Here is a 57,671-nt window from a genome sequence, read left to right as displayed (position 1 = left end):
TCCCCCGATGGATAGAAACCATAGAGGAACTGATCCAGGCGCGTTGAAATGAACACCCAGCAGGCGCCGCCGCTGGTACAGGCTTCGCGGCTCTCGCCGACCCAGTCGGCGTCGATGAGCATCCATTGCACGACCGGTATCAGCCAGTAAACGGCCAGGAATCCGATGACCAGCGTGGCCACCGAGTTGAGCGGGCCGTTGAACAGATGGCGCCGCATCCAGCCCAGTACGCCAACGGTATTGGGCGGTGGGGGCAGCGCAGCTTCGATAGCATATTTCATAAAGGGAAGCTCTCCGGCAATTGGCTAGCGTTCAACCAGCGCCATGCGCTTGTTGTACCAGTTCATGAACAGCGAGGTGAGCAGACTCAGCGTCAGGTAGACCGCCATGGTCATGGAAATAACCTCAATGGCCTGACCGGTCTGGTTCAGCGTCGTGCCGGCGAATACGGATACCAGATCGGGGTAGCCGATGGCGGTGGCCAGGGACGAGTTCTTGGTCAGGTTCAGGTACTGGCTGGTGAGTGGTGGGATAATGACCCGCATGGCCTGGGGGATCACGATCAGGCGCAGGGTGCGTGTCTTGGGCAGACCCAGCGCCGAGGCTGCTTCGAGCTGCCCCTTGGGAACCGCCAGGATGCCGCCACGTACCGTTTCGGCGATAAAGGTCGAGGTGTAGATGGTCAGCGCCAGCCAGAGTGCAACCAGCTCGGGCATCAGCGTCATGCCACCGGTGAAGTTGAAGCCCCGCAATTGCGGCGCGTCCAGTGACAAGGGTGCGCCCATGATAACGAAGGTCAGCAGCGGCAGCCCCAGAATCAGGCCGGTGCTGGCCCAGCCGCTGGGAAAGATCTGCCCGGTCGCATCCTGGCGCCGGTGCGCCCAGCGCACCAGTATCAAGCTCAGCACGATGGCGACAACAAAGGCCCAGAACACCATGCCCAGACCCTCTTCCGCCACCGGGCGTGGTACGGACAAGCCGCGTACGTTCAGAAAGCTGCCAAGGAACTCGATGCTCTGGCGAGGGGAGGGTAGTGAGCGCAGTACCGCGAAGTACCAGAAAAACATCTGTAGCAGCAGCGGTATGTTGCGAAAGATTTCGATATAGATGGTCGATAGCTTGGCGATCATCCAGTTGTCGGAGAGGCGCGCAACCCCCATCACGAATCCCAGCAGGGTTGCCGCGATAATACCCAGTACTGATACCAGAATGGTGTTGAGCAAGCCAACGATGAAGGTACGGCCGTAGCTGTCGGCGGCGGTGTAATCGATCAGGGAAAGGGGAATGCTGAAGCCGGCTTCATCAGTCAGAAAGCCAAAGCCGGTGGTGATGCCGCGGGTTTCAAGGTTGTTCAGGGTGTTGCTGACGATGGAAAAGAGGAAAAAGCCAATAATGCCGATCAGTAAGGCCTGGAAGATCAGCGCGCGCTTGGCGGGGTCGTTCCAGAAGCGGGTTTCGCTGCTGGGGGCGCGCGAGCTGCCCGGCTTGTCGGCCTTGGGTGTGTCTTCGGACATAGTGTCCTCCGTGGGAGCCCCGCTGGCATTACGCTGTATCACGACACCAACGGGCTCTGGGACCGATATTTGTTAACGACTGGCGCCCTTGAGCGCCAGTGACCTTGCGTGCCTGGCCCGCAGGCACGGCTCGTCTGCGGGTTTAACGCATCGGTGGTGCGTACTGGAAGCCTCCCTGGTTCCAGAGGGCGTTGATGCCACGGTCTATTTTCAGCGCCGAGTCCTTGCCGACGTTGCGGTCAAAGGATTCAGCGTAATTGCCCACCTGCTTGATGATCTGGTAAGACCAGTCATCGGCGATATCCAGGCCCTTGCCCTTGGGGCCATCAACACCCAGCAGACGCTTGATGTTGGGGTTTTCGCTGGATTTCATTTCGTCGGCGTTGGCTGAAGTGACACCCAGCTCCTCGGCGTTGAGCATGGCAAAGAGTGACCATTTGACGATGTTGAACCACTGATCGTCACCCTGGCGCACGACAGGACCCAGGGGCTCCTTGGAGATGACTTCAGGCAGCGCAACCACGGCATCAGGATCACTCATGCGGGTGCGCAGACCATAGGCCTGGGACAGGTCGGTGGTGAAGGAGTCGCAACGGCCGGTATCGAAGCTGCTGGCCGCCTGTTCATTGGTATCGAACACCACCGGCGTAAAGGTGATGCCGTTGGCGCGGAAGTAATCGGACAGGTTGAGTTCGGTGGTGGTCCCGGACTGCACACAGACGGTGGCGCCATCCAGCTCCTTGACGCTGGTCAGGCCCAGGTCCTTTTTAACCAGGAAGCCCTGGCCGTCGTAGTAGGTCACGCCGGTGAAGTTCAGGCCCAGCTGGGTATCGCGCGTCTGGGTCCAGGTGGTAACGCGGGAGAGTACGTCGATCTCGCCGGACTGCAGCGCGGTGAAACGCTCCTTGGCGGTGAGGGGGATGTATTTCACCTTGGTGGCATCGCCCAGTGTTGCTGCGGCGACACTGCGACACACATCGACATCGAGCCCTTTCCAGTTGCCCTGTTCATCCGGTACGGAAAAACCCGGCACGCCGCTGGTAACGCCACAATGTAATACGCCGCGTGCCTTGACTGCTTCCAGCGTACCTTCCGCTGCAGCCAGGCCAGAGATGGCGGTTGACATCACAATGGCTGTCGCGAGAGCTTTTTTCATCATGGAATGGTTCTCCTGAGATATGAAATGTAATTTTTATTCTATTCGGTGGACGGGTATGCGCTGGTCGATGTGAGCGCTCTAATTGGAAATAAAAGCAATTGACGTGCCACAACTTCAACTTGCTGTCTCGACAGGATTCTGAGCCCTTTCAGACGCCACTGTAACGAGACGCACAGATGAAACAACCTAACGATAGACCATCTTTTTTTGCCTGTACAATGACTTACGGCAAAGACCCAAGTGCCCCGTGCAGTGTCTCCTGATTAGAATATCCATGCGAAATATGGTGATACTGGCGTGCCAGTCACCACGGCTGTTTCAGCAAAGTACCGCGCTATTCTGCTGTCGTGGTGACGGTCGAGCCGCGGTCCCGGGCTAAGGGCGGTTCATGTGAAGGACGACAGGCGCATCACGCATGCGGCACCGGTTGCGCCGCGTTGCGGCGATGCGCGGCTGTGATCGGGCATAGCCTGTGCGGGCCTATCGGTTCCAGGGCATACGGGCCATCAGCAGGCCGAGCGCGCACCGGTTTGTTGCACCGGCAAAGATTAGCCCGGCGCCGACGAATGCGGACAGGGCATAGCCCACCGGCGTCACCGCAGTGCCCAGCAGAACCCCCAGCAGTATCAGGCTGCCGGCGGCGATGCGTACCTGTCGCTCCAGGCTGATGCCGCTTGCCGGTTGCTGCTGGGCAGTGTGCTGTTGCAATGCGTTCAGGCCGCCTTCGATGATGACCAGCGGATTAGGGCACTGCTTGCTTAACTGCTCGGCAGCGGCCTGCGCGCGTGCACCGCTTTGGCATAGTAAATAGAGTGTTTGGGACGGTGCCAGCTGTGCTATACGGTCAGCTTCCTTTTGCAGGTCGTGCAGCGGAATGTGCAGGCTGCCGGGGATATTCTGCTGGCGATATTCGTTGCCGCTGCGAACATCAAGCACTGTGCAGGCCTCGGTATGGCATCGTTGAGCAAAATCCTGGGCAGAAAGAGTGGTAATCGAGGCGGTCATGGGCGTGGCTCCGGTGGCGTAAAAAAACCATTATATTAGTTTTTGCTAATAAAGAAAGTTCTGTATTTATATCCGTTAAGGAGCCGGCCGGTGGCTGCAGTGTGCGTGCAGCCGAATCATGTGATGAAAATGTGTCGAACAGGTGACCGCTCACGGGTGGGGCCCGGCAGTAGAGAAGGCGCGGATGAACTGCCCGTCAACAGAGCGGGTTAGGCCCATGATCAGGTTGCCGGCGCAATTGTAGGCCCTCTGTCGTGTGGCAGACCTGGAGTGATCTTGGGGCTATCGTGGGTTTTCGTTGTGGTCGAAGACTGGATGAATACGGCAGAGGGCAGCAGGCAGGGCTGCGGGGGATGGGAACGTCATTGATGGCATCGAGCCACGCGCTTGCCCTGCAATTCAGCTAATCACAGGGCAAGCGCGATGAGTCTTACTTGATTCGCATGCCGGGCTGGGCGCCTTCGTGGGGTTCCAGAATCCACAGATCCTGGCCACCGGGCCCGGCGGCCAGCACCATGCCTTCGGAGACACCAAACTTCATCTTGCGCGGTGCCAGGTTCGCGACCATGACGGTAAGCTTGCCTTCGAGCTGTTCCGGTGCGTAGGCAGACTTGATGCCGGCGAACACATTGCGGGTTTCCCCGCCCAGATCCAGGGTCAGTCGCAGCAACTTGTCGGCGCCCTCAACATGCTCAGCCCTGGCGATTCTGGCAATGCGCAGGTCAACCTTGGCAAAATCAGGGAACTCGATGGTGTCCGCCACGGGCTCTGCCGCCAGCGGGCTTTGCGCAGCCGGTGCGGCCGGTGTAGCCGGCGCGGGGGCCGGTATCGACTGCTTGGAGTCTTCAACCATTTTGTCGATGGCATCGGGCTCAACGCGCTGCATCAGCGGCTTGAACTTGTTAATGCGGTGGTTCAGCAGTGGGGTCTGGATGTCATCCCAGGCGAAGCCGTCGATGTTCAGGAACGTGGCGGCCTCGTCGGCGACCTGGGGCAGAATCGGTGCCAGGTAGCTGAGGATAACGCGGAACAGGTTGATTCCCAGGGTGCAGCTGTCCTGAACCTCCTGTGCCCGTTCTGGCTGTTTTGCCAGCACCCAGGGTTCGGCGGCATCAATATACTGGTTGGCCTTGTCGGCGATATGCATGATTTCGCGCATGGCACGGGCGTATTCGCGTTGCTCGTAGGCCTGAGCGATGGTTTCGCCCATTTTGACAGCATCATTATAGAGCTCGGGCTGAACCAGGCTGGCGCCAAGCTGGCCGTCGAATTTCTTGGCGATAAAGCCGGCACAGCGTGACGCAATGTTCACCACCTTGTTGACCAGGTCGGCATTCACACGCATGCGGAAATCATCCAGGCTCAGGTCGATATCGTCGATACCGGAACCCAGCTTGGCGGCAAAGTAGTAGCGCAGGTATTCGGGGCGCAAATGCTTGAGGTAGCTTTCGGCCATGATGAAGGTGCCGCGGGACTTGGACATCTTCTGCCCGTTGACGGTCAGAAAACCGTGGCAGAATACGCCGTTGGGCTTGCGAAAGCCCGCGCCTTCGAGCATGGCTGGCCAAAACAGGGTGTGGAAGTAGGCGATGTCCTTGCCGATGAAGTGGTACAGCTCGGCGTCGGAGGACGCGCCCCAGTAGTCGTCAAAGTCGACGTTGTTTTTCTCGCACCAGTTCTTGAAGCTGGCCATGTAGCCAATGGGGGCGTCCAGCCAGACGTAGAAGTACTTGCCGGGCGCATCGGGAATTTCGAAGCCCCAGTACGGCGCATCGCGGGAGATGTCCCACTGCTGCAGGCCCGATTCAAACCACTCGTTGAGTTTGTGAATCATCTGCTCTTGCACGTGCTTGTCGACCCAGGTGCGCAGGAACTGTTCAAAATCGCCGAGCTTGAAGAAGAAGTGTTCAGAGTCCTTCTCGACCGGTTTTGCACCGGAGATGGCCGAATAGGCGTTCTTCAGTTCGACTGGGCTGTAGGTGGCGCCACAGGCTTCGCAGGAGTCACCGTACTGATCGGCCGCACCGCATTTGGGGCACTCGCCCTTGACGAAACGATCCGGCAGGAACATCTGCTTTTCGGGGTCATAGGCCTGGGTGATCGTGCGGCGGGCGATGTGACCGGCGTCGTTGAGGCGCTGGTAGATCAATGCCGCGAAGTCGCGGTTTTCGGGCGAGTGGGTGGAATAGTAGTTGTCAAAACCCACCATGAAGCCCGCGAAGTCGCGCTGATGTTCGGTACTGACCTGGGCGATCAGTTCTTCAGGGCTGATGCCCAGCTGATCGGCCTTGAGCATGATGGGGGTACCATGTGCATCATCCGCACACACATAGGTGCACTGATGGCCGCGCTGCTTCTGGAAGCGCACCCAGATATCGGTCTGGATGTATTCCACCAAATGGCCCAGATGAATGGGGCCGTTGGCATAAGGCAGGGCACTGGTAACGAGGATCTTGCGCGGATTCTGGGTCATAAGTCGGCTAATGGAACCTGGTAGACTGAAACAAAGTTGTCGGATTCTACGCTTTTTGGCGCTGTATATGAACCGATCCGCGGTCGACAAAGCATGTTTTTCCGGCTAAAAAGAGTGCATCACTGTGCACCTATAAGGATGTTGAATGAGCCCGCCAACAGGCCGCGATCAAACCTGCAGAATTCTGTTCTGTGATTCCAAGCTCAGCCATCGCGGGGCGGCTCATGAAGTGGGCAAGCATGCGGGCTGGGATGTACTTTGTCTGGATGACGAGGGTGAGGTCCAGACGCGGATGAAATACTACGACTGCCAGGTGTTGGTCGTCGTGGCTCATCAGCAGCCATACAGGGCGCTGGGGTTGCTGAAAAAGGTGGCTGACGAGCGTCCGGGGATCTTGCGTATACTGATCAGCGGACACCTTACACCGGCCAGTTCCGCGCGGGCGCTGGAAGTGGCCCACCAGACGCTGCCTGACACCGCCAGTGGTGTCGAGATTTGCGCTGCCATCGAATATGCGCTGAAGATTGAAGGTCTGGTTAACAAGTCAGCCATTCGGGATTACATCAGTGGTCTGGGGCGACTGCCCACCTTGCCAACGGTTTATCGTGAGCTGAATGAAGCCTTGAATTCCGACGTGGCCGATGCCAAAAACATTGCCAGTATTATTGAGCAGGATCCGGCCATTGCCGCCAAGATCATGCAGCTGGTCAATTCGGCCCTGTTCGGCCTGCGCCGCCAGATCAGCCGTATCGATGAGGCGGTGACCATTATCGGTGTACGCATGATCCGTGATCTGTTGCTGGCCACGCACCTGTTCAGCCGTTTCCGGCAGCGCGATACCTGGACGGCGTTCTCCTTCTCCAAGCTACATCAGCGTTCCATGCTGGTCGCCCGTCTGGCGCAGCAGCTGGGTGCGGATGCAGGACTGGATCGCAATCAGCAGGGGCAGGCCTTTCTGGCCGGCCTGCTGCACGATTTTGGCATTTCGGTATTGGCCAACAAGGACCCGGAGGCTTATCAGACCCTGATGGGTGAAGCCGTGCGTCTGGGGCAGCCCATGTATGCCATGGAGAAAATGCGCCTGGGGCTCACCCATGCCGAAGCCGCAGCCTATCTGCTGGGAATGTGGAATTTGCCGTTCAGCGTGGTCGAGGCCGTGCTGCTGCACCATTTTCCGGCCGCATCCCCCAGTAGCCGTTTTGAGCCCTTGACTGCGGTGCATCTGGCCGACGCGCTCCTGCCTGCCCTGGTCAACGGCCCCGGTGCCGACCTCTCGTGCAAGTTGTCGGAATCCTATCTGGAGCGCCTGGGGATCGCGAAGAATCTGTCGCGCTGGCAGATGATGGCCAACGAGTACCGGCTCAAGCTCGAACCCGGCCCGGTCTCTCGCTAACGATGGTGGCCGTTTTCTGGCAATGATCGGCCGTCGTCAGGCAGTACGCAGTGGCGCTGCATAGCCATGCTTGAGGCGCTTTGATGGCGGCGGCGGGGCTGATAGAATGCCGCGCTTTCCCGACAGATCCCGGATACTACCCTGATGGCATTACCCAACGTTGACCCGACCCTCTACCAGGCGCTTCTGGCCGAGAAGTGTGACGCCGTGCGCGAGGACTTCTCTTCCTTCGCGCTGCCGCAGGTTGAGGTTTTCCCGTCGCCACCGGAGCATTACCGGATGCGGGCTGAATTTCGGGTCTGGCACGATGGGGATGATCTTTACTATGTGATGTTTGAGCCCGGCAACAAGCGCCAGCCGGTGCGTGTTGATCACTGTCCCATGGTGTCGCGCCGTATCCACGATGTCATGTTCCCGATGCTGGAGGTGATCAAGGCTGATCCCGCCCTGCGTTTTCGCCTGTTCCAGATCGATTTTCTCAGCACTCTGTCCGGTGACCTGCTGGTGACGCTGCTGTATCACCGCCCCATCGAGGACGAGTGGGAAACGGCGGCCCGGGCGCTGGCCGAGCAGTTTGACATCGAAATCATTGGACGTTCGCGCAAGAGTAAAAAAGAGCTGGGGCGTGACCACGTGATTGAGCGGCTGAATATCAATGGTCGCGAGTATCGCTACAAGCAGGTGGAGAACTGCTTTACCCAGCCCAATGCCGAGGTCTGCCGTTCGATGATCGGCTGGGCGCTGGATGTGACCGATGGGGCCGGTGGTGATCTTGTGGAGCTTTACTGCGGCAATGGTAACTTTACACTACCGCTGGCACAGAATTTTGGCCGTGTGGTTGCGACTGAGATTGCCAAGGTGTCGGTACGCGCGGCCGAATTCAATATCGCCGAGAACGGTATCGACAATATTGATGTTGTGCGAATGTCATCGGAGGATTTTTCCCAGGTGCTCAAGGGCGAGCGCGAAGCCCGCCGCACGGCTCATCTTGACCTGGCCAGCTGCAATTTCACCACGGTGCTGGTGGATCCGCCGCGCTCCGGATTGGACGCCGATACCGTGGCGCAGGTCAGCGAGTATCAGCATATCGTCTACATTTCCTGCAATCCCGAGACCCTGAAGGACAATCTCGCGACCCTGACGCAAAGCCATCGCATCGAGCGTTTTGCGATCTTCGATCAGTTCCCCTACACGCACCATCTGGAATGCGGCGTGTACCTCACGCGCCGGTAATTCAGGTTTCCTGCCGCTGGCCACGGGCAGCGCCTCAGAGCAGGCGGATGCCCTGTACCAGCACCATGATCGCACCGAACAGCGAGATCGACAGCAGCAGGGGTTTGGCGCTGCGCTTGTCGATGTGATGGTCGATGCGTCGTGCAACAAACACGCCGGCAATCAGGCCCGGCACCATCTTCAGTGTCAGCAGCAGGGATGCCAGCGGCAGGCTGCCGGTGAATGCCAGCATGGCCAGGGTAATGGGCAGGCCCGCCAGGAAAAATGCCGCCAGCTCGCTGCGTGCCGTCAGCACATTGGACTCCTGGTACACCAGCGCCATGGGGGGGCCGCCCACCGAGGTTGCAGTACCGATCAGACCGGATAAAAATCCGGCAACGGACAGTGAACGCGTCGACATGCTGATGCGGATGCTATTGCGCCAGCTGAGTGCGACCGACAGCAGCAAAGTGCTGCCGAGAATCAGGCTCAGTACTGCCGGGGATACCGATGCCAGCAGCAGCGCCCCCAGCCAGGAGCCCGGCACCCGGGCGATCAGTGCCGGCATCAGGCGACGCCATGAAAGATGCTGCCGGCCGCGCGCCACCATGTAGCCGGACAGCAAGGCACCCAGGATGATGAGCGACACCGGGATATAGAGCGGGTCGATCAGAAACAGCAGGGGCGCAGCGACCAGGCCAAAGCCGATACCCACCACGCCCTGCAATGCAATGCCCGCGGTGACAATGACCAGGGCCAGTAAATCCCAGAGGCTGTAGATCATTGCAGGTCCCTTGCCGGTGATGCGGAGTTGGTGCTGCAGCCGACAAGGCGTGCAGGGAGAGCCGCATTATAGACCCGCCGACTGGCAGACGTGTCAGCCAGTCTGGACTTTCGCATGGGCCACAGGGACGGTGCCAGTCTATCGCCCGCCGGCTCCTCGACGGGACTGTTCGGTATTTTCGACCAGCACCTTTTCGCCCAGCTGGTTGAGGGTCTGCCACAGGACTTCGCTGATCTCGATACCGCTTTCCAGGGTGGCACGTCCAGTGGCAGCAAAGGCATCGGGTTCTACGGTGCGCCAGCTGACCCGATCATCGGGGCTGGACATGAGCTGAGCCGCGATGTTGACCCGGTCGCTGCAGATCAGCGTCATGGTCTGTTTTTCCAGCGTGCGGCTGCCGGTTTTGAGCACCGCTTCGCTATAGCGCGGATAGCGCTCGCCTGCGCCGATGCTGGCGACATGTTCGGTCGCGGGTTGAGTGCCGTTCTGCCAGTAGGCCATCATGCTGATACCGCGACGACCGCAGTCTGCCAGAAGCTTTAGGATGAACTTGCGGTTGTGGCAGTGCTGCACCTTGAGGGTCGCTATACCGGCCTTGAGCGCCTTGGCATGGGCCAGGTCCAGCACCAGTGCCAGGCTGTTGAGGGCGCTGCGGCCATGGCAGTCGACGATGGCGGAACTGGCATCCTCAAACAACAGCTCAACAGCAGCCTTGTCGTCATCGTTGACGTAAGGCAGGGCGCGCTCGAGTTCGCTAAAACCCTGTTCTGAATGCATTTCCAGCCAGCTTACCATCTGGGCGGCGTCTTCATAGGTGCCAACGAAGTAGCCCATGCCCTCGAAGGAGCGCTTCAGGGTCGCGTTCAGTTCGTTCAGTGAAATACGCATCAGCGGGTTTCCTCGGTGTCGATGGCTGGCGTCAGGGGCAGGAACCAGTCATCGTCAAACGGCTGACCGATATCATCCAGCAGGGGTGCACCCTGGAACATGGTGTTGCGCACCCACAGGCGGGAGCGGGGGTCGAACTTGCTGACGCCAAAGAACGCCAGCTTGCAGCGCAGCAGATGCATGGGCAGTACATCCTGATCCAGCAGGTTGGCCTGAATGTCGCCATAGACACAGTGCCGCAGGCTCTGGATGCGCCGCACGATGCCGCGATACTCCGGTTTCTGGAACAGGAAGTAGGCGCAGCTGTGCTCCGGATACTGGGCGGCATAGTCGCACAGGCTGCGGTAACACTGGGCCACCTGCAGGCCAATGCCCAATGGCATCTGCCTGGCTCGGCCGCAATCGAGTTCGCTGCCGCCCAGACGCGGTTCCTGTTTTTCCTGTGACCGGTACCAGAATGTTTCGGTGGCGCGCGGGGCCTCGAAGTCGATGTCCAGCGCCCAGCGGTAGCGCTCTTCAATCAGTGCCCGGAGCTCGGCTACCGACATGCCGGGTGCCAGGTCCTGATGTTCGGTGACGCCGGTGTGGTCCTCCAGTTCGTCCACCAGATCAGGATAGACCTCGAAGAGAATGGAGTTGACCATCTCCTGTCCCTGCAGGCTGCAGTGTTGTTCGGCCCAGGCGATCAGGCTGTTCCAGTCGCGAGGTTCATGTTCGCCCAGGTAGTGTTGCAGGGCCGCCAGATCTGCGACGACCTCTCCATTCTTGCCTGTCTGCCAGTCATCCTCAGTGACGATTTCCCGAGTGTGCTGATGCGCCCGTACCGCCAGTGCCTTGAAGCGGGTCAGGCGCTCGGGACCGGGCACGCCAAAGGTGCGAATACGGGCCAGGGCGAGTTCCCGCATTTCGATCCAGCGGTTGATCAGCAGCGGATGGTTGATCAGATAGGGCGCCATGCCAAGGCCGGTGGAATTGCCGATACCGAAATAGCGTTTGATCTGCGGCTGCATGGCTACTGCCTGTTCGGGTGCTCGGGCTCTGGCGATGTGCTCGGCTTGGGTCAGGCTGAAGTTGCGCAGCATGAAGCAGGTAAACATTTCGGCGGCAAAGGGTCTGGCAAAATCACTGTGCCTGGCCGCCACCTTCTGCCAGTCGGCCATGCCCAGCTTGCCGCTGCCATAGACCGCAGTGGTACGGTACAGATAGCCCACCTGGGTGATGCGTTTTACGTCCGGCTGTTTGCCTTTGGCCAGTTGATCGACCACATAGTCGAAGTTGCGGGCGCTGCGATTGGCCCTGGAGAGTACAAACACGCGGGCATCGACGCGGCCGGCTTCCTGTTTGGGCACGTTCTGGCGCAGCTGCTCAACGTAGGCATCATCGACCTCGCCTTCGCACAGCGCCATGGTCAGATCCCACTGGGTGGCGATGACGCGATCGTTACGATCTTCCGGGGCCAGATAGCTGGAGAAGAGCACAAAACTGTAGAGGCTGGTGGGTGTTTGGATGCGATAAACCACGGTGCCATATCCGTCAGAGTCCAGCTCCAGGCGCACGGCGTCGATACTCCAGCGCTCGCGCATGATGCGTCGCACCAGGGTGCGCATAAAGCTCAGGCGGCTCTGATGCAGGCTGCCAAGGCGCTCGAGATCCATGACCTGGCTGGCGGGTCTGAGGGCGAGTGCGCCGGGGCCCTTGAGTTCGGCCTGGATGACAGCAGGATTGATCATTGTTGTTATCCTCGTACAGCTAAAATATAGGCCCTCGATTGGACGGATGGGCCTGTGTGCCAGGCGGGTGCCCGGCAGGTTCGGTGGCGGTGTTAATACCCGTTCAGGTTATGAGTGAATACTCATCCGTTTCCGATGGCTGTACAAATCAGTTCGTTCAATCATTTGATAAGGTTTTCAAATGTGGATCGGGATAATGTCGAGCCTTACTTATTGTAAGGCCGGGTTGCCAGCGCTCGGGCATGTCTCTTACTGCTGTCTCTCTGGCGGTGCCAGCTTTCCCTCGGTCGTGAGAATGAAATCCACCAGTGCCTGGGCCGGCGGCGTCAGCGAACGATGGGCCTGGCTGAGGATGCCGATCTGGCGCACCACTTCGGGGTCGGCCAGGGGAATGAACTTCAGGTTGGGGTTGTCCTGGGGGAAGGCGAACCAGGGCAGCGTGGTGATGCCCATATCGACGTCGAGCATGGCGATCAGCGAGATCATGTTGGAGATGTAGAACTGGGCACTGTCGATCAGTTCTTCGGCGTCACTGTTGGCCAGCAGGCGGGTGGTACCGTTGCTGATCTGGCGGTGGCCGCGCAGCTGCTTCCAGTTGAGGTGGGTTTCGCCGGCCAGCGGATGGTCGCGGTGACAGACCACACCGACGCGGTCTTCCCACACCGGTATAAAGGTCTTGTCGCTCTGGGCCTCCCACAGGCTGGCGATGCCAAAATCCACCTGCCTGCTTTCCACCATTTCCAGCACGGTATCGGAGCTTGCATCAAAGATGCTCAGGTGCAGGTCCGGCGTGTTGGCCATGAAGCGCTGCAGAATACTGGGCAGCATGCGGCTGGCGACAGACGGCACCACCGCCAGGCGAAGATGCCCGGTTTTGTGCTGCACCAGCAGCGCCATGTCTTCGGCGATACGGTCGTGGTGGGCGATCAGCTCCTTGGCCTGGGGCAGAAAGTGCAGCCCGAAGGGCGTGAGTTCGGTCTTGGCGGTCTTGGCATTGCGCTTTTCGAACAGGCCTTCACCCAGCTTGTTTTCCAGGTCCCGTATCGACAGCGAAATGGCAGGCTGGGTTCGGTGAGCCTTTGCGGCAGCGGCGTGGAAACCTTTCAGCTCGGCGACCCAGACAAAATGACGCAGCTGTGCAATCTTAAGTTCGGCCAGCATAATAAGTTCTCCTTATCAGGCAATATTTACTATTAATTTTTATTATTAAGTGGCCCATTCTAGTATGCAAGCAACGAATAGGAGGTGCTTATGTCTGACGCAATTTATCGTAACTACATCGACGGCAACTGGGTTGAAGGACACTCAACCGTTGCCAATATCAGCCCGTCCGATATCAGCGATCTGGTCGGACACTATGCGCAGGCCGATGCCGCTCAGACCGAGCAGGCGATTGAAGCCGCCGTTCGTGGCCAGGAAGCCTGGGCGCAGAGCGGTCTGGAACAGCGCTATTCGGTGCTGATGTCGATCGGCGACGAGCTGATTGCGCGCAAGGACGAGCTGGGCCGCCTGCTGTGCCGTGAAGAAGGCAAGACGCTGGCCGAAGGCGTGGGTGAGGTCTACCGCTCCGGTCAGTTCTTCCACTATTACGCGGCCGAAGTGCTGCGTCAGATGGGTGAAACCGCCGACTCGGTCCGCCCTGGCGTGGAAATAGAAACCCGTCGCGAGCCGGTGGGTGTGGTGGGCATCATTACGCCCTGGAACTTCCCGGTGGCCACTGGCGCCTGGAAAATTGCGCCAGCGCTGGCCTTTGGTAACGCGGTTGTCTTCAAACCGGCCAACCAGGTGCCGGCCAGTGCCTGGGCACTGACCGAGATCATCTCGCGTCAGGGGCTGCCCGCGGGCACCTTTAACCTGGTTATGGGGCCGGGTGCGGCGGTCGGCGATACGCTGATCCACTCCAAGCGCATCAATGCACTGACGTTCACCGGGTCGCTGGAAACCGGTCGCAAGGTGGCCGCCGCCACCGCGGTGAACCTGGTCAAGTGCCAGCTGGAAATGGGCTCCAAGAATGCGCTGGTGGTGCTGGATGATGCCGATCTTGAGCAGGCGGTGGAATGTGCGGTCAGCGGTGCCTTCTTCGGCACCGGGCAGAAGTGCACAGCGTCGTCGCGCCTGATCGTCACCGAGGGCATTCATGACCGCTTTGTCGACGCCGTGATCGAGCGCCTGAAAAAGATTCGCGTCGGCAACCCGCTGGAGGACGGCATGCATATCGGTGCCGTGGCTGATGCCCGTCAGCTGGAACAGAACCTGCGTTACGTTGAACTGGCCAAACAGGAAGGTGCCCGCCTGGTGTTTGGTGGCGAGCGTATCCAGGCGTCCACCGATGGCTATTACATGCAGCCGGCGCTGTTCGTCGACAGCACCAATGCAATGACCGTCAACCGTGAAGAGGCCTTTGCGCCGCTGGCCTGCGTGATCAAGGTGAAGGATTTCGAGGAAGCCCTGGCGACTCTTAATGATACTGATTTTGGTCTCACTGCTGGCATCATGACCCAGTCGCTGAAGTACGCCAGCGAATTCAAACGCCGCGCCAAGACCGGCTGTGTGATGGTCAACCTGCCGACTGCCGGCACCGATTACCACGTGCCTTTCGGCGGTCGCAAGAACTCCAGCTTCGGTCCGCGGGAGCAGGGCAGCTACGCCCGTGAGTTCTACACCGTGGTCAAAACCACCTACATTCGCGCCTGATCGCGCAGTGAGCCGGGCGCCGCTGTGTCCCACAGCTCGGCGCCTGGCGTTCGCTCGCCCTTAATTACCTGTCTCTACGGGGGCCAACCGATGCATAACGAACTGATAGTGATCGACGGTCTGCAGTACTCGCACTGGGATCGCGGCATTTTTGAACAGCTGCAAGAAGGCGGTGTGACCGCGGTGCATGTCACCGTTGTGTACCACGAAAACGCCCGCGAAACCCTGACCCGCCTGGGTGAGTGGAATCGGCGTTTCGAGCAGCACGGCGACCTGATCATGCCGGTGCGCCATGCCGGCGATATCCGTCGTGCCAAGGAACTGGGCAAGGTCGGGATTATATTTGGTGCCCAGAACTGTTCGCCGATCGAGGATGAAATAGCCCTGATCGAAGTGTTTCGCGAACTGAATCTCATGATCATGCAGCTGACCTACAACAACCAGAGCCTGCTGGCGACCGGCTGCTATGAGTCGGACGACAGTGGCCTGACCCGCTTCGGCAGGCAGGTGGTCGGCGAGATGAACCGCGTCGGCATGATTGTGGACATGTCCCACAGCGCCGAGCGCAGCACCCTCGAGGCCATCGAGTACTCGCAGCGCCCGATCGTGATCTCCCACGCCAATCCGGATTTCTTCCACGCCGCCAAGCGCAACAAGTCCGACAAGGTACTGCAGGCACTGGGCGAATCCGGTGGTCTGCTGGGTTTCAGCCTGTACCCGTTCCACCTCAGGAACGGCTCGGACTGCACGCTGGACGATTTCTGCGACATGGTCGCACGCACCGCCGACATCATGGGTGTCGAGCAGATCGGCATTGGCACCGATCTGTGTCAGGACCAGCCGTTGTCGGTGCTGGAATGGATGCGTAACGGGCGCTGGTCCAAGGTCATGGACTATGGCGAAGGCTCCGCCGCCAATTCGCAGTGGCCCAAGCCACTGTCCTGGTTCCGCGATAGCCGCGACTTCCCCAACATTACCGCCGGCCTGCTCAGGCGCGGTTTCGGCGCCGAGGATGTGGCGCGGATCATGGGGCTCAACTGGCTCAATTTTCTGGATCAGGGGTTGCAGCCGCGCGGCTGAAACCGACTGAAAAAGTGACCCTTTCCCGTAACGGGAATCTCTCAGGAGGCTAGCATGAATAACAACAATCAGGCCCCGGTGGCGAACGTCGATATGCCGCTCCCCAAGTACAAACTGCTGGCAGATGTCGATCTGCCGGTGTTTTTTCTCAGTGGCGGCGCGCTGCTGCTGTTCGTCATCTTTGCCCTCTATGACATCGAGCTGATGTCGGGCTGGGTCAACAGCGCCTTTGCGGCTTCGACCAGGATGTTCGGTGCCTACTGGCAGGTTCTGCTGCTGCTGACCTTTGTCATCGGTCTGTGTCTGGCGATCGGTCGCACCGGTGCGGTAGTCCTCGGCGGCATCAGGGTACCGGAGATCTCCACCTTCAAGTGGATCTGCATCATCATGTGCACCCTGCTGGCGGGTGGTGGCGTGTTCTGGGCCGCGGCCGAGCCGATGGCGCACTTCACGTCGCCGCCACCGCTGTTTGCCGACGCCGGCAACGAAAGCGGTACCGCACAGGCTGCGTACAATGCGCTGGCCCAGAGCTTTATGCACTGGGGCTTCCTGGCCTGGGCGATCCTCGGCAGTCTGACCGGCATCGTCTACATGTACCTGCACTATGAGAAGGGCCTGCCGCTTAAGCCGCGCACCCTGCTGTATCCGGTGTTCGGTGATTACGTGATGAAAGGGCCTTTGGGTACCTTCGTTGACGCCTGCTGCGTGCTGGCGGTAGTGGCAGGCACTGTGGGGCCTATCGGCTTCCTCGGTCTGCAGGTCAGCTTCGGGCTGGAAAAACTGTTCGGTATCCCGGATACCTACAGCACTCAGGTGACTATTCTGGTGGCCTTGATGGTGATCTACACGCTGTCCGCGGTCAGCGGCGTGACGCGAGGTATTCAGATACTCAGTCGGGCCAACGTGATTCTGGCGGTGATTCTGATGGCCTTCATCCTTGTCTTCGGACCGACGGCGTTCATATTCGATGGCTTCCTGCAGGCGTTTGGCATCTACCTGGACAAGTTCATTCCGATGGCAACCTTCCGTGCTGATCCGGGCTGGCTCGATTGGTGGACGGTATTCTTCTGGGGCTGGTTCCTGGGCTACGGTCCGCTGATGGCCATGTTCGTTGCGCGCATCTCCCGTGGCCGTACCATCCGTGAGCTGGTGCTGCTGATCTCTGTCGTGGCGCCGGTGATCACCTGCTTCTGGTTCACCATTGTGGGTGGCAGCGGGCTGGCGTTCGAGCTGGCCAATCCGGGAGTCATTTCAGAGCCCTTCACCGGTTTCAACCTGCCGGCGGCATTGCTGGCGATCACCGAACAGTTGCCCATGGGGTTCATTATCTCGGTGCTGTTCCTGATCCTGACCATCATTTTTGTCGCCACCACCGGTGACTCCATGACCTACGCGGTTTCCATGGTCATGACCGGCACGGACCATCCGCAAAGTGCGGTGCGGGTGTTTTGGGGCATCATGATGGGTGTCGTGGCGGCGCTGCTGATTTCGATCGGTTCGGGCGGCATTTCGGCACTGCAGTCTTTTATTGTGGTGACCGCTGTGCCGGTGTCCCTGGTATTGCTGCCATCACTGTGGACGGCGCCAAAAATCGCCCGTCAGATGGCGCGAGAACAAAAATTGATCGATTAAACACGGGTGCAGGCGGCCATTCACGTCGTTGCTTGCCGCCTTCTGAATGCATTTTTGAAACACCGACTTGGGAGGCCCAGGGCCTATGAAACAGATTGTCAAAACCGACTTGTATGCCTCCAAGGCGCCGCTGGAATGGGCAGTGATCGGTAACGGAACCCTCTATACCGCACAGATTCCCATCGATAGGGCGGGTCAGGTTGTCGAGGGTGGTATCGAAGCGCAGAGCCGCCAGACGATGGATAACCTGAAACATACCATTGAGGCGGCCGGCCTTGGCATGCAGGATGTGACCCAGGTGCTGATCTATGTGACGGATCGAGATTTTTTGCCGGTGTTCAACCAGATCTACGCGCAGTACTTTGAAGCTCCTTATCCCAACCGGGCAGCGATGGTGATTGCGGGCCTGGCGCGCGAAGAGATGCTGGTCGAAGTGGTCGCCTATGCGGCGGTGCCTGGCACCCGGGGCTCGTAACCCGGCATCTGAAAACTGAAAATACGGTTTTGCGCCCCGTCGTTCCTCGTGGAACGGCGGTTTTTTCGTTTTAAAATACCCGCGTTCGTGTCAGTCATTCGTGCCGGCAAACGGTTCTCACCGGGTTGGCCGAATACGCAGGTCGCGTTGGCGCTCTAAAAGCTCATGTTGAGCAAGAGGACTAGCGCCGGCCATTTCCCGAGCTGTTGCCAGAGCCGGTTTTGGGCTTGGTTTTGGGCTTCTGCGCCTGCGCTGCCTTGCGGGCAATTTCATTCATCAGGCCGCTGATATCCAGGCCCTGGTTGGCCGCCAGCTGATCGACACTTGCATAGAGATTGGTGGGAAGCGGGCGAGGGCCCGGCATGGCCTTGGCCCTTTGCTGGGCTTCCTGTTCCTGGCGTTCCTGACGCTCCTTGTCCAGGCGCAATTGCTCCAATCGAGCCTGTTCCTGGCGTTCCTGACGCTCTTTGTCCAGGCGCAATTGCTCCAGTCGAGCCTGTTCGATGCGCTCTTGTTCTGCGGCCTTTTCCTGTGCCATGAGCCTGATTTCCGCCTTCAGCTTGAAATCGAGGTCGAGAAGTTCTTCCATGCTGAGTGACATGAGCCACTCGGTTATATTGTCATTGCTCATCAATGTCCGGTTTTATTGGGTATCAGCGAGGGGCGAAAATGCCTGTCGCCTATTATGGAAGGGTTCGGCAAAAAATACAGGGTTTTAACTCCTAAAATCAAGCGTCGATTATTCAATTACCGTTGCCTTATGCCGCCATCTGCGTCAAACACGGCCGCTGTACCGTGCAGCGGGTTCACAGGTGCGGGGTTTACATTCTGAACACTGTTTAGTAATCTTCCGTGAATTAATAAACAGTGTTCAATAAATGACGGATCAGCGGAGGCATTCAATGGCCCGGCGCCGAGAGCATTCCCGTGAAGCACTTACCGAACTGGCGCTGAGCGCCGCTGAGCGCCTGCTCGACAAGCAGGGTGCGGCGTTGCTGAGCACGCGTCGTATCGCGGCCGATATCGGATACTCCGCGGCATCACTCTATTCCGTATTCAACAACTTCGATGATCTGTGCTGGCAGCTCAATGCGCGCACCCTGGCCATGTTGCTGGCGCAGCTGGATGCGCTGGGTGACAAGTCGCCGCGTGAGGCACTTAAGGCCTATGCGCTGTGCTATGTCGCGTTTGCAGCCCGCTGGCCCGAGCGCTGGAGTCTGCTGTTTGAGCATCGTACGCCCGAGACGCTGCAGGTGCCGGCCTGGCTAAATGATTCGATCGAACGGCTGTTTTTGCAGATTGAGCGCCGCCTGGCTGAACTCGTGCCCGATGCGTCGGCCACGGAACTGGCGCTAACGGCCCGTACGCTCTGGTGTGGCGTGCACGGGGTGGCGGTATTGCAGTTGCGCGGCAAGCTGTTTTTGCCGCCAGAGGGGAAACAGGAGCAGATGCTGATTACGCTGGTGGATTATCACCTCGATGGCTGGGGTCTGAACAGGGAGAGCAGGGCATGAGTGAACTTTTCAAGCTGCGCGGCTTTCTGGCCTTCGTGTCGGTGGCCTTTATCAATGCCTTTGTCGATCTCGGCCATAAAATCATTATTCAGAATACCCTTTTCAAGACCTTCGACGGTCAGCAGCAAATACTGCTCACCGCTATCGTCAATGGGCTGATTCTGCTTCCTTTTATTATGCTGTTTACGCCGGCGGGCTTTATTTCGGACAAATATCCCAAGCATCGTGTCATGCGCTTTTCCGCCTGGGGCGCGGTTCTGGTGACGCTGCTCATCACCCTGTGTTACTACCAGGGCTGGTTTGTTGCCGCGTTCGCGCTCACGTTCGTGCTGGCGCTGCAAAGTGCCTTTTATTCTCCGTCAAAGTACGGCTATATCCGCGAGTTGGTGGGCACCAGCCGTCTGAGCGAAGGCAATGGCTGGATTCAGGCGGCCACCATGGTGGCGATCCTGTCGGGCATCATGGTGTTCTCGCTGCTGTTTGAAATGCGCCTGGCTGATCTGTTGCAGTTGCCGCAGGATCCCGCACGGGTGGTGCAGCACATTGCCCCGCTGGGCTGGTTTCTGGTGGCGGGTGCCGTGTTGGAAACGGTACTGGCGCACCGCTTGCCGGCGCTGACGAACACCGATCGAAGCCTGCAGTTTGACTGGTCTGCCTATCGGCGTGGTCGCACCCTGGCGACCAATCTGTCCCATATCGCCAGAATCAGGCCCATCTGGCTGTCGATCATCGGGCTGGCGCTGTTCTGGTCGATCAGTCAGGTGATGCTGGCGGTCTTTCCGGCCTTTGCCAAGGCGTCGCTCGGGGAGCAGAACACCTTTGTGATCCAGGGCACCATGGCGCTGGCCGGCATCGGCATTATGGTCGGTTCCATGCTGGCGGGGCGGTTGTCGCGCCACCATATCAATACCGGCCTCATACCCCTGGGTGCAGCGGGTGTTGCGCTGGGGCTGGTGTTGCTGCCGCACGCCGCCTCACTGGGTTTCTCGGCAGTGCTGTTTCTCATGATTGGCCTGTTTGGCGCCCTGATGATCATTCCACTCAATGCACTGATCCAGTTCAATGCCGATCGACACGACAGCGGGCGCATTCTGGCAGGCAACAATTTTATTCAGAATGTGGCCATGCTGAGTTTTCTTGGCCTGACCGTGCTGTGTGCGTCTGCGGGTATTTCCGGTCTTTGGTTGCTGTATGGCCTGGCGATACTGGCAGTGGCCGGTGCCCTGTTCGCCATTATCACGTTGCCAGAAGCGCTGATTCGCCTGATGGTAGCCATGGTGCTCAAGCGCAAGTATCGGCTGCAGGTGCTGGGGTTTGAACATATACCCGAGGATGGGCGTGGCACGTTGCTGCTGGGTAACCATATCAGCTGGCTCGACTGGGCCATGGTTCAGATGGCCTGCCCGCGCCACGTGCACTTTGTTATGGAGCGCAGCATTTACGAACGCTGGTATCTGCGTCGCTTCCTCGACCTGTTTGGTGTGATACCGATTTCCGGCGGTAACAGCCGCGCGGCCCTGGCACGGGTTACTGAACTGCTGCAGGCCGGCAAGGTAGTCTGCCTGTTTCCCGAGGGCTCCATCAGTCACACCGGTCAGCTGGGGAGCTTCAAGAAAGGCTTTCAGCACGCCTGTGAAAGCCTCGCCGAGGATGTGGGGGCCGTTATAGTGCCGTTTTATCTGCGTGGTTTATGGGGCAGTCGCTTTTCGCGCTCCAGCAGTCGTTTGCAGGCCAGCCGCCGTCAGGGACTCAAACGGGATCTTATTGTCGCTTTTGGCGCGCCGATGCCACTGCACAGTACGGCCGAGCAGGTTAAAAAGCGTGTATTCGAGCTGTCGATCCATACCTGGAACTCCTATACCGATACGCTGGAGACCCTGCCCAGGGCCTTTATCCGCACGGCGCGCCAGGCGCCGGCGGAGTGGGCGATCAGCGACGTGCGGGGCGCGCCGATGAGTTATTCGCGCCTGCTCTGTGCCTGTGGGCTGTTCAGTCGGCGTTTCCGGCGTACAGGTGGCGCCAATATTGGGTTGCTGCTGCCGACATCCAGTGCCGGTGCGATCGCCAATATGGCGGCGCTGATGGCGGGAAAAACACTGGTCAACCTGAATTTCACGGCGTCGCCCCAGGCGCTGCTGGCGGCCGCCGACCGGGCCGCACTGGAAACGATTGTCACGTCGCGCCAGTTTCTGGTGCGCCTGGAGTCCCGGGGTATTGATACTCAGGCGTTGTTTGTCGGGCGTACCGTGCTGTACATGGAGGACCTGAAAGCGTCGATTGGCACGTTTGAAGCCCTGGCCATGCTGGTGGCTGTGAAAGTACTGCCGGTGATGCTGTTACAGGGCTGGTTGTGCAGGCATGCCCGGGTTGATGACACGGCGGCCATACTGTTTTCCTCCGGTAGCGAGGGGGCGCCCAAGGGCGTCATGCTGAGTCATCGGAATATTCTTTCCAATATCAAACAGATCGGTGATGTACTCAATGTACGTGACGATGACTGCTGGATGGCAACCCTGCCCCTGTTTCATGCCTTCGGGCTGACGGTTACCTGCCTGTTGCCACTGATCGAGGGCATACCTGTCGTCTGTCATCCGGATCCCACCGATGCAGTCAACATTGGCAAGGGCGTGGCGCGTTTCAGAGCCACCCTGATGTGTGGAACCTCAACCTTCATGCGGCTCTATCTGCGCAATAAAAAACTGCATCCGCTGATGTTTCAGTCGCTGCGCCTGATGGTGGCCGGCGCTGAACGGCTGGATCCCGCCGTACATGAAGCCTTCGAGGCGCGTTTCCATGTACCCGTGCTGGAGGGGTACGGGTGCACCGAAACGACGCCTGTGGCCACGGTTAACCTGCCGAATCATCTGGATACAAGCTGGTGGACCGTGCAGACCGGCACGCGGGCGGGCACTGTCGGCCTGGCCCTGCCGGGTTCCACGGTGCGCATCGTGAATCCGGTAACCCTGGATGAGCTGCCCACCGGCGAGGCGGGGCTGGTGCTGATCGGTGGTACCCAGATCATGCGCGGCTACCTGAATGATCCGCAGCGCACAGCCCAAGCCATTATCGAGCGGGATGGTCTGCGCTGGTATAACACCGGAGACAAGGGCCGGCTGGATGAGGAAGGTTTTCTCAGTATTCTGGATCGCTATGCGCGCTTTGCCAAGATTGGCGGCGAGATGATCAGCCTGCAGGCGGTGGAGGATGCGGTGGCGGCGGGCCTGGACAGTACCGAATGCGCACTGCTGGCGGTGGCGCTGCCCGATGCCCGCAAGGGCGAACGTGTGGTGCTGCTGATGGCGGGTGCCCAGTTAAAGCCCGAGCAGGTTCGTAGCCGGTTGAGCGAGACGGTGACGCCGATGATGCGGCCATCCGAGATTTATGCCGTGGACGAGATCCCCCTGCTGGGCAGTGGAAAGCGTGATTTTGGCGCCGCCCGGGCCTGTGCTCAGCAGCTCAGTGAAGAGGCCGGCAATGCAGTGGTGAGCTGTGCGTAGACGCTCCTTTTATTCGGAATTGGTCCGATGTCGGCTGGACGGCAGCGCGTAAAACGTGAATAATTCCTGAGCAAAAGAGTAGGATATAGCATCGTGTTCGATAAACTATTTGGCCGCCGCAAGGCGACAGGAGCCCAATCCCCCATGCAGCAATCCCGCGCGCGCATCGAAGCCGTTTTGAGTCAGCACCAGGATCCCTATCTGGGTACGGACCTGGTCAGTGCCGGTGCCATCAGTTCTGTTCGCGAAGACGGCGATCGTATCGCCGTAACCCTGACGCTGGGGTACCCCTGTGCCGATATCGCCACTGTGCTGAGCGGTGAACTTGCGCAGCTGATCAAGAATGAAACCGGTTTGAATGCCGAAGTTGAGATCCTGCAAAAGATCGAGCCGCATCAGGCCCAGCGAAATCTGCCTAACCTTGATGGCGTGCGCAATATCATCGCCGTGGCGTCCGGCAAGGGCGGGGTGGGCAAGTCCACCACAACGGTGAATCTGGCCCTGGCGATGGCCCGGGCAGGTGCCCGGGTGGGCGTTCTGGATGCCGACATCTACGGCCCGAGTCTGGGTCTGATGGTGGGCGTGGCGCCGGGTGTGCATCCGGAGACGGATAAGGAAAAATACTTCAAACCGATTATCGCGCAGGGTCTGCAGACCATGTCGATGGCGTATCTGATCGACGAAAACACGCCCATGGTCTGGCGCGGTCCCATGGTCAGCGGTGCTCTGCAGCAGCTGCTGACGCAGACGCTGTGGGATGACCTGGATTATCTGTTCATCGACATGCCGCCTGGTACCGGCGACATTCAGCTGACACTGTCCCAGAAGGTTCCTGTCACCGGATCCGTGGTGGTCACCACGCCACAGGATATTGCGCTACTGGACGCCAAGAAGGGCATTGAAATGTTCCGCAAGGTCGACATTGCCGTGCTGGGTGTGGTGGAAAACATGAGCACCCACGTCTGCAGCAACTGCGGCCATGAGGAGTCTGTATTTGGTGCCGGTGGTGGTGCCCGCATTGCTGCGCAGTACGATACCGAGCTGCTTGGTGCCTTGCCGCTGTCGCTGCAGATTCGCGAACAGACGGATGCCGGCAAGCCCACGGTGGTGGCGGATCCCGAGGGGCATGCCACTCAGACGTATCTGGCCATTGCCCGGCGTGTGGCTGGAAAAATTGCGCAGCGCAACGCGACTCAGGGTCCCGCCTTCCCCAATATCTCCGTTCAGAACGACTGATTCTCGCCAGCGGCGCGGGGAAAGGGCGGGTTACAGCACCATGTAACCCGCAGCCTTGCTTCACACTGGCCTGTTCAGCCGGTCCTCAAACCGGTAGAATGTCGCGCCATTCAGATTTCACGACATACGGACAACCTATGGGAATTAAATCCGATCGCTGGATTCGCCGTCAGGCGCAAGAGTGCGAGATGATTACACCGTTCGAGCCCGGTCAGGTGCGTCATACCGACCGCGGGGCGATCGTCTCCTATGGCACTTCGAGCTACGGCTACGACGTGCGCTGCGCCGATGAATTCAAGATCTTCACCAACATAAACTCGACCATTGTTGATCCCAAGGACTTCGATGCCGGCAGTTTTGTTGATGTGAAGTCCGATGTTTGCATTATTCCGCCCAACTCCTTTGCGCTGGCGCGTACGGTTGAATATTTCCGTATTCCCCGCGACGTGCTCACCATCTGCCTGGGCAAGAGTACCTATGCCCGCTGCGGGATTATCGTCAACGTCACGCCGCTGGAGCCCGAGTGGGAAGGCCATGTGACGCTGGAGTTTTCCAATACAACGCCGCTGCCCGCCAAGATATATGCCAACGAAGGCGTGGCGCAGATGCTGTTTCTGGGTGCCGACGAAGTGTGCGAAACCTCCTACAGGGATCGCAATGGCAAATACCAGGGACAGACAGGGGTTGTGGTCCCTCGTACATGAATACAGGCAGTGCGGTCGACGCGAATCAAACCATGAAACACAATCGCGAACAGATTAACGAGTTCTGGCAGCAGGTTGAACAGACGATTGACCTGCTGCTGCACAGTCAGCAGGAAAGTCATTTCGAAGCCGACATGCTGCTTAACCAGTACAGCGATATTCTGCGCGAGATTGATTCGAACCTGACATTTCACTTCGAGCGTGATGAAGACGAAGGTCCGGTTGAGATGATTTTTGGCTGTGATGGCTATCCTGAATCCATCGGCATGGTGTTGAGCCTGGTCGGCGCGGCTCCCCAGCTCAGTGGTATCCAGTTCAAGGCATTTAACCACCGTTATGATCCGGTTCCCGGGTTTATCAATGTGGGTGACGAGTACTGCGAACTGAGCGACTACTGGTTCGCGTTGCGCCTGGTGGATGCCAAGCTGCGTCTTGAGGTCTACATGGACGACGCGCCCAAGGAACTGGACCTGGACCCAAGGGTCGAGGCCGTGATGATCTTCCTTGACGCGCTGATCGGTGAGTATGAGCTGATGACCCGCATCTGGAGTCTCGACTGGCTGGAGCGTCCTGCAGACCCGATGGATTATGGTTTGCGCCCGCTGAGCGAGCTGCGTGAAGCGTTTGATCGGGACAAGGCTGCGGTTGCGCCGATCGGCATGACCATGCACTGAGCAGGCAATTCCTCGTGGCCTGAGGGCTCGAAACTGATTAAAAAGGCGCTATCTTCGGGTAGCGCCTTTTTAGTTGATGCGGGCTTGCCTTTTGGTGTGAGGGCAACGCCGCATTTGCGCGGTTATACCGTTATCTTAATTGGATGCTGCGCTGGCGGCTTCGCGGCTTCGCGGCTTCGCGGGTGCCGGTGCGCCTGGCCGGTGCCAGGCGCAGTTGCGGGTTTAATGCAGTTGCGGCCGGGCTTCGCTTTCATCCGGCGTGATCAGGTGGCCGCTGCTGTCCCGCGCCAGGGCGCCGCGTTCGGACGCCAGCTCCAGCAGTTGTTGCAGCAGCATGTGGGTCAGGTGGCTGCTGATAATGATGCCGGCGGGGGGATCACCGTCGAACAGGTCCGGGTCTACCAGGTCGTCCGGTCGCAGGCCCAGCAGCAGCGGGTTCTCGGCCACGAGCGGTGCGATGTCATCGGGTGCGAACACAGAAAAGTCCGATGAGGTTTTCAGGGCCAGCTGATAGGCGTCGTGGACTTCATTCTCCAGCAGTCGGCTGTATTCGGACTCTGCCGCCTGGAACAGTTGCGTCAGGCTGCTGACGCCCGCCTTGCCCGCGTTTTCCAGGGCGCGGGCTGAGCGGCTGTAGTCGACGGCGGGGACGGGCGTACTGTGCTCGCCAAGCTCATCTGCATCGACCAGCACGTTGCCATTTTCGTCCACGTCCAGCCATTCATTTTCCACGGCGACCGTAAGCAGGCCATCCAGCGCTGCAGCCATGATATTTCGGCAGATAATCAGGCCGACGGCAGGATTGTCGCGCTCGTCGGGGTTCTCTATCAGGTCACCGGCGCGGGCAGCCAGCAGCGTGGGGTCCTCGTCGATAATCTGGGCGAGGGCGTCGCCCTCTATGTGCAGCGTTTCACGACACAGGCGCTCGGCGGTGAGGTACGGTTGCCGGCAGCCGTTGTCCTGCATTTCCTGCACATAGGTGACCCGTACTTTTTCGAGAATTCGGGTTAGCAGGTTGCTCATGTCGGTTCTCCGGTGGCTGGCATTGCGTTGTATCTTGTCTCAGTTGCGCTAATGTTTTAGTCAGAGTGGTCGATTTCTTTCAGTATGCACTCAGCCATTGCAGAGTGCGATAGATAGAAAGAAGGGGTTTCACATGAAAAAGAAAGAGGGCCTGGCGCCCGATGACGATGAGGACGGCAGCGTCTATGTGCTGTCTGAAAACTAGTTAGCTGTATGATACCGAATAACCGGCGCCTGGGCGCCGGTTTCACGTTCAGCATTCATCGCGCCGCTTTGTGCTGGCATGTTCGTAGTGCCGCAATCCGTTATTCCCTTATCCTTTGTAGCACCGGCCGTGGCGGCCTTTCCTGGTTTTTTCTAGCCTTTGTCCGGCGCTTCGAGCCAGGTGTCCAGGGTCATCAGGTCTTCAGGGCTCAGGGTACCCAATTGTTGTTTCAGGTTGAACAGGTTGGAGATGAAGTCCAGCCGAGCATTGGCGTAGTCACGCTGGGCGGCATAGAGCGTACGCTCGGCGTTCAGCACATCGACCACGTTGCGGGTGCCGACATTGAAACCTTCCTGGGTGGCCTGCAGTGCTGTTTCGCTGGAGCGGATGCTCTGCGCGCGCGCTTTTACACTCTGGACATTGGTGCGCAGGTTGCGCAACAGGCTGCGGGTCTGCTGGGTAACCGCCAGCAGGGTGTCCTGGCGATCTTGCATAGCCTTGTCGAGCAGGGCCTGGGCTTCGCGCGACTGGGAGCTGGTCAGGCCGCCCTGGTAAAGGGGCACGCGCAGTGCAAGGCCCAGGGTACTGGTTTCGCCCGCATCAAATCCTGAAACACCGCTGGTATCACTGTCGTAGCTGGCGTTGAGGTCCAGGGTCGGGTAGTGACCGGCACGGGCTGACTGCGCTGAGCGCCTGGCCGCTTCGATGCTGCTGTCCGCAATCATCAGGCCCAGGTTGTTTTGCCAGGCTTTTTCAAGCCAGGGCTGTGGCTGTGCAGGTGTCGGGTTTTCTATCGGATAGTCGGCCTTGAGTGCATCGACAGTGCGAAAGGGTACACCGGCCAGACGCTCGAGTGCTTCGTAGCTGTTATCCAGTTCGCCTTCGGCTTCGATGCGGCGCACCACGGAGTTATCAAAGCTGGCCTGCGCTTCCTGTACATCGGTGATGGCAATCAGGCCGACTTCAAACTGGGCGTTGACCTGATCAAGCTGGCGCTGAATGGCGCGCACTTCGGCCTGGGCGCTGTCGAGATTGTTGATGGCACGCAGCACTGCCAGGTGAGCGGTGACACTGCGCAGTACCAGGGTCTGCTGGACCTGATCAAACACCAGGCCCGCCTGTTCGGACAGTACCTCGCCGCGGCGCAGGTTATACCAGCGTGCAGCGGAGAACACCGACTGGCTCAGTGTCAGCGTTACGCCGGTGCTGTCGTTACTGCCGGCATTTTCGGTGTCGGTCCAGTTGGCATCGGCTCCCATGGCAATATCGGGCAGCAGGGCGGAGCGTGCCTGGGGCAGCGCTTCCTGACCGGCCTGCAGGCTGGCGGCGGCCGACTTGAGCTGCGGGTCGTTTTCCAGTGCCCGCTGGTAGAGGTCGGCCAGGCTGCCAGCCTGGGACTGGGCGCTGATGAGTCCCATGGCCAGTGCCAGGAGTAGCGGGCGGGCGGTATTGGGGAGCGATTTCACAGGTGGCGTCCTTTATTGCGTATGGGGAAGCGGGGCAACATCCTTGAAGGTGCGCTTACCGAGGTAACTATAGACAGTAGGAATCACGAACAGGGTCAGCAGGGTGCCAAAGGTCATGCCTCCGACGATAACCCAGCCAATCTGCTGGCGCGATTCTGCGCCGGCGCCAAAGGCGATGGCCAGCGGCAGGGCGCCCAGTACGGTGGCACCGGCGGTCATCAGGATCGGGCGCAGACGCAGGCTTGCGGCCCGCAGGATGGCTTCGCGCAACGCCATGCCCTGGTCCTGCAACTGGTTGGCAAACTCGACGATCAGAATGCCATGCTTGGTGACCAGGCCGACCAGGGTAATCAGGCCGATCTGGCTATACACGCTGAGCGTTCCGCCGCTGTAGTACAGCGCCAGCAGGGCGCCGCAGAGTGCGGGAGGCACCGACAGCAGGATGATCAGCGGGTTCTTGAAACTCTCGAACTGCGCGGCGAGTACCAGGAAGATAAAACACAGCGCCAGCGCAAAGGTGACCTGCAGGCTGCTGCTGGATTCCTTGAATTCCCGCGAGGGGCCGGTGTAGTCAAAGCTTGCCTGGGGTGCTATCTCGGCCAGGTTCTGCTGCAGGAACGCCAGCGCCTCGCCCAGGCTGTAGCCCGGCGCCAGCAGGGACTGCAGCTTCACTGCGCGCACCTTGTCGAAATGATTCAGCTCCTTCGGGGCCACGGTTTCGCTCAGCTCCACCAGGTTGGCCAGCTGGATCATGTCGCCCGCTGGGCTGCGCACATAGATGCTGGTCAGGTCGTCCGGTGTGCGCCGGTTGGCGTCCTCAATCTGGACGATTACATCGTACTGTTCGCCATCACGCTTGAAGCGGGTCACGTTGCGCCCGGCCATGTAGGTTTCCAGGGCGCGGCCAATGCTGTCCACTTCAAGGCCAATGTCCGACACCTTGTCGCGGTTGACTGCTATCTGCAGCTCCGGTTTGTTGAGCTTGAGGTCGCTGTCGGGCTGGATGAAATTCGGGTTCTGCCGCACCCGCGTGAGTAGCTCGTCGCTGATGCGCTTGAGCTCGCTGTAGTCGGCCTGGGACTTGATCACGAATTCCACCGGGCGGGAAATAATGCTCTGGCCCAGCGAGGGCAGGTTCATGGCGAACGAGAGTGTGCCCGCCACGCCGCCGTACAGCTGTGGTGTCAGGGATTCGACGATGCTTTGCTGCGTGCGCTCCCGTTCTTCCCAGCGGTTGAGGCCGATAAACGTCAGGGTGTTGGTTTCGGTGGGAAAGCCGACCACGGTAAAGTAGCGGTTCTGCTCCGGCACGGCGCTGATGATGTCCTCGATCTGGCGTGCATAGCGGTCGACGTAGTCCGGCGTGGACCCTTCCGGGGCAATGGAGAACGACATGATGGTGCCCCGGTCCTCGTAGGGTGCCAGTTCCTCCGGTAGCTGCAGGTAAAAGAAGCTGCCGGCGCCGATGCTCGCCAGCATGATCACCAGTGTCAGCAGACGGGAGTGCAGGGTGCGATCCAGCAGGGTCTGGTAACCCGTCGTCAGCGCATGCAGCCAGCCTTCGATCAGGTTGAATAGCGTCGAGTGGCGGGTTTCGTGGTGCAGCATGCGCGAGGCCATCATCGGCGACAGGGTCAGGGCCACAAAGGTGGATACCACCACGGCACCGGCGAGTGTCAGGGCGAACTCGGTAAACAGCCGGCCGGTACGCCCTTCGGTGAAGGCGACTGGCGCAAACACGGCCACCAGGGTGAGGGTCGTGGCGATGACCGCGAAGGCGATTTCCTTGCTGCCCTTGAATGCCGCCTGGATCGGGTCCAGACCATCCTCTACATGGCGGTAGATGTTCTCCAGCATGACGATGGCATCGTCCACCACCAGACCGATAGCCAGGACCAGCGCCAGCAGGGTCAGGGTGTTGATGGTGAAGCCCATCAGGTACATCATCGCAAAGGCACCGATGAGTGACAGCGGTATGGTCACCACCGGAATCAGGGTGGCACGCAGGTTGCGCAGGAAGAAGAAGATGACCAGCACGACCAGCACGCCGGCTTGCATCAGGGTCTGATAGACCGACTTGATGGACTCGTCGATAAATACCGAGGAATCGTAGGCCACCTCGACCCGCATGCCTTCGGGCAGGCTGGCTTCCAGTTGCACCATTTCATTGCGGATGCCCTGGGACACGTCCAGTGGGTTTGCCGTCGCCTGCTTCACGACGCCCAGCGCAACGGCGCTTTCGCCGCGAAAGCGCGTAATAATGCGTTCGCTTTGCGGCGCAATTGCCACTCGGGCCACGTCGCGGATACGCACCGGGTAGTTGTCGATATTGCGAATGATAATGCGCTCAAACTCCTCGACCTCGTTGGTATCGGTGCGGGTCAGGATGGTGAATTCCCGGTCCCTGCTTTCGATACGCCCGGCCGGGATTTCGACGTTCTGCTTGCGTAACGCCGTTTCGATATCCTCGGGAATCAGGTTGTAGGCCGCCATGCGATAAGGGTCCAGCCAGATGCGCATGGAATAGCGCCGCTCGCCGAAGATCAGCACATTGGCCACACCGGCCACGGTCTGCAGCCGGTCCTTGACCTGCTGATCGGCTATGCGGGTGATTTCCATCGGGTTGTGGTGGTCGGACGCGAAGGACAGATAAATGATGGGTTGCGCATCGGCCTCGGTTTTGGCCACCACCGGCTCGTCGATGTCATCGGGCAGCTCGGCGCGGATGCGGCCAACGCGGTCACGCACATCGTTGGCCGCCTGGTCGGGATCGCGTTCGATCTTGAACGTAATGGTGATCTGGCTTTTCTCGGTGCGGCTGATCGAGTTCATGAAGTCGACGCCTTCGATACCGGACAGCGAGTCCTCGATGACCTGTGTCACCTGGGACTCGATAATGGAGGCACTGGCGCCGGGGTAGCTGGTTTCAACCGTCACGACCGGCAGGTCGATCTTGGGGTATTCGCGCACGGTCAGGCGGTCATAGCTGATAAAGCCGATCAGCAGAATCATCAGGCTCATTACCGTCGCCAACACCGGGCGCCGAATGCTGAGATCGGGCAGGATCATTGTGCGGCTTCCTGTGCATCGGCATCGGTGGAGCCATCCACGAACACCGGCGTGACCGGCATGCCGGGAAAGAGCTTTAGGTGCCCGGCGGTAACGATGGTGTCGCCGGGCGCTGCGCCAGACAGTATCTGTACCTGGCCTGGGCGCCGCTGACCGAGGGTTACCGGTACGATTTCAACGGCATTTTCGCTGCTGACCCGCATCAGGCTGAAAGCGCCTTCCTGCAGGATGATGGCCTGCTCGGGTACCAGCAGGGCGTTAGCCTCGCTGCTGCCTTGCAGTTCAACGCGGGCAAAGAGCCCGGGGCGCAACATGCCGTCGCTGTTATCGATACGTGCACGCAGCTCCAGGTTGTGGGCTCGGGGATCGGCGCTGGGAGAAAGCGCGTAGACTTCGCCCGTAAAGATCCGTCCGGGAAAGGCATCCACGGCGACGCTAACCTGCTGACCGGGCGCGACGGCGGGCAGGTAGATCTCCGGAATGCGAAAGTCCAGTTTGAGGTTGCGGGTGTCGATCAGGTCCACCAGGTCCTGACCCGTGCTGACATAGTCTCCCGGGCTGACCCGGCGCAGGCCGGTCGTGCCCGCAAAAGGGGCGCGGATGTTCATTTTATCGATGCGTGCCTGCGCCAGTGAGGCCTCGGCTTCATCAACCCGTAGCTGCGCCAGGGCTGCGTCGCGGTCGTTCTGTGAGCCGACCTTGCGCTGCAGCAGGCTCTGGGCACGCTGGTACTCCTGCTGGCTCAGGTTGACCCGCGCCCTGGCCTGGGTCAGGGCGGCATTATAGAGCGCGGTATCCAGCTGAAACAGCAGAGCGCCGGCCTCGACATCCTGGCCTTCGACAAACAGGATTTTGCGAATCTGACCACTTTGCTCCGGGCGTATGACCACGCTTTCATTGGCCTGCAAGTTGCCCACGGCCTCGATTTTCGGGGTCAGTGGCTGGGCCTTCAGCATAATCACTTCAGCCGGCAGTCCACCGGATTTTTGCGGCGTTTCCTCGTCAGCCCAGGTGGTGGCTGACAGGGGGGGCAGTGCCAGCAGCAGTGGCAAAATCAGATCGCGTGCTTTCATGGGGTTGGGCTCTCATCCTTGCTGAGGGGCTATATGTGGCGCGGTGGCAGCACATGCTCCCACAGCATCTTTACCATGTTGCTCAGGGGCGCGGTGGAATCCTCCACCTGCATGCGCAGCAGTGCGCCCTGCCAGCAGTTCCAGATCAGTTCTGCCAGGGCCCGGGCGCCGAGGTCGGTGCGTACCGATCCTTCGTGCTGGCATTGCAGCATATCCTGTTCGAGCGCATCCAGGATGCGGTTCGTGGTGTCGAGAATGGCGCTGCGAAAGGCATCCGAGGCCGCGCCGATCTCACCGGACAGGTTCGCCAGCAGGCTGCCCATGCGAAAGCAGTGCGCTTGGCCGGTCTGGATCTCGGTCTCAATCTTGTGTCGCAATCGCGCCGCATGACACCCCGGGGGCTGGTCGGCCTGCTGATTCCAGCATTCAAAGGCCTGGCTCTGGAAGTGGCGGATAATCTCGATGGCAAACTCTTCCTTGCTGCCAAAAAAATTATAAAAGGAGCCCTTGGAGACCTGGCAGGTGTCGAGAATTTCTTTCAGGCCGGTACCGTGATAGCCGTTGCGATCAAACAGCTCCATGCCCATTTCCAGGATGCTTTCGCGGCAGTGTTCGGGTTTGCGTCCGCGGTTCATTTTAATTAGACCGGTCATGCTAAAAATAAGATGGCAGTTTAGCGCTAACGATCGTCTATTAAAACCTGCAAAGATTGCGGTTTTGTTGGCGGGGCCATTATTGGATTCGGGTGGCTATCCTATGAGCGAACAGGCATCGTGCGGCCGGGTGGGGCGCTCAGGCTTTGATGTGGCTGAAAACGAAAACGGGCCCCTGGGGGCCCGTGCGGTATAACGCTGCAAAGGTGTCGGCGGATCAGGCGCCGAGGGCCTTCTGGATGCGCCCGATGGCGTCCTGCAGTGTTTCGAGGCTGGTGGCGAACGACAGGCGCATGTTGCCCGGTGCGCCAAAGGCCGAGCCCGGTACCAGTGCGACGCCGGCTTCGTTGAGAAGGAACTCGGCCAGGTCGAGGTCGTTTTCAAAGCGCGGGTCGGCGTCAATTACGCCCTGGAAGCTCGGGAAAGCATAGAAAGTGCCGTCTGCCGGAATGCAGTCCACGCCCTCGATGGCATTGAGCGCCTCGAGAACATAGTCATGCCGCTGACGAAACGCCTTCACCATCTCGGCCACGCATCCCTGGTCGCCTTCCAGTGCTGCCTGGGCCGCAACCTGGGCGATGGAGGTCGGGTTCGAGGTGCTCTGGGACTGTATTTTCTTCATTGCGCCAATCAGCTTGGCGGGGCCGGCAGCATAGCCGATGCGCCAGCCGGTCATGGAGTAGGCCTTGGACACGCCGTTCAGCACGATGGTGCGATCGTACAGTTCCGGGCAGGCGTTCAGGATGTTGCAGAACGGCTGATCGTTGAGCAGGATGTGCTCGTACATGTCGTCGGTGGCAACCAGAACCCCGGGGTGTTTTTTCAGCACTTCGCCCAGCGCTTTGAGCTCTTCAAGGCTGTAGGCTACGCCGGTCGGGTTGGACGGGCTGTTCAGTACCACCAGGCGGGTACGGTCTGTGATGGCCGCTTCCAGCTGCTCGGCGGTCATCTTGAAGCGCTGCTCCTGGGTGGTGGTGACAATGACCGGCTTGCCGTCGGCGACCAGTACCATGTCCGGGTATGAGACCCAGTAGGGCGCCGGAATGACGACTTCATCACCGGCGTTGAGCAGCGCCAGCGACAGGTTGAAGAAGCTCTGCTTGCCGCCGCAGGACACCAGAATCTGGTTGGGCGCGTATTCCAGGCCATTGTCCTGCTTGAACTTGCTAATAATGGCTTTTTTCAGACCGGGAGTGCCATCGACGGCGGTGTACTTGGTGAAGCCTTCGTTCAGGGCGCGAATGGCGGCCTGCTTGATATGATCCGGGGTGTCGAAATCGGGTTCGCCTGCACCCAGACCAATAATGTTCTTGCCGGCCGCGCGCAGTTCTGCTGCACGGTTGGTAACCGCAAGCGTCGGGGACGGTTTGATACTATTTACACGGTCTGAAAGTTGAACGTCCAAGCCACAATCCTCTATTAGTCGGTACTCGATCTGCTGCTGTTCCCAGCCGGCCAATGATAGCGGAATCCCGTGTCAGTCTGAATCCTTGTGTAAAAAAGAATGAGACTTTTGGCACATTAAAGCTGCAGGTTCGCGGCCTTTTAGCCAAGGTCGGGTTCAGGCGCGGGTCTGCGCGCTCAGCTGAGCTGCCGGTTTATCCTTGAATGCCTTTCCCTGGTGCAAGATCATAGGGCTTGGCGTCCAGGTAGGTTAGAATATGCGGTCGCGTTGTGAGGCAGGTAGTTTAATGAAACAGCGATTTAAGATTCAGTCGGGCTTTCAGCCGTCAGGAGATCAGCCAACGGCCATCGCCACCCTGGTGGATGGTATTGAGTCGGGCCTGGTGGCCCAGACGCTGCTGGGTGTGACGGGGTCGGGCAAGACCTTTACCGTCGCCAATGTGATCGCCCAGATACAGCGGCCCACCATTATCCTGGCGCACAACAAGACGCTGGCGGCACAGTTGTATGGCGAGTTTCGCGAGTTTTTCCCGGATAATGCGGTTGAGTATTTCGTCTCGTATTACGACTACTATCAGCCTGAAGCCTATGTGCCGTCGTCCGATACCTTTATCGAGAAAGACGCTTCCATCAACGATCATATCGAGCAGATGCGCCTGTCGGCCACCAAGGCCTTGCTGGAGCGTGATGATGCCATTATCGTGGCAACGGTCTCTGCTATCTATGGTCTGGGCGATCCGCAATCCTACCTGTCGATGATGCTGCACCTGGACCGGGGCGAAGAGATTGATCAACGCCAGGTGCTGCGCCGTCTGGCGGAGCTGCAATACACGCGCAATGATGTCGAGCTGCACCGGGGCAACTACCGAGTGCGTGGCGACGTTATCGATGTATTCCCGGCGGAGTCTGAAACCGAGGCGGTGCGCATTGAACTGTTCGACAGCGAAGTGGAACAGATCAGCTACTTTGATCCTCTGACCGGCGCCGTACTGCGCCGCGTGCCCCGCGTCACCATCTACCCCAAGACCCACTATGTGACACCGCGCGAAGTGCTGCTGGCGGCGGTCGACAAGATTAAGGACGAGTTGCACGGGCGCCTCAAGCAGCTGCGCGATCACAACAAGCTGGTGGAAGCACAACGGCTCGAGCAGCGTACGATGTACGACATGGAAATGATCATGGAGCTGGGGTATTGCTCCGGTATCGAGAACTACTCGCGCTACCTGTCCGGCCGCGTCGACGGTGCGCCTCCGCCGACGCTGTTTGATTACCTGCCGGACAACGCCCTGGTGGTGATTGACGAGTCGCATGTCACCGTGCCGCAGCTGGGGGCCATGTACAAGGGCGACCGGTCGCGCAAGGAAACCCTGGTGGAATATGGCTTCCGTCTGCCGTCTGCGCTGGATAACCGGCCGCTCAAGTTCGAGGAATGGGAGGCGCTGGCGCCGCAGATGATTTTTGTTTCCGCTACCCCGAGCAAGTATGAGGCCGCCAATGCCGGGCAGATTGCCGAGCAGGTGGTGCGCCCCACCGGTCTTGTCGATCCCCAGGTGGAAGTGCGTCCGGCCGTCACCCAGGTGGATGACCTGCTGTCGGAGATAGGCAAGGTCACGGCCAACGAAGAGCGGGTTATTGTCACGGTGCTGACCAAGCGCATGGCAGAAGATCTGACCGATTACCTGGCCGAGCATGGCGTACGGGTGCGCTACCTGCATTCGGATATCGATACGGTGGAACGGGTCGAGATTATTCGCGACCTGCGAATCGGTCAGTTTGATGTGCTGGTGGGCATCAACCTGCTGCGCGAGGGCATCGATATGCCTGAAGTGGCGCTGGTGGCCATTCTGGATGCCGACAAGGAAGGTTTTCTGCGCTCCGAAACCTCAATGATCCAGACCATCGGCAGGGCGGCTCGTAACGTTAATGGGCGTGCCATCCTCTATGCCGATCGCATTACCGGCTCAATGCAGCGGGCCATGACCGAAACCGAGCGCCGGCGCGACAAGCAGATCGCCTATAACCTTGAACACGGCATTGTACCCAAGGGCATTTACAAGTCGGTGGCCGATATCATGGAAGGTGCCAGCACAATTCCGGGGCGCAAGGCCTCGCGCGGGGCCAGGAAAGTGGCCACCCAGGCAGAAGATACTCAGTTTGACCCAGCCACCATGACCGCCAAGCAGCTTGCCAAGGCGATGAGTCAGCTGGAAGACAAGATGTATGAAGCCTCGAAGAACCTGGAGTTTGAACTGGCCGGGCACTACCGCGACGAGTTGCAGCGCCTCAAGCATTCGGCTTGAGGTGCCGACAGGTGTCTTATCAGGTGCTTAGCAGGCTGTTGATAAACTACCTGCGTTGCTATTGCGGCATTAAAAATCGGCTCACAGGCTTTGCCTGAACGCACTTTAATGCGGCCCCGAAGGGGTGAGCGAAGCGAATAATTCGGTCATTTATACTCCATAAACTCCCTCATTTCGCCGATTTTTGCCCGGGCGGCGCACCGCTTGCGCTAGCTGCCTCGCTAACGCTTTTCAACAACCTGTTAGGTCCGGGAAACAGTGGGCGTAGCGCGCAATCCACTCGACGGCGGCTTGCTCGCTACTGTAGTCGAGGCCCGTTTGCCGGCTGGCCTGCCGTCGATAGCTTTCTATGTGACAGATCTGTTCGACCATGCGTACCGCAAAGGCTGTTTCCGGATCACGAAAGCAGATACCCAGCAAGGCGTCCTGCTGCGCCAGGTAATGGCACCAGCGCACCTGGCCGCTGGCGCTGAACTGGGGTATCAACAGCGGAATACGGATGATGACTTCAGTCTCATTGGGCAGGCAGTGGCCGGTGTGAACGCAGAGTCCACCGAGGCTGATGTTCGACATGCGGTGCATCTGGGGTTTGCCGGCCAGTATTATCTGAATCGGTATCTCTGACGGGTGACGGATATAGTGGCGTGACATGGGCATGTCCTTTCCCCTGCTGCGCTGTGGCTTGCAGTATAGACGCTCTGTCTGATCAGGTTGCTCGCCAGGTTGATCGTTTCTTCCGGCTTTCTATTGCGACCAAAGAGGGTGCCCGGTGGCCTGTGCAGGCGGTGCCGGTCTCGGTATGCTGGGCGCGTGCAGGTGGCCGACGGCCTCGAATCTATGCCAAACCACGGGGATCAAGGACATGCAGAGCGAACCCAATGACAATGGCGTCCTGAACCGTGATCCCGCCGGCTGTTGGCGAGGTCTGGCAGTGCTGGCAACGGCCATGTTGCTGGCCATGACCACCTGGTTCTCGGCCACGGCGGTCGTGCCACAACTGGTGCAGCACTGGGGACTGCAGACCGGCCAGGCGGCCTGGCTGACGATTGCGGTTCAACTCGGGTTTGTGCTCGGTGCACTGGGATCTGCGCTGCTGAACCTGGCCGACAGGATTGCGCCGCGGCGCCTCATGCTGCTGGGTGCCGTACTTGCGGCGCTGGCCAACCTGTTCCTTCTGCTGGCCCCGGGACTCTGGACCGCTGTTGTGCTGCGCGGGATTACCGGTGCCTGTCTGGCGGCGGTATACCCGCCGGCCATGAAGGCAATGGCAACCTGGTTCAGATTCAAGCGCGGTACGGCGCTGGGTATCATGGTCGGCGCGCTTACGCTCGGCTCGGCGGCGCCCCATCTGGTGAATGGCATGGGGGGGCTCGAGTGGCAGCGGGTGATAGTTGTCACCTCGCTGCTGACGCTGCTGGGCGGGCTCGTGGCCGAGTACCTGGGAAGCGACGGTCCTTTTCCGTTTCCACGGGCGCCCTTTGACCCGCGCAAGGCCTGGCAGGTGTTCAGCGATCGCCGAGTCTTGCTCACATCCCTGGGGTACTTCGGTCACATGTGGGAGCTGTATGCCATGTGGGCCTGGTTTTCGGTGTTCTTTACCAGCACCCTGGCGCTGCAAGGGGTTGAACAGGCCGGCATGTGGGCGGCGTTCGGCACCTTTGCGGTTATCGGTTCCGGTGCGGCGGGATGCCTGGCCGGCGGCCTGCTGGGGGATCACTGGGGACGGGCACGGGCGACGGCGCTCGCCATGGCGATTTCCGGCGGCTGTGCGCTGATCATTGGTTTTATGCAACAGGCGCCGGTGCTGCTGGTGCTGCTGGTGGGGCTGGTCTGGGGGTTCTGGGTGGTGGCGGATTCGGCCCAGTTTTCCACGCTGTTAACCGAGGTTGCCGATCAAAGCTATGTCGGTACGGCATTAACGCTGCAACTGGCGATTGGCTTTATTCTCACGGTGCCCACCATCTGGCTTATTCCCGTTATTCAGCAGGCCGCCGGCTGGGGCGCCGCCTTCGGCCTGCTGTCGCTTGGCCCCCTGGCCGGTATCGTGGCCATGCGCGCGCTGGATAAAGGTACCCCGGCGCGCGCCAGCGCGCGTGGCTAACACGTGTCTAATTAGTTCGGCTGATCCGCTGCTATCTGACGGCGAGCTTGCAGTGCTTCGCGCGCGACCTTACCGAATGGGTGGAGCCGCAAGGGTGCTCCGTTCTCACTGAACAGCGGACTTGGCGCGGCTCAGCCGAGCCGTGATTCTAGATACCCCGTTTCTGGTTCGAAACTCCAAGATGCATGTCACGACGCCCGACAGCGTCAGAAGCGGATATCCCTTATCCCGGCGCCGTTGTGCCGCACCCCGGGGCTTCGTCTCGAGCTTTGCGTCTACTGTGCGAACAACCTTTTTGAGTGCTTATGCATGCGCGCTGCCATGTCCTGAATGCTTTACTCACCGGCTGTTGTTGCAATACTGCCTGGTCAGATTTGGCTGGGGCGGTTGAGCCAGAAATGATTGATCAGCTGAATGCCGATAATCCCCAGCAGTAACAAGCCCCCATATGCCAGCAGGATCTGACTCCAGTGGACGCTGAAATTCATTTCCTTGCACGCACCCAGTGCCATGGGCGTGAGCCATGACACAATCGAGACAGCTGATGCGCTGAGCATGGTTATCTGTCTGCGCAGACTGCAGTCGTGGAAAAGCGTCTTGCCGATCCGGGCCTGTATATGGGGCAGGATCAAGTGATGAATCAGCATGCCGTTCAGCGTCAAAATGGCGACGATAATAACTTTTGCCCAGACCTTGGGGTTGTGCAGTCCCTGTTCGAAATAGGCGAGGTAATGCAGCAGATAACCGGCGCCGGATACCCAGAGCAGGCCCAGGCCGAGGCTGACGACGCGCGTTGACTGGCGCAGTATGTCGAACTTTTCCTCGGTAATGCTACGCCGGTGAAAGAAATTGAGAATGATCAGGTCCAGCAACAGAGCGCCACCGACCCCCAGTGCCAGGCCTAAAAGATGTGTGATTTTAATGAGTGTTTTCAATTCGAAGTGGATATCAAACAGCATGTTGGCCTTCTTTACTTCGGGTGCTTTCTATTGTTTTGAGTTCGTTCTGCCCAGTGCCGCAACGGCGTACGGTTGATCCGAACAGCGGTCGCAGAAGGGCGGGAAATATAACACACGGTAAAAGTAGTGCAAATCATTCTCGTTTAGGTTTGTGTTAATTTTCATCTGCGCCGGGTTGCAGCGGTGCGACGCTCCAGTCAACTACACTGTTGGGATGATATTTGGCACATCTGAAGGTTCCAGCTCCATGACAGATAAACAGCCAGTCAACACACCCTCGGGAACGGGGCCTGCGCAATCTCCGAATTCCGGCATTCGGCTTATCGTCTGGTTTTTGACCGTGTTTCTGTTCTCCTATTTCTGGCTGGACATGTCGCAAACCCAACAGCGGCAGGACCTGTCCTATACGGAGTTCAAGGAACGCGTGCGTGCCGGTGATGTGGCCACGGTGACGATGCAGGGCGCGCAGGTAACAGGTACCTTGCACCGGCCAGAACCCGTGACGGGGGCAAACCAGGCGCCCGTGAGCAACCGCTTCACCACAACGTTGCCGCCGATAGACGATCCGCAGCTGATTCCGTTACTGGAGGAACAGGGCGTGGAGGTTCGAGCCCGAGCCGAGGAGGGTTCCTGGTGGGCGCGATTGCTGGTGGGCCTGATTCCCTGGCTGCTGATCATCGGGTTGTTCTGGTATGCCAGCGCCAGGATGCAGGAGCGCATGATGGGCGGGGGCGGCGCCGGCGGTCTGTTCGGCTTTGCCAAATCCAGGGCCAAACGCTTCGAGAGGGGGCAGTCCAGGGTCACTTTCGATGATGTGGCGGGGCTCGCCAATGCCAAGCGGGATCTGCGCGAGATCAGCGGCTACCTGCGTGATCCGGAACACTACCGCAAACTGGGCGCCAAGATTCCCCGTGGGGTGCTGCTGATGGGGCCCCCCGGTACGGGCAAGACACTGCTGGCCCGTGCGGTGGCCGGTGAGGCCGACGTGCCGTTTTTCAGTATCAGCGGCTCGGAGTTTATCGAGATGTTTGTTGGTGTGGGGGCTTCCCGGGTGCGTGACATGTTCGAGAGCGCCAAGAAGGAAGCGCCCGCGATCATCTTTATCGATGAGATCGACTCGGTGGGTCGAGCGCGTGGCACCGGTCTCGGCGGGGGGCATGATGAGCGTGAACAAACGCTCAATCAGATTTTGAACGAGATGGATGGCTTCGATCCCCATGAAACCGTCGTGGTGCTGGCGGCGACCAACAGACCCGATGTGCTGGATGCGGCCCTGATGCGCCCGGGACGTTTTGATCGCAAGGTGACGCTGGACCTGCCCGATCGGCCTGCCCGTGAGGCCATCCTGAAAATTCACTCCAGAGAGGTTCCGTTGGCCGCTGATGCCGATCTGGCGCGCCTCGCGGCGCTAACCGTGGGCTTTTCCGGCGCGGATCTCGAAAACCTGGTTAACGAGGCGGCGTTGCTGGCCGGCCGTACGGGGCGCAATGATGTCGATATGACGCTGCTGCTCGAAGCCCGTGACAAGGTCGTGCTGGGCGGTTTGCGCGAGATGGTGCTCAGTGACGAGGAAAAAAATCTGGTGGCTTTTCATGAGTCGGGGCATGCGGTCGCCGCCTGCATGCTGCCCCATGCTGATCCGCTGGATAAAGTCACCATCCTGCCACGGGGGCGGGCGCTGGGCGTTACCGAACAAATTCCTGATGTGGAGCGGCACAACTTTAAGCAGAGCTACCTGTATGACCGCATTGGCGTAATGCTCGGGGGGCGGGGTGCCGAGAAGCTTATCTTTTCTGAGGTGAGTTCTGGCGCAGAGGAGGATCTGAAACAGGCGACGAACCTGGCGCGCCACATGGTGACACACTGGGGAATGAGCGACAGGATTGGCCCGGTCGCGTTTCGCCGCGGCGAGGAACATATCTTCCTTGGTCGGGAAATGGCCCAGCAGCGGGATTTCAGCGAGCACACCGCCGAGGTGATCGACGCCGAAGTGAGTCGCTTGCTCAAGGCCCGCGAGGAAGACATTGCGCAATTGCTGGAACGGCATCGGGCATTGCTGGAGGCCCTGGCCAAGATGTTGCTGGAGAAGGAAACACTGGAGGCCGACGAGATTCAGAAGCTGGTCGCGGCCCATCCGCCGGCCAGCACTTGAGCGGCGAGGCTGCTTGTTCCGCCATTGAGGAGTTTAAAGGTCATGCCCGACAGCATTGCTCTGTTAAGTCTTGATAATCCGGTGTTCCAGGCGTACAGCGTGGCGGCCAGCATCATGTTGCTTAAACTGATGCTCCAGCCCTGGATGACGGTGGTGCGAATGATGAAAGCCGGTGGTGGTTTTCGCAGTCCTGAAGACGCCAAGAAAAGCCCACTCAATCCTGCGCCGATAGCGGGGCAGCTGGAGCCCAACGAGTATGTGGAGCGTTCGCGCAGGCTTAATCTGAACGACCTTGAAAGTATCCCCGGCTTTCTCGTGGCAGGCTTTCTGTTCGTGCTGTCGGCACCGCCGGTGCTGCTGGCCCAGGTGCTGATCTGGACCTACGTGATTTCCCGTGCCGCGCATTTTCTCGCCTATGTGACAGCTCAACTGCACGATGTGCGGGCATTCTGCTGGACCTGGAGTTCGTTGTCGGTCATTGCCATGACGGTCTATGTGCTGATCAGGGCGTTGTAGTCCGCCGCTGTAACTCAAAGCGCAACGTCTGCACGAAGATGCCGTGCCGCATTCTCCCCCGAAAGCCCCTGCTGGCAAGGGCGCGACCCATTGAAATTCCTCAAAACAATCCTATTTTTTAAGTAGGGATATTAAAAGTACTGGATGCTGTTGGACAGCCAGACTGGACTGTCCAACGTAACCGGATCAAGAGTGGGAGGTGTGCCATGAATTATGCACAGTTTAAAGAACGTTGGCGTGACTGGCTGATGTTGCTGTTTGGCGCCTGGCTGGTTGTATCGCCTTTTCTGCTCGGTACGACCGGCGCGGATGCCATGATGGTCATGTGGAACTCAGTGATCGTGGGCGTCGCAGTGGTCGTTTTTGCCATCGCCGTACTCAGGAAGACGCAGGTGTGGGAAGAATGGGTCCTGCTTGCACTGGGTGCCTGGCTAATCGCCGCACCGTTCCTGCTGGGATATACCGGCATCGCGGCGGCCATGTGGAACAGCATAATCGTTGGCTTTCTCGTTGGAGCCGACTCGGTATGGTCGCTGGTGGTCATGCTGGGTGGTCGCGGCCACAAGGCCGTCTGACCACGATCAACGGTCAGTGAGATGAGCCAGTAAGACTAGCCAGTGAGATAGACCAACGGGGAGGCGGATGCCTCCCCGTTTTGATGTGTGCTTTTTGAACCGCGGTTATCGTCGCGCCACCATCCTGTTGCAGCAGGGTCTGCAATGGCCTTCAGTTCTGAATCCAGGCAGGCATCACTGGCGCGCGCGCTCAGCCTGTAGAGTCTTTCAGGGCGTCTATCACATCCCTGAACAGAACCTTGTTGCTGTCTTTTACTTCGCTGAGAATGGTATGGGCTTCAAGTATGGTCGCGGCCATGTCCTCTGTCCTGGTGCTGGCGCATGACAAGGGCTGCAGGGCGCCGGTCTCGGTGTCCGGCTGTTCGCAAACGTTGAACACTTCGCAGAAGCCCAGGCTATCCAGTAGCTGGCTGATATTCTCGTTGGTGGACACCAGGATGGCCTTGCGCTGGAAGCGGTCACGCATGAAGTTGGCGACCTTGGCCAACAGCCCCAGCATGGTGCTGTCGATGGATTCCGTGCCGCTGAGGTCAATCAGAATCTGATCGAAGTCCTGGCGCTGAAACAGCCGCTCGAGGAACGCATTGAAGTTCTCGCCCTGGGTGTAGCGAAGCTCGCCGACCAGCTTCAGCACGTAGGTGCGCCCTTGTTTGGCATAGAAGACAGTACCCGTTTCCATCTCAACTCCGTTTTCGGATCATAAGGAAGGTTATATCGTCCGGCAGTGGGCTCTGGTTATTCAATGCAAGTGCGCGAATCAGCGACTCTATGGTCATGTCGTTCTTGCTGATTAAGGATAGCAGGAACGCCAGCTGGTCCTTGAGTTGCGTGTGCGGCAGCACTTCCAGTATGCCATCCGAGATCAGGGCCATGGTGAACGCGGGCGGCAGCTCCAGGCTGAGGGTCTCGTATTCGGCGAACTCGAACAGCCCGACCGGGAGGCTCTTGATGCCGACAAAGCGCGAGCCGGATCCGTCAAACAGCATGGGGAAGGGGAACTGGCCGCCCTGGCTGAACAGCAGCTGGTTGTCGGGCTGGTTGATCACGCCGTAAAACATGGTCAGGTATTTACCCAGCTGGGCGCTGCAGATCTCATGGTTCAGGCGGCCGAGCACTTCGTGCGGCCGCAGGATGGCTGTGTCGCGGTTCTCCCGATAGTCCTCCAGGTAGCGTGTCATATAGCTTTTCAGCAGCACCGTGATGAAGGCCGACGAGACCCCGTGACCCGAGACGTCCGCCATATAGAATCCCAGATGCTGGTCGTCGATGGCGAAATAGTCGATGAAATCGCCGCTGAGGTACGCGGAGGTGATCAGCCTGTGACTGAATTCATACGGGCCGAGCTGCTTGTTCTGCGTGGGCAGCAGTTGAAACTGGATGTGGCGGCCGCCTTCTTCGTCGTCTTTCATGCGCTGCAGGTTGCGCTGCAGTTGAGCGTTCGCGGCCTCCAGCTCCAGGGACAGCTGGCGAATGCGCATCAGGTTTTCCAGTCGCACGACCAGTTCGGTTTTCTCCACCGGACTGTTGATGAGCTCATCGACACACTGGCGCACAAGCCCGGTAATCATATGGTCGTAACGTTGCGAGATGACCACCAGAAACGGCAGGAATAGCGGGCGTTCCCGCGTTTTTCTGGCCTCGACCTGCTGCCAGAGCCGGTTCAGGGCGGGGGCATCGAGAATGCACAGATCAAAGGTGCCCGCCAGCAGTGCGTTGGTTGTGTTGGGCAGTATCTGGTATTGCGGCTCCAGCCACTGTGCCAGCAGGCGTCGGTTTTCCTCATGGTCCAGTAATAGTAGAATCCGGTTCATCGTGATGCCTGCAACAGCCGTTCAGGATCAAGCGTAGCTCCTTTTTTCGCATCGGTTTGACCAGCACATAGCGGGCGCCATGGCAGCAGCCCTGATGCAGGCTGCCGGCAGCCTCTTTGCTTGATACCAGTACGAGATAAGGCAACTGCCTGATACGCATGTGCTCGCAGTGGCGCCATATACCAGGGTCAAAGCCGCTGACATCCACCAGCGCCAGCTCGATATGTTGTTCAGCATTCAATGCCTCGCCGAGTTCTTTCAGGCTGCTCGCGGCGACAATTCGATATCCGTCTTCGCTCAGAAACTGTTTCAATAGATCCAGGTTTCGCCGGTTGTGATTAACAGCCAAGATCAAGGGGCCGTCTTCAGAAACCATGTGAACCACTCTTGCGCTAAATAAGTTGTGCCCTACTGCTCAAAAGGCCGCGCAAACGGGTCATTGGCGCGCCGAGTTTTAGGCCATCAGGGGTGATTTCGAGTTCTCGCAGGGTTTTTTCGAAGTCGCCCACGCGTTTCTTGATGACACCCATCGCCTTGCGCAGCTCTCCATTGAGCTCCAGATAGCGCAGGAAGATGATGTCATCGGCCAGATAACTGATACCGATTTCAGAAATATGGAAGTCTCCGCTGAGCGCCTCCAGTTCGTTGACCAGAATGGTGCTGACACCTTTGCTCTTGAGGTATCGGGTCAGGGCGTGCAGATGACTGACGAGGTCCTTGCCACGCAGGCTCATGTTGTAGCCGGCGACACTGTCAATCATCACGAGGCGGACGTTGGACTCCTCCACATCCCGGCATATCAGGCTGGAGAACTCATCGGCCGTGAAGCTCAGGGGCTCGATGGGTACAATCTTCAACCAGCCGTTGTCGATCAACGGGCGAATAGGCAGGTTGATCGCCTCGCACCGGCGCAAGAGTGACTCCAGCCCCTCTTCGAAGATATAAAGGGCCGCTCGCTCCTGCCGGCTGGCGGAAGCGCGCATGAACTGCACGCCGACGGTGGTCTTGCCCACGCCGCTGGGGCCGGTCAGTACCGTTGTCGAGCCTTGGTCCAGGCCGCCGTGCAACAGCGCATCCAGCTCCGGTATATCAGAGGCAATCATTTCGCCGCTAACGACCGGTGCCTTCCCTTCGTGCAGGCTGTCGGGTACCAGGATCGGTGATACTTCCATGCCCCTGGCGGTCAGGCGAAAGGTATGGTGGCCCATGCGAAAACTCGAGCCGCGCATCTTGGTGACGAAAAGGCGACGCTCCATATCGCTGCATTCCAGCTGGATAATGCCGTCACTCATGAACTGCAGGTCGTCATCGGGGGCCTCCGGGCTGCTGTCCGAGGAGAAGACCACCGTGGCGCCCGATTCGCGCAGATAGCGCAGGAACGAAAATGCCTGCTTGTGAAATTCCAGTTGGTCGGTCGACAAATAACGGAACTGGGTGAGGGCATCGAGAAAAACCCGGCGGGGCCTGATGGCCACGACCTGCTCGATGATCTTGCGGGTGATCGGCTCGCGTTCCACCTCGGCGGGGTGAAAGATATCGTAGCTCTGGTCCTCGGTGAAAAACTCAGGCGAAGGGCTCAGGTCCAGAAAGGAGACGCCTTGCAGGTCGAAACCCAGCGAGGCGGCATTCTTGCGAATCTGTTGTTCGGTTTCACCCAGGGTGATGAACAGGCACTGCTCGCCCTTTTGCGTGCCGGCCGTCAAAAAGTGCAATCCCAGCATGGTCTTGCCGCTGCCCGGCGCGCCGCGTACCAGGTAGGCGCCCTGGGGAATAAAGCCGCCCCCCAGTATTTCCTCTAGCCCGGATACCCCGGTGCTGATGCGTTCCGGTAATATAGCGTCTTTTTCAATAACATTCGCGACTTTAGTATTCATTTTCGCGACTTTTCCCGATTCGTTCATTAAGGGCCCCTGCAATGGCCGCTACATGCAGGCAAGGTCCTGTGTACTCGACGAAGCCCTTACACGGACTGCCCTGGGGTCATTGCATCACTCAGTTCCGGTTTTACTCGTTCTATGTATTAGAACTTGGCAATTCAGCCCGGTTCCGCCCGCAAAGGCCTGGGGTGTCAGGAAAAGTTACCGGCCTGCCGGTCGTTACCTGGCGTTCCTGGCCACGGCTTCCTTGAGGCAACCCAGAAACGCCTCGACCACCAGGTTGCGCTCGGTCTGGGGCTTGGTAATGGCGCAAAAGGTATTGCTGTAACTGAGCTGGTCCTGCAGGACCGGCTGCAAGGCGTCGCCCCAGCCCCAGTTCTTCACCAGGTGGCGGGGCAGAAATCCGAGATAGTGGCCAGTGAGGATCAGCGTGGCGCGGGCTTCCTGGTGATGGGCTGAGACCTGCTTGTTCCAGGCCGCCATGCCCGGGATCAGTTCCCGCCCCGGCTGCAGTCGCGGCGACTCGACGAAGTTGTACTGCTGCAGGTCATCGAAAGCGATCTGGTCATCTCGTTGCCCGTGCAGCGGGTGACCCCGGCCGCAATACAGCGACATTTCCTCGTCGTAAAGCTTGAGGCTGTTCAGCGTTGGCATGTCGCTGTGCAGTACCGTAATGCCCAGTTGCACGCGACCGTCCAGCACCGCCGGCAGCACGTCGTCCGAGGCCATGGTGGAAATACGCATGCGCACATCCGGTGCCTTGTCGGCGAAGCTGCCCAGCGCATCGACAATAAAGGCCCGCGGCAGGCCGAGCATGTGCTCGGCGCAGCCCAGGTGCAGATGGCCCAGAATGCGATCGTGCGAAAGGTTGACCCGGTTGCGAAACTGATCCAGCGCCGACAGCAGTTCCTGGGTCGCGTCATACACCACCTTGCCCTGTTCGGTCAGGCCAAAGCCCGCCCGGCCGCGTTCACACAGGCGCATGTCGAGGCGCTTTTCCAGATCCGCCATGTAGTTGCAGATTGTCGAGTTGGCCAGATTGAGCTCGACTTCGGCGGCGGTAAAGCCGCCACAGTCAGCTACAGTTTTAAACACCCGCAGCAGGCGCAGGTCCATGTCGGCCAGCTGACTACTGATTGCCGTTTTCCGCTTGCCCATTGTGCACCTGAAGTCGATTAATACAATTGAATATACAAATGTATGATTCTTTAAATAATCATATTAAGCAAGGCAAGCCTGCCTTATAACTGTAACCCTGATTTTGAGGCCGCGCCTCCCCACAGGCGCCGGCCCGCCAAACCATTAAGGTGGTACGAACATGAGTATCAAACTGCAAGATCCCGGTCTGTTGAAAACCCAGGCTTACATCAATGGCCAGTGGGTCGACGCTGATAACGGCGCGACCTTCGCTGTCACGAACCCCGCTACGGGCGAGCACCTGGCCGATGTGGCATCGGTCGGGGCGGCTGAAACCCGTCGCGCCATCGAGGCGGCTGAGCTGGCAATGCAGGACTGGAAAGCCCTGCCGGCCAAGTCTCGTTCAGTCGTGCTGCGTCGCTGGTACGAGCTGATCATGGCCAACCAGGAAGACCTGGCATTGCTGATGACGCTGGAGCAGGGCAAAGTCCTGGCCGAGTCCCGCGGCGAAATCGCCTATGGCGCCTCCTTTGTGGAGTGGTTTGGCGAGGAAGCCAAGCGTGTCTATGGCGATGTGATCCCGTCGCAGAGTGATCGCCGTTCCATCGTGATCAAGCAGCCGGTGGGCGTCGTGGCGGCAATTACACCCTGGAATTTCCCCAATGCCATGATTGCCCGCAAGGTGGCGCCGGCACTGGCCGTGGGTTGTGCCATTGTCGTCAAGCCGGCGGCCGAAACGCCGCTGTCCGCGCTGGCGATGGCCGAACTGGCAGAGCGCGCCGGTGTGCCGGCGGGCCTGCTTAACATGGTGCCGGGGGATGACGCCCCGGCCATTGGCGGCGAGATGACCTCCAACCCCACGGTCAAAAAGGTGACCTTCACCGGTTCCACGCCGGTGGGCAAGCTGCTGATGAAGCAGAGTGCCGACACCGTGAAGCGCACCTCGATGGAACTGGGCGGCAACGCGCCGGTGATCGTGCTGGATGATGCGGACCTGGAGGCGGCCGTGGATGGCGCCATCGCCGCCAAGTACCGCAACTCCGGCCAGACCTGTATCTGTGCCAACCGCATTCTGGTGCAGAGCAGCATCTATGACGCCTTCGTGGAAAAATTTACCGCCAAGGTGAACGGTTTCCACCTGGGCAATGGTCTGGACGCGGACTCGACCCACGGACCGCTGATCACCGCCAAGGCGGTGCGCAACGTGCAGTCGCTGGTGGATGACGCCGTGGCCAAGGGCGCGCGGGTTGAAACCGGCGGCACGGCAGACGCCCAGGGCGAGTGCTTCTATCAGCCCACGGTACTGAGCAACGTGGTTGCAGGCATGCGGGTTGCGCGGGAAGAAATCTTTGGCCCGGTGGCGCCGATCTTCCGTTTCGATACCGAAGCCCAGGCCATTGAGATGGCCAACGATACCGAATTTGGCCTGGCGGCCTACGTGTTTAGCCGTGATGTGGGCCGTGTCTGGCGTGTCAGCGAGGGACTCGATTTTGGCATGGTCGGGGTCAACGAAATCGCCCTGGGTTCAGATGCGACGCCGTTCGGCGGCATGAAACAGTCCGGCCAGGGCCGCGAGGGCTCCAAGTACGGCCTGGATGACTACCTGGAAATCAAATACATCTGCATGGGCGGCCTGGGCCAGTAACTACAGGCGATATTGAGGAACAAGTCATGAGTTCAATCATTTACCCGACGACCAATTTCACCGCGACCGAGCAACTGACCATCGAGCGTGGCGAAGGCGTCTATGTCTATGACAACACGGGCAAGCAGTATCTCGAGGGGATGGCAGGCCTGTGGTGCACGTCGCTCGGCTACGGCAACAAGGAGCTGATCGAGGCCACTGCCGAGCAGATGGGCAAGCTGTCGTTCTCGCACATGTTTGGTGGCAAGACGCACCGTGCGGGTATCGAACTGGCAGAACGGCTGGCCGAGATGGTACCGGTCGAGAACGCCAAGGTGTTTTTTGGCAGCTCCGGCAGCGATGCCAACGATACCCACATCAAGCTGTTGCGCTACTACTTCAATGCGATCGGCCAGCCGCAAAAGCGCAAGATCATCGCCCGCGAGCGCTCCTACCACGGTGTCACCGTGGCGTCGGCTTCGCTGACCGGTCTGCCGGTCAATCAGACCAACTTCGACCTGCCGGTCGAGGCGCTGGGTATTCTGCGCACCGATGCGCCGCACTATTTCCGGGGCGCGCTGCCAGGCGAGAGCGAAGCGGACTTCGTGACCCGTATTACCAACAACCTGGAGCAGCTGATCCTGCGTGAAGGGCCGGATACCATCGCCGCCTTTATCGCCGAGCCGATCACCGGCGCCAGTGGGGTGATCGTGCCGCCGGCCGGCTACTACGAGAAAGTGCAGGCCATCCTCAACAAGTACGGCATCCTGTTCTGGGCCGACGAAGTGATCACCGGTTTCGGCCGCACCGGACAGGATTTCGGTTGCAACACCATGGGCATCGAAAGCCCGGCACTGATGACCCTGGCCAAGCAGCTGTCTTCGGCCTATATACCGATCAGCGCCTCGGTGATTCGCGGAGACCTGTACGAAGCGATGATCGATACGAGCAATAAGCTCGGCGTATTCGGTCACGGCTACACCTATTCCGGTCATCCTGTGGCCTGTGCGGTATCGCTCAAAGTGCTGGAGATCTACCAGCGCGATAATATTTTTGAGCGTGCCGCCAAAATGGGCGATTACCTGCAGCGTCGTCTGGCTGAGTTCCGCGACCATCCGCTGGTGGGCGAGGTGCGCGGCAGCGGCCTGATCGGTGCAATCGAGCTGGTGGCGGACAAGGCTACCGGCAAGAGCTTCGCGGGCGGTAGCGTGGGCGCCTTTGCCCAGCGTGCCTGTGAACAGCATGGCCTGATACTGCGTGCAGTGGCCGGTAACAGCCTGGCGTTCTGCCCGCCGCTGGTGATCACCGAAGCCCAGGTCGATGAAATCATCGAGAAGTTCGGCAGGGCTCTGGCCGACACCCAGGATTTCGTCACCCGGGAACAGCTCGTGGCCTGAATTTGATCGTTTCTCCACGGTGACCCTTGCCGACGCCTTCGAAGGGGTTACTGCACTCAGATCGGTCTTGCATCCCGATCACCTTTCACCGCCGACTCCGTTCGGCGGTTTTTTATACATGGACGTATTTATCCTGCGAGCACATGGATGTGCAGGAGCAGGGTTTATACATGGACGTATTTATCCTGCGAGCACATGGATGTGCAGGAGCAGGGTTTATACAGGGACGTATTTTGGTATTTTTTGCTCCTGCAAAAATACCATTTCCGCCATCCTTGGCGGTCATCCTGCGGGTGCATGGGCCGTTTATTGTTTGCTGCATAAGCCGCAGTTGCTGCATTCACTGCGGCTCACGCGCAGGCCACCCACAGGCTCGCGTATGCATGCGCGTTTTTGCGCGTTCGGTGTCGGAACCAGACAATCACCGCACCGGCACTGGACCTACAATGGCCGATCTTTCATCAGATCGCTTTGGAGCTGACATGTCCGATTTCATCACCGTAATGCGCGAAACCTGCCCCACTCCGGTTGTTGACGCCACCAAGTGGAAGCGTATCGGCGGCGACCCGCATACCGTGAACCTCAATGCCTACCTCTCCGAGGACGGCAGCAAGATCATGGGCACCTGGATCTGCACCCCAGGCAAATTCGAAGTGGATTACGACAAGTGGGAATTCTGCCACTTTCTCGACGGCTACTGCATCATCACTCCCGAAGGCGAGGAGCCGGTACACCTCAAGGCCGGTGATGTATTCGTGATCGAACCCGGTATGAAGGGCACCTGGGAAGTCGTGGAGACAGTGCGCAAGTACTTCGTCTTCGCTTAAGACTTCGTGTCAGCAGGTTGGCTTCGCCAGAGAAGCCCAACCTGCTGCAGGGGCGAAAGCGCCGAGCTGCTCTGTGGCTTGGCGATGACGGGGCGCTGTGCGCCAGCACAACACCCTGAGTGTATCGCAGGCTTATCCCGGCCTTAATGTTCAGGCTGGTCGTCATTAAGCCGTCAGGCGTCCAACAGCGACTTGAGTACCTGTCTGAAGCGGGTCGCGCTGGTTTCTTCCAGCGGGTGATGACCCTCTTGTATCACCCATTGCCCCGCAACCATCACATCTTTCACTGGGTTACTGCTGCTGGCGAACAGCCAGCGATTGAGCAGTGCGTCGCCCTGGGCGGTCGCCAGGTAGGGGTCGTTGTTGTCCAGTACCAGCAGGTCGGCGCGCTTGCCGACGGCGAGAGCGCCGATGGCTTGACCTGACGCCTGGGCGCCACCGGCCAGCGCCGTATCGAAAAGCGTGCGGCCAATCATCGGGTTGTCCTGGCGATACAGGCGGTTGCGCTTCTCATCGCGCAGACGCTGCCCATACTCCAGCCAGCGCAGTTCTTCCACAACGCTGAGCGATACATGGCTGTCCGAGCCGATGCCAAAACGCCCGCCCTGGGCCAGGTAATCGGTCGCCGGGAAAATGCCGTCGCCGAGATTCGCTTCGGTGGTCGGGCATATCCCAACCACCGCCCGGCTGCGGGCCATGGATGTCACTTCGTCCGCCGTGGCATGGGTGGCATGCACCAGGCACCAGCGATCATCCACCGGTACATTCTCGTAAAGCCATTGCAGTGGCCGGCGCCCGCTCCAGGCCAGGCAGTCGTCAACTTCCTGCTGCTGCTCGGCGATGTGAATATGGATAGGACAGCGGCGGGTGTCGACCGCCAGCACCTGCGTCATCTGCTCGGGTGTTACCGCACGCAGCGAATGGAAACAGAGCCCCGTGGATTGGCTGGTGTGTGCGCTCTGGTGCGCGCGTATGGACTCCAGCAAACTGAGGTAGCCGTCAACATCATTGATGAAACGGCGCTGTCCATCGTGCGCTGGCTGTCCGCCGAATCCCGCATGGCTGTACAGCACCGGCAGCAGGGTCAGGCCAATGCCACTGCTTTCGGCCGCCCGGCTGATCCGCAGGGCCAGCTCTGCCGGTTCGCTGTAGTGGTGGCCGTGCGGATCGTGGTGCACGTAGTGGAATTCGGCGACATGGGTATAGCCTGCTTTGAGCATTTCGATGTAGAGCTGGCAGGCGATGGTCTCCAGCTGTTGCGGGGTTATGCGGCCGACCAGCTTGTACATCAACTCGCGCCAGGTCCAGAAACTGTCCTGCGGGTTGCCGGCCACTTCGGCCAGACCCGCCATGGCGCGCTGAAACGCATGGGAGTGAAGGTTGGGCATCCCCGGCAGCACGGGCCCCTTCAGAGTGTGTGCGCCGTCGCTGCTCGCCCGTGTCTGGATATCCTGGATAAAGCCGTCGGATGACACCTCGATGCGCACCGCATCGGCCCAGCCCTGTGGAAGTAGTGCGCGTTCAGCGTAATAGGTTGGCATCCTGGTCCTCGTGTTTTCAATTGTATATACATAGATATATACATGTGTTTTCAAGGTGCGTAAACTGCTATTTTCACGGCTCAATCATGGGGCTTAACGATACGCCTGTTCAATACGCACCTGCAGTGTTCGAGGATGTGTCACAGCCTGAAGGAAAGGTTTCGATCATGATTCAACTTTTGCGCGCGCCAGGGTATCCGCGCATGCCCTGGAAAAACGGTGCAGGCACCACGCTGGAAATCATGCGCGATGCCGGCGTGAACCTGGATGGGTTTGGCTGGCGCGTATCGATCGCGGATATCGACGAGGCGGGCGCCTTTTCGTCGTTCGCCGGATACCAACGCATCATCAGTGTGCTGGAGGGAGAGGGTATGTGCCTGAGCGTCGACGGTGCCGATTCTCGCCCGCTGCGCGCCTTTGATCCCTATGCCTTTGCGGGAGACAGCCGGGTGGAGTGTCGCCTGCTGAACGGTGCAATCCGTGATTTCAACCTGATCTATGCGCCCCAGCGTTATAGCGCGCGCCTGCAGTGGCTGCGCATAGAGCAGGCCCAGCGGCTGTTCAGCTCGGCAGCAACCGTCCTGCTGTTCAGCGCTGGCGAGGGCCTGCAGGTTAACCGGCAAGGAGACGACTGCGGTGTGCTGGGACGTTACGACTGTCTTGGCATCGGCGGCGACGGGAAGCTGCTGGAACTGACGCTGTCGGCGCCGGTGGCGCTGAACTGCTGCCTGATTGAATTGACGCCCCTTTAGCACCGGGTGAGCAGACGCTGTTCTGAGCCCGGCCCGCTTGGCTTTTAATCGGATGCTGTCGAAGCGGATAGTATCGAGACGGTGTGCAGAGTTGGCATCTGTGATGTTCAGTGGCCTGTAAAGATATTTGTATATACATTTAGAGTGTGAAGCCCGGCCAGCCGGCTTGGTCCTGTTTTTTCCCCGGTCTGGAGCGGCTTTGCGTGTGCCGCCGGCCAGGCCGTTTTACGGGCAGGCCCGGTTGCCACGCAGCATCCGCAAACATAAACGGAGCATACGGAGGTATCCATGGAGAACGTTCTAAATTTCACGCGCGGTCGAGTGCCGCTGCTGATCAGCATGCCGCATCCCGGTACATGCCTGACACCGGCTGTCGAGGCGGGGCTGGTGCCCGAGGCGATGAATCTCGCCGATACCGACTGGCACATTCCCGAGCTGTACGATTTTGCAGGCGCGCTGGGGGCCAGTGTGCTGGAGGCACGTTATTCGCGCTATGTGATCGATCTCAACCGCCCGGCCGACGACACGCCGCTGTACGCCACGGCCACCACCGGGCTCTACCCGAATACGCTGTTCGATGGCCGTCCGCTGTTCCGCGACGGGCTGGCGCCGTCTGCACAGGAACGTGCCCGTTACCTGGCAGAGATCTGGACTCCCTATCACCAGACCCTGCAGGCGGAGTTGCAGCGCCTCAAGGCCGAGTTCGGCTATGCGCTGCTCTGGGATGCACATTCCATCCGATCGCAGGTCCCGCGCCTGTTCGACGGCCGCCTGCCGGACCTGAACCTGGGCACCAACAGTGGTGCCAGCTGCAATCCTGAGCTGGCGGCGCGGTTGCAGGCGGTGTGCGCACAGCAAAAGGACTACAGCCACGTATTTAACGGTCGCTTCAAGGGCGGCTATATCACCCGCCAGTATGGCGATCCGCAGGCGGGTATTCACGCCGTTCAGCTGGAACTGGCGCAATGTACCTACATGGATGAAACCGAACCCTTTGGCTTTCGCCCGGATCTGGCACAACCCACTCGGCAGGTCCTCAGGCAGCTGCTGCAGGCGGCGCTGGATTGGAAAGGGCACTGATCGCGGGTCAGCAGATTTTATTACCGGCGGGCGGGCTTGCGCTCGGCAAGCCTCAGGTCGCGCTGGCGACTGGCGCCAGTTTGCGGTAGTCCGATGGCGTCATGCCCTTGAGTGCCTGGAAGCGGCGATTGAAGTTGGAGATGTTGGTAAAGCCCACATCGAAGCAGATCTCGGTGATGGGCAGATCGCTGTGGGCCAGCAGGTCGCAGGCCCGCGTGATGCGCAGGCTGTTGATAAATTCGACGAAACGCCGCCCTGTGGCCTGGCGAAAGAACTTCGAAAAATAGGTCGGTTGCATCCCCAGGTGTTCGGCGACTTCGTCCAGACCCAGGTCGCGGTTGTAATGTTCGACAATGTAGTTCACCGCCAGATTGACCCGGTGCTGGTTTTTCTCGCCGCCAAGGCGCTGGTACTGATCGCTGGACAGCAGATTGTACTGATCGGATTCCGCCAGCAGGCTCATTAAACTTAAAAAGGCCGCCAATCGTCTGAGGCCTTCGGTTTGCGATATTTCCTGCATCAGCGCGCTAACCTGGCTGATCAGCGCCGGGCCCTGAAACTGAATGCCGAACCTTGAACGCTGCAGCAGGGCGTCGAGGGAGGTGATCTCCGGAAATACTGCGCGAGCCGACTGGATCAGTTCATCGGTAAAGGTGACGACCCTGTCGCGTTCGTCGAAGGTTTCGCCATTATCGGTCTGGCTGATCCAGTTATGGGGCAGGTTGGGGCCGGTGAGGATCAGGTTGCCGGGGTAAAAATTGCCGATGTAATCACCCACGAAGACCTTGCCAGAGCTCTGTGTGATCAGGTGCAGTTCGTATTCGCGGTGATAATGCCAGCGTACCAGTGGATGGGGAAAACCATGCTGGCGGTACATGATCGAGCTATGCTCAAGGGGATTGATGAGTTCGTAGGCAGGATCTGCCTGTCGATCGGCACGCTGGGACATGGCTTGAACGGGCCTCCTGGCAGCCTGTCGGACTTAACACTGATCTACTGCGGAAAAGCCGATTCTGGTCATTTTTTGTCCTCTTTTTTGTTAAATAGAACCACTATTCGCCTCAAAAGAGCTCAAAAACTGCCTCAAAACGGACTTTCCCTCGTTACGACCGGTCAAGCCTGACAGGCAGCTCGGGCGCTAAGCGGGAAACGGCTTCAGACTAGCGCAGCGTCGATAACCTGTACACTTCATTTTTTAGAGTCACCCCCCTTCGTTTCGATAACTAATTGAAATAAAAGGTATAAGTTTAACTTTTTTTGTTTTCTTCTGGATCTTCTACTTTTCAGGAGTGCAAAAAAGTATAGAAATCGGGTGGTTTTTGCATTTGTTTTGATCGGCGCGCAAGCGTGTAATGGACACACCCTCGCTCCCCACTGCATGACCTGATTACGCAGAGGAGGGAAGACAAGAAATATAACAACAAGGCTGATCAGCGAATCAGTACAGGAGTGTAGCTCAATGAAACCACGTCTTATTCCCACGCTGCTGGCATCCTCCATGGCACTGGCATCCCTGGGCGCCAGCGCCGCCACTGTGACCATCGGCACCGTGAACAACGGCGACATGATCCGCATGCAGGAGCTGTCCAGCACCTTTGAACAGGCCAACCCGGACATCAAGCTGGAGTGGGTGGTGCTGGAGGAGAACGTGCTGCGTCAGCGTCTGACCACCGATATCGCCACTGATGGCGGTCAGTTTGATGTCATGACCATCGGCATGTACGAAACCCCGATCTGGGGCAAAAAAGGCTGGCTCAAGCCCATGGACAACCTGCCGGCGGACTATGACCTTGAGGATATTTTCCCGTCGGTGCGTAACGGCCTGTCGGCAGAAGGCACGCTCTATGCGCTGCCGTTCTATTCCGAAAGCTCCATGACCTATTACCGCAAGGACCTGTTCGAGGCGGCAGGCCTCAGCATGCCCGAACAGCCGAGCTGGGAGCAGATGCGCGACTTCGCCAAGGCGTTGCACAAGCCGGAGCAGGATCAGTACGGTCTCTGTCTGCGTGGCAAGGCGGGCTGGGGCGAGAACATGGGGATCGTGACGACCCTGGCCAACAGCTTTGGTGCACGCTGGTTCGACGAGGGTTGGAAGCCGGAGTTCACCGGCGAAGCCTGGACCAATGCGATCGAGTTCTATGTCGATGTCCTGAACAAGTACGGCCCGCCGGGAGTATCCTCCAACGGCTTCAACGAATCCCTGGCACTGTTCAACTCCGGCAAGTGTGCCATGTGGGTCGATGCCACCGTGGCTGGTTCCTTCGTCACCGACCCGAAGGAGAGCGTGGTTGCAGACAAGGTGGGCTTTGCATTGGCTCCGAAGCAGGTAACCGAGAAAGGCGCCGGCTGGCTCTGGTCCTGGGCGCTGGCGATTCCGGCCAGCTCCGATGCCAAGGACGCCGCCACCGAGTTCGTTACCTGGGCCACCTCCAAGGGATACAGCGATCTGGTCGCGGAGAAGTTCG

Annotated in this window: 47 protein-coding genes (1 of these 47 running past the window's edge); 22 read left to right on the top strand and 25 right to left on the bottom strand. The window is 59.3% G+C overall.

The features are described from left to right. From F451_RS0122345 to metG, 5 genes are all read right to left on the bottom strand, one after another. Positions 1-281: the beginning of an amino acid ABC transporter permease gene (locus F451_RS0122345; protein ID WP_020683649.1), read on the bottom strand. The gene continues 820 nt to the left of window position 1, outside the view; 281 of the gene's 1,101 nt are visible here — the first part of the coding sequence; the start codon lies at positions 279-281; the stop codon falls past the left edge of the window. Positions 282-305: 24 nt separating this feature from the next. Beyond that, positions 306-1,514, bottom strand: a complete 1,209-nt coding sequence (locus F451_RS0122340) for an amino acid ABC transporter permease (RefSeq protein ID WP_020683648.1) — start codon at positions 1,512-1,514, stop codon at positions 306-308. A 142-nt stretch (positions 1,515-1,656) separates the two neighbouring features. Then, the gene (locus F451_RS0122335; RefSeq protein WP_205624057.1) at positions 1,657-2,670 is read right to left on the bottom strand and encodes an amino acid ABC transporter substrate-binding protein; all 1,014 of its coding nucleotides are present in this window, start codon (positions 2,668-2,670) and stop codon (positions 1,657-1,659) included. Positions 2,671-3,153: 483 nt separating this feature from the next. Next, the gene (locus tag F451_RS0122330) at positions 3,154-3,678 is read right to left on the bottom strand and encodes a rhodanese-like domain-containing protein (protein ID WP_020683646.1); all 525 of its coding nucleotides are present in this window, start codon (positions 3,676-3,678) and stop codon (positions 3,154-3,156) included. Between the two features lie 430 nt (positions 3,679-4,108). Next, entirely contained in the window at positions 4,109-6,151 is a 2,043-nt protein-coding gene (metG, locus tag F451_RS0122325) for a methionine--tRNA ligase (RefSeq protein ID WP_020683645.1), read from the bottom strand. A 145-nt stretch (positions 6,152-6,296) separates the two neighbouring features. Between metG and F451_RS0122320 the strand changes: the two genes are divergently transcribed. Further along, entirely contained in the window at positions 6,297-7,544 is a 1,248-nt protein-coding gene (locus tag F451_RS0122320; RefSeq protein WP_020683644.1) for an HDOD domain-containing protein, read from the top strand. 144 nt (positions 7,545-7,688) lie between these two features. Then, positions 7,689-8,777 carry a tRNA (uridine(54)-C5)-methyltransferase TrmA gene (trmA, locus tag F451_RS0122315; protein ID WP_020683643.1) on the top strand — a complete coding sequence of 363 codons (1,089 nt, stop codon included), beginning with the start codon at positions 7,689-7,691 and terminating at the stop codon, positions 8,775-8,777. Between the two features lie 34 nt (positions 8,778-8,811). Here the strand turns inward: trmA and F451_RS0122310 are convergent, their stop codons facing one another. From F451_RS0122310 to F451_RS0122295, 4 genes are all read right to left on the bottom strand, one after another. Further along, positions 8,812-9,540, bottom strand: a complete 729-nt coding sequence (locus F451_RS0122310; RefSeq protein WP_020683642.1) for a sulfite exporter TauE/SafE family protein — start codon at positions 9,538-9,540, stop codon at positions 8,812-8,814. 138 nt (positions 9,541-9,678) lie between these two features. Next, entirely contained in the window at positions 9,679-10,428 is a 750-nt protein-coding gene (locus tag F451_RS0122305) for a DUF3726 domain-containing protein (protein WP_020683641.1), read from the bottom strand. Continuing rightward, on the bottom strand, positions 10,428-12,158 hold the full coding sequence (locus F451_RS0122300) for a hypothetical protein (RefSeq protein ID WP_020683640.1): 1,731 nt from the start codon (positions 12,156-12,158) through the stop codon (positions 10,428-10,430). The genes F451_RS0122305 and F451_RS0122300 overlap by 1 nt, the downstream gene beginning before the upstream one ends. 249 nt (positions 12,159-12,407) lie before the next feature. Beyond that, positions 12,408-13,319 (bottom strand): LysR substrate-binding domain-containing protein, encoded by a 912-nt coding sequence (locus F451_RS0122295; protein WP_020683639.1) that lies wholly within the window; start codon positions 13,317-13,319, stop codon positions 12,408-12,410. A gap of 90 nt (positions 13,320-13,409) precedes the next feature. On the opposite strand from F451_RS0122295, the gene F451_RS0122290 reads away from it, so the two are divergent. The 4 genes from F451_RS0122290 to F451_RS0122275 all read left to right on the top strand — a co-directional run bounded on the left by F451_RS0122290 (position 13,410) and on the right by F451_RS0122275 (position 18,039). Further along, positions 13,410-14,852 carry an aldehyde dehydrogenase family protein gene (locus F451_RS0122290; RefSeq protein WP_020683638.1) on the top strand — a complete coding sequence of 481 codons (1,443 nt, stop codon included), beginning with the start codon at positions 13,410-13,412 and terminating at the stop codon, positions 14,850-14,852. 90 nt (positions 14,853-14,942) lie between these two features. Continuing rightward, on the top strand, positions 14,943-15,932 hold the full coding sequence (locus F451_RS0122285; RefSeq protein WP_020683637.1) for a dipeptidase: 990 nt from the start codon (positions 14,943-14,945) through the stop codon (positions 15,930-15,932). Between the two features lie 54 nt (positions 15,933-15,986). Then, positions 15,987-17,564 carry a BCCT family transporter gene (locus tag F451_RS0122280; RefSeq protein ID WP_020683636.1) on the top strand — a complete coding sequence of 526 codons (1,578 nt, stop codon included), beginning with the start codon at positions 15,987-15,989 and terminating at the stop codon, positions 17,562-17,564. 85 nt (positions 17,565-17,649) lie between these two features. Further along, positions 17,650-18,039 (top strand): RidA family protein, encoded by a 390-nt coding sequence (locus F451_RS0122275; protein WP_020683635.1) that lies wholly within the window; start codon positions 17,650-17,652, stop codon positions 18,037-18,039. Between the two features lie 181 nt (positions 18,040-18,220). Here the strand turns inward: F451_RS0122275 and F451_RS0122270 are convergent, their stop codons facing one another. Further along, positions 18,221-18,670: a hypothetical protein gene (locus F451_RS0122270; RefSeq protein ID WP_020683634.1), complete on the bottom strand. Its 450-nt coding sequence runs from the start codon at positions 18,668-18,670 to the stop codon at positions 18,221-18,223. 271 nt (positions 18,671-18,941) lie between these two features. On the opposite strand from F451_RS0122270, the gene F451_RS0122265 reads away from it, so the two are divergent. The 5 genes from F451_RS0122265 (at position 18,942) to F451_RS0122245 (ending at position 25,664) form a co-directional block, all read left to right on the top strand. Continuing rightward, a complete protein-coding gene (locus F451_RS0122265; RefSeq protein ID WP_020683633.1) occupies positions 18,942-19,553 on the top strand; it encodes a TetR/AcrR family transcriptional regulator in 612 nt (203 codons plus the stop codon). Further along, positions 19,550-23,050: an acyl-[ACP]--phospholipid O-acyltransferase gene (locus F451_RS0122260; RefSeq protein ID WP_020683632.1), complete on the top strand. Its 3,501-nt coding sequence runs from the start codon at positions 19,550-19,552 to the stop codon at positions 23,048-23,050. The genes F451_RS0122265 and F451_RS0122260 overlap by 4 nt, the downstream gene beginning before the upstream one ends. A gap of 144 nt (positions 23,051-23,194) precedes the next feature. Further along, positions 23,195-24,286 (top strand): iron-sulfur cluster carrier protein ApbC, encoded by a 1,092-nt coding sequence (gene apbC / locus F451_RS0122255; RefSeq protein WP_020683631.1) that lies wholly within the window; start codon positions 23,195-23,197, stop codon positions 24,284-24,286. A 137-nt stretch (positions 24,287-24,423) separates the two neighbouring features. Continuing rightward, complete coding sequence (gene dcd / locus F451_RS0122250) at positions 24,424-24,990, top strand: dCTP deaminase (protein ID WP_020683630.1); 567 nt, start codon at positions 24,424-24,426, stop codon at positions 24,988-24,990. A 32-nt stretch (positions 24,991-25,022) separates the two neighbouring features. Next, the gene (locus F451_RS0122245) at positions 25,023-25,664 is read left to right on the top strand and encodes a hypothetical protein (RefSeq protein ID WP_026291983.1); all 642 of its coding nucleotides are present in this window, start codon (positions 25,023-25,025) and stop codon (positions 25,662-25,664) included. Between the two features lie 222 nt (positions 25,665-25,886). Here F451_RS0122245 and F451_RS0122240 read toward each other — a convergent pair whose 3' ends face one another. The 6 genes from F451_RS0122240 to F451_RS0122215 all read right to left on the bottom strand — a co-directional run bounded on the left by F451_RS0122240 (position 25,887) and on the right by F451_RS0122215 (position 34,558). After that, positions 25,887-26,687 carry a hypothetical protein gene (locus F451_RS0122240; protein WP_020683628.1) on the bottom strand — a complete coding sequence of 267 codons (801 nt, stop codon included), beginning with the start codon at positions 26,685-26,687 and terminating at the stop codon, positions 25,887-25,889. A gap of 357 nt (positions 26,688-27,044) precedes the next feature. Then, a complete protein-coding gene (locus tag F451_RS0122235) occupies positions 27,045-28,358 on the bottom strand; it encodes a TolC family outer membrane protein (RefSeq protein ID WP_020683627.1) in 1,314 nt (437 codons plus the stop codon). A gap of 12 nt (positions 28,359-28,370) precedes the next feature. Further along, complete coding sequence (locus F451_RS0122230; RefSeq protein ID WP_020683626.1) at positions 28,371-31,427, bottom strand: efflux RND transporter permease subunit; 3,057 nt, start codon at positions 31,425-31,427, stop codon at positions 28,371-28,373. Continuing rightward, on the bottom strand, positions 31,424-32,500 hold the full coding sequence (locus tag F451_RS0122225) for an efflux RND transporter periplasmic adaptor subunit (RefSeq protein ID WP_020683625.1): 1,077 nt from the start codon (positions 32,498-32,500) through the stop codon (positions 31,424-31,426). Before F451_RS0122225 ends, F451_RS0122230 begins: the two co-directional genes overlap by 4 nt. A gap of 29 nt (positions 32,501-32,529) precedes the next feature. Continuing rightward, on the bottom strand, positions 32,530-33,135 hold the full coding sequence (locus tag F451_RS0122220; protein ID WP_020683624.1) for a TetR/AcrR family transcriptional regulator: 606 nt from the start codon (positions 33,133-33,135) through the stop codon (positions 32,530-32,532). A gap of 235 nt (positions 33,136-33,370) precedes the next feature. Further along, a complete protein-coding gene (locus tag F451_RS0122215) occupies positions 33,371-34,558 on the bottom strand; it encodes a pyridoxal phosphate-dependent aminotransferase (RefSeq protein ID WP_026291982.1) in 1,188 nt (395 codons plus the stop codon). A gap of 286 nt (positions 34,559-34,844) precedes the next feature. Between F451_RS0122215 and uvrB the strand changes: the two genes are divergently transcribed. Next, the gene (gene uvrB, locus F451_RS0122210; protein ID WP_020683622.1) at positions 34,845-36,857 is read left to right on the top strand and encodes an excinuclease ABC subunit UvrB; all 2,013 of its coding nucleotides are present in this window, start codon (positions 34,845-34,847) and stop codon (positions 36,855-36,857) included. A 231-nt stretch (positions 36,858-37,088) separates the two neighbouring features. Here uvrB and F451_RS0122205 read toward each other — a convergent pair whose 3' ends face one another. Beyond that, positions 37,089-37,508 carry a PilZ domain-containing protein gene (locus F451_RS0122205; RefSeq protein ID WP_020683621.1) on the bottom strand — a complete coding sequence of 140 codons (420 nt, stop codon included), beginning with the start codon at positions 37,506-37,508 and terminating at the stop codon, positions 37,089-37,091. Between the two features lie 211 nt (positions 37,509-37,719). On the opposite strand from F451_RS0122205, the gene F451_RS0122200 reads away from it, so the two are divergent. After that, entirely contained in the window at positions 37,720-38,958 is a 1,239-nt protein-coding gene (locus F451_RS0122200; protein ID WP_020683620.1) for an MFS transporter, read from the top strand. Between the two features lie 368 nt (positions 38,959-39,326). Here F451_RS0122200 and F451_RS26320 read toward each other — a convergent pair whose 3' ends face one another. Beyond that, on the bottom strand, positions 39,327-39,917 hold the full coding sequence (locus F451_RS26320; RefSeq protein WP_020683619.1) for a hypothetical protein: 591 nt from the start codon (positions 39,915-39,917) through the stop codon (positions 39,327-39,329). Positions 39,918-40,164: 247 nt separating this feature from the next. On the opposite strand from F451_RS26320, the gene ftsH reads away from it, so the two are divergent. From ftsH to F451_RS0122180, 3 genes are all read left to right on the top strand, one after another. Continuing rightward, positions 40,165-42,069 carry an ATP-dependent zinc metalloprotease FtsH gene (gene ftsH / locus F451_RS0122190; protein ID WP_020683618.1) on the top strand — a complete coding sequence of 635 codons (1,905 nt, stop codon included), beginning with the start codon at positions 40,165-40,167 and terminating at the stop codon, positions 42,067-42,069. Positions 42,070-42,111: 42 nt separating this feature from the next. Further along, positions 42,112-42,585 carry an MAPEG family protein gene (locus tag F451_RS0122185; protein ID WP_020683617.1) on the top strand — a complete coding sequence of 158 codons (474 nt, stop codon included), beginning with the start codon at positions 42,112-42,114 and terminating at the stop codon, positions 42,583-42,585. A 206-nt stretch (positions 42,586-42,791) separates the two neighbouring features. Next, positions 42,792-43,160 (top strand): SPW repeat protein, encoded by a 369-nt coding sequence (locus F451_RS0122180; protein WP_020683616.1) that lies wholly within the window; start codon positions 42,792-42,794, stop codon positions 43,158-43,160. Positions 43,161-43,350: 190 nt separating this feature from the next. Here the strand turns inward: F451_RS0122180 and F451_RS0122175 are convergent, their stop codons facing one another. The 5 genes from F451_RS0122175 to F451_RS0122155 all read right to left on the bottom strand — a co-directional run bounded on the left by F451_RS0122175 (position 43,351) and on the right by F451_RS0122155 (position 48,006). Then, complete coding sequence (locus tag F451_RS0122175) at positions 43,351-43,839, bottom strand: STAS domain-containing protein (RefSeq protein ID WP_020683615.1); 489 nt, start codon at positions 43,837-43,839, stop codon at positions 43,351-43,353. Position 43,840: 1 nt separating this feature from the next. Then, positions 43,841-44,971 carry a PP2C family protein-serine/threonine phosphatase gene (locus F451_RS26315; protein WP_020683614.1) on the bottom strand — a complete coding sequence of 377 codons (1,131 nt, stop codon included), beginning with the start codon at positions 44,969-44,971 and terminating at the stop codon, positions 43,841-43,843. Next, positions 44,940-45,347: a PleD family two-component system response regulator gene (locus F451_RS26310; protein ID WP_020683613.1), complete on the bottom strand. Its 408-nt coding sequence runs from the start codon at positions 45,345-45,347 to the stop codon at positions 44,940-44,942. The genes F451_RS26315 and F451_RS26310 overlap by 32 nt, the downstream gene beginning before the upstream one ends. A 16-nt stretch (positions 45,348-45,363) precedes the next feature. Continuing rightward, a complete protein-coding gene (locus F451_RS0122160; protein ID WP_051103980.1) occupies positions 45,364-46,845 on the bottom strand; it encodes an ATPase domain-containing protein in 1,482 nt (493 codons plus the stop codon). Positions 46,846-47,067: 222 nt separating this feature from the next. Further along, entirely contained in the window at positions 47,068-48,006 is a 939-nt protein-coding gene (locus F451_RS0122155) for a LysR family transcriptional regulator (protein ID WP_020683611.1), read from the bottom strand. Positions 48,007-48,166: 160 nt separating this feature from the next. On the opposite strand from F451_RS0122155, the gene F451_RS0122150 reads away from it, so the two are divergent. From F451_RS0122150 to F451_RS0122140, 3 genes are all read left to right on the top strand, one after another. After that, positions 48,167-49,630, top strand: coding sequence for an NAD-dependent succinate-semialdehyde dehydrogenase (locus tag F451_RS0122150; protein ID WP_020683610.1), 1,464 nt, complete (start codon positions 48,167-48,169; stop codon positions 49,628-49,630). A gap of 26 nt (positions 49,631-49,656) precedes the next feature. After that, the gene (locus tag F451_RS0122145) at positions 49,657-51,006 is read left to right on the top strand and encodes an aminotransferase (RefSeq protein ID WP_020683609.1); all 1,350 of its coding nucleotides are present in this window, start codon (positions 49,657-49,659) and stop codon (positions 51,004-51,006) included. 482 nt (positions 51,007-51,488) lie between these two features. Further along, entirely contained in the window at positions 51,489-51,833 is a 345-nt protein-coding gene (locus tag F451_RS0122140) for a cupin domain-containing protein (protein ID WP_026291979.1), read from the top strand. A 173-nt stretch (positions 51,834-52,006) separates the two neighbouring features. Here F451_RS0122140 and F451_RS0122135 read toward each other — a convergent pair whose 3' ends face one another. Next, positions 52,007-53,374 (bottom strand): formimidoylglutamate deiminase, encoded by a 1,368-nt coding sequence (locus tag F451_RS0122135; RefSeq protein WP_020683607.1) that lies wholly within the window; start codon positions 53,372-53,374, stop codon positions 52,007-52,009. Between the two features lie 167 nt (positions 53,375-53,541). Between F451_RS0122135 and F451_RS0122130 the strand changes: the two genes are divergently transcribed. After that, positions 53,542-54,126 (top strand): HutD/Ves family protein, encoded by a 585-nt coding sequence (locus F451_RS0122130; RefSeq protein ID WP_020683606.1) that lies wholly within the window; start codon positions 53,542-53,544, stop codon positions 54,124-54,126. A gap of 288 nt (positions 54,127-54,414) precedes the next feature. After that, complete coding sequence (hutG, locus tag F451_RS0122125; protein ID WP_020683605.1) at positions 54,415-55,206, top strand: N-formylglutamate deformylase; 792 nt, start codon at positions 54,415-54,417, stop codon at positions 55,204-55,206. Positions 55,207-55,258: 52 nt separating this feature from the next. Here hutG and F451_RS0122120 read toward each other — a convergent pair whose 3' ends face one another. Beyond that, positions 55,259-56,155 (bottom strand): AraC family transcriptional regulator, encoded by an 897-nt coding sequence (locus F451_RS0122120; RefSeq protein ID WP_020683604.1) that lies wholly within the window; start codon positions 56,153-56,155, stop codon positions 55,259-55,261. A 510-nt stretch (positions 56,156-56,665) separates the two neighbouring features. Here F451_RS0122120 and F451_RS0122115 point away from each other — a divergent pair. Further along, positions 56,666-57,671, top strand: a 1,006-nt coding sequence (locus F451_RS0122115) for an ABC transporter substrate-binding protein (RefSeq protein WP_020683603.1), incomplete at its 3' end; no start/stop codon positions are given.

Source organism: Marinobacterium rhizophilum DSM 18822 (assembly GCF_000378045.1).
Lineage (GTDB): Bacteria > Pseudomonadota > Gammaproteobacteria > Pseudomonadales > Balneatricaceae > Marinobacterium_A > Marinobacterium_A rhizophilum.
The sequence above is the reverse complement of the archived record's forward strand: the minus strand, read 5'-3'. Positions and strand labels throughout refer to the sequence as shown.

Excerpts from the sequence above, each read along its gene's own strand:
- F451_RS26315 (WP_020683614.1), bottom strand. The coding sequence starts at position 44,971 with ATGAACCGGATTCTACTATTACTGGACCATGAGGAAAACCGACGCCTG.
- dcd (WP_020683630.1), top strand. The coding sequence starts at position 24,424 with ATGGGAATTAAATCCGATCGCTGGATTCGCCGTCAGGCGCAAGAGTGC.
- uvrB (WP_020683622.1), top strand. The coding sequence starts at position 34,845 with ATGAAACAGCGATTTAAGATTCAGTCGGGCTTTCAGCCGTCAGGAGAT.
- F451_RS0122160 (WP_051103980.1), bottom strand. The coding sequence starts at position 46,845 with ATGAATACTAAAGTCGCGAATGTTATTGAAAAAGACGCTATATTACCG.
- F451_RS0122335 (WP_205624057.1), bottom strand. The coding sequence starts at position 2,670 with ATGAAAAAAGCTCTCGCGACAGCCATTGTGATGTCAACCGCCATCTCT.
- trmA (WP_020683643.1), top strand. The coding sequence starts at position 7,689 with ATGGCATTACCCAACGTTGACCCGACCCTCTACCAGGCGCTTCTGGCC.
- F451_RS0122120 (WP_020683604.1), bottom strand. The coding sequence starts at position 56,155 with ATGTCCCAGCGTGCCGATCGACAGGCAGATCCTGCCTACGAACTCATC.
- F451_RS26310 (WP_020683613.1), bottom strand. The coding sequence starts at position 45,347 with ATGGTTTCTGAAGACGGCCCCTTGATCTTGGCTGTTAATCACAACCGG.
- F451_RS0122220 (WP_020683624.1), bottom strand. The coding sequence starts at position 33,135 with ATGAACCGCGGACGCAAACCCGAACACTGCCGCGAAAGCATCCTGGAA.
- F451_RS0122205 (WP_020683621.1), bottom strand. The coding sequence starts at position 37,508 with ATGTCACGCCACTATATCCGTCACCCGTCAGAGATACCGATTCAGATA.
- apbC (WP_020683631.1), top strand. The coding sequence starts at position 23,195 with ATGCAGCAATCCCGCGCGCGCATCGAAGCCGTTTTGAGTCAGCACCAG.
- F451_RS0122260 (WP_020683632.1), top strand. The coding sequence starts at position 19,550 with ATGAGTGAACTTTTCAAGCTGCGCGGCTTTCTGGCCTTCGTGTCGGTG.
- ftsH (WP_020683618.1), top strand. The coding sequence starts at position 40,165 with ATGACAGATAAACAGCCAGTCAACACACCCTCGGGAACGGGGCCTGCG.
- F451_RS0122330 (WP_020683646.1), bottom strand. The coding sequence starts at position 3,678 with ATGACCGCCTCGATTACCACTCTTTCTGCCCAGGATTTTGCTCAACGA.
- F451_RS0122285 (WP_020683637.1), top strand. The coding sequence starts at position 14,943 with ATGCATAACGAACTGATAGTGATCGACGGTCTGCAGTACTCGCACTGG.
- F451_RS0122305 (WP_020683641.1), bottom strand. The coding sequence starts at position 10,428 with ATGCGTATTTCACTGAACGAACTGAACGCGACCCTGAAGCGCTCCTTC.
- F451_RS0122320 (WP_020683644.1), top strand. The coding sequence starts at position 6,297 with ATGAGCCCGCCAACAGGCCGCGATCAAACCTGCAGAATTCTGTTCTGT.
- F451_RS0122245 (WP_026291983.1), top strand. The coding sequence starts at position 25,023 with ATGAAACACAATCGCGAACAGATTAACGAGTTCTGGCAGCAGGTTGAA.
- F451_RS0122225 (WP_020683625.1), bottom strand. The coding sequence starts at position 32,500 with ATGAAAGCACGCGATCTGATTTTGCCACTGCTGCTGGCACTGCCCCCC.
- F451_RS0122230 (WP_020683626.1), bottom strand. The coding sequence starts at position 31,427 with ATGATCCTGCCCGATCTCAGCATTCGGCGCCCGGTGTTGGCGACGGTA.
- F451_RS0122200 (WP_020683620.1), top strand. The coding sequence starts at position 37,720 with ATGCAGAGCGAACCCAATGACAATGGCGTCCTGAACCGTGATCCCGCC.
- F451_RS0122275 (WP_020683635.1), top strand. The coding sequence starts at position 17,650 with ATGAAACAGATTGTCAAAACCGACTTGTATGCCTCCAAGGCGCCGCTG.
- F451_RS0122270 (WP_020683634.1), bottom strand. The coding sequence starts at position 18,670 with ATGAGCAATGACAATATAACCGAGTGGCTCATGTCACTCAGCATGGAA.
- F451_RS0122155 (WP_020683611.1), bottom strand. The coding sequence starts at position 48,006 with ATGGGCAAGCGGAAAACGGCAATCAGTAGTCAGCTGGCCGACATGGAC.
- F451_RS0122340 (WP_020683648.1), bottom strand. The coding sequence starts at position 1,514 with ATGTCCGAAGACACACCCAAGGCCGACAAGCCGGGCAGCTCGCGCGCC.
- hutG (WP_020683605.1), top strand. The coding sequence starts at position 54,415 with ATGGAGAACGTTCTAAATTTCACGCGCGGTCGAGTGCCGCTGCTGATC.
- F451_RS0122180 (WP_020683616.1), top strand. The coding sequence starts at position 42,792 with ATGAATTATGCACAGTTTAAAGAACGTTGGCGTGACTGGCTGATGTTG.
- F451_RS0122175 (WP_020683615.1), bottom strand. The coding sequence starts at position 43,839 with ATGGAAACGGGTACTGTCTTCTATGCCAAACAAGGGCGCACCTACGTG.
- F451_RS0122290 (WP_020683638.1), top strand. The coding sequence starts at position 13,410 with ATGTCTGACGCAATTTATCGTAACTACATCGACGGCAACTGGGTTGAA.
- F451_RS0122140 (WP_026291979.1), top strand. The coding sequence starts at position 51,489 with ATGTCCGATTTCATCACCGTAATGCGCGAAACCTGCCCCACTCCGGTT.
- F451_RS0122280 (WP_020683636.1), top strand. The coding sequence starts at position 15,987 with ATGAATAACAACAATCAGGCCCCGGTGGCGAACGTCGATATGCCGCTC.
- F451_RS0122295 (WP_020683639.1), bottom strand. The coding sequence starts at position 13,319 with ATGCTGGCCGAACTTAAGATTGCACAGCTGCGTCATTTTGTCTGGGTC.
- F451_RS0122300 (WP_020683640.1), bottom strand. The coding sequence starts at position 12,158 with ATGATCAATCCTGCTGTCATCCAGGCCGAACTCAAGGGCCCCGGCGCA.
- F451_RS0122135 (WP_020683607.1), bottom strand. The coding sequence starts at position 53,374 with ATGCCAACCTATTACGCTGAACGCGCACTACTTCCACAGGGCTGGGCC.
- F451_RS26320 (WP_020683619.1), bottom strand. The coding sequence starts at position 39,917 with ATGCTGTTTGATATCCACTTCGAATTGAAAACACTCATTAAAATCACA.
- F451_RS0122185 (WP_020683617.1), top strand. The coding sequence starts at position 42,112 with ATGCCCGACAGCATTGCTCTGTTAAGTCTTGATAATCCGGTGTTCCAG.
- F451_RS0122150 (WP_020683610.1), top strand. The coding sequence starts at position 48,167 with ATGAGTATCAAACTGCAAGATCCCGGTCTGTTGAAAACCCAGGCTTAC.
- F451_RS0122240 (WP_020683628.1), bottom strand. The coding sequence starts at position 26,687 with ATGAGCAACCTGCTAACCCGAATTCTCGAAAAAGTACGGGTCACCTAT.
- metG (WP_020683645.1), bottom strand. The coding sequence starts at position 6,151 with ATGACCCAGAATCCGCGCAAGATCCTCGTTACCAGTGCCCTGCCTTAT.
- F451_RS0122265 (WP_020683633.1), top strand. The coding sequence starts at position 18,942 with ATGGCCCGGCGCCGAGAGCATTCCCGTGAAGCACTTACCGAACTGGCG.
- F451_RS0122145 (WP_020683609.1), top strand. The coding sequence starts at position 49,657 with ATGAGTTCAATCATTTACCCGACGACCAATTTCACCGCGACCGAGCAA.
- F451_RS0122130 (WP_020683606.1), top strand. The coding sequence starts at position 53,542 with ATGATTCAACTTTTGCGCGCGCCAGGGTATCCGCGCATGCCCTGGAAA.
- F451_RS0122310 (WP_020683642.1), bottom strand. The coding sequence starts at position 9,540 with ATGATCTACAGCCTCTGGGATTTACTGGCCCTGGTCATTGTCACCGCG.